Below are 48140 nucleotides of genomic sequence, written 5' to 3' on the forward strand. Positions count from 1 at the left end.
GCTGAAGCCGGTCCTACAGACCCCGCGTAACCACTGTAGGACCGGCTTCAGCCGGGAAGAGGCCCGCATGACCGCCATCAATTTCTTGGCCAATACCATTCTGTGAGGCTGCTCACTCCCACAGGGTTTCAGCCTTGGCTCTCGGAAATGGTCAGACCAAAAAGTGCCACAACAGCGACGTCCCGATCAGCCCGACCACCGAGACAATCGTCTGCAGCACCGACCACACCCAAATCGTCTGCTTCAGTTGCAGGCCGAAGTATTCGCGGACCATCCAGAACCCTGCGTCGTTGACGTGGCAGAAGAACACCGAGCCCGCCCCGATCACCAACGCCACCAGTGAGGCTTCCACCGGCGCCAGCCCGGCCATCATCGGTGCAAGAATGCCCGCCGTGGTGGTGGTCGCGACGGTGGCTGAACCAGTGGCTTGACGCAGCGCGACCGCAATCAGCCACGCCAGCAGCAGGTACGGCATGTGCGCGCCTTCGGCCACTTTGCTGATGGTCTGGCTGACGCCCGCGTCCAGCAACGTTTGCTTCAGGCCGCCGCCCGCACCGATGGTCAACAGCAACACGGCAATCGGCGCCAGGCTCTTACGCAGCGTGCCGCCCACCTGCTCGCGGGAGATACCGTTGGCCCAGCCCAGACACACCGTCGCCGCCAGCACCGCAATCCCCAACGCCACCAGCGGCTCACCGAGGAATTTCAGCGTCAGCGCGATGTTGCTTTCCGGCTCCATGGCGATTTTCGCCAAGGTGCTGCCGAGCATCAGGATCACCGGGAGCAGAATGATCAACAACGAGATACCGAAGCTCGGTTGGCGGGAGGCGCTGGGTTTGGCCGAGAACAGCTCGCCCAGCTCTGCCGGTTCCTCGATGTGCATGCGCTTTGACAGCCAGTTGCCGTACAGAGGACCGGCCAGAATCACCGCCGGCACCGCCACGCAGAAACCCAGCAACATGGTCAGGCCCAGATCGGCGTGCAAGGCGCTGACAGCGATCAGCGGCCCCGGGTGCGGCGGCATCAGCGCATGCAGCGTGGTCATGCCGGCCAGCGCCGGAATGGCGATTTTCAGCAGCGGCTGATTCGACTGGCGGGCCATGACAAAGATGATCGGCACCATCATCACCAGACCCACTTCGAAGAACAGCGGCAGGCCGATGACCATGGCCACCAGGGCCATGACCCACGGCAGGGCTTTGCCCTTGCCCAGCCCCAGCAGCGTCGAGGCAATGCGATCCGCCGCGCCGGACTCGGCCATCAGCGCACCGAGCATGGCACCGAGGGCAATGATGATCCCGGCCTCACCGAGAATCCCGCCCGCGCCCTTGCTGAACGCCTTCGCCACTGCCTCCGCTGGCAACCCCGCACCTATCCCTGCGATGAATGTGCCCACCAGAATAGACAGAAACGGCGGGAGCTTGGTCGCGCTGATCAGCACGATGATGGTGGCAATGGCGATCAGGCAGCAGATGATCAGGCGAGTGTCATGAAACACCCAGGCAGCAGATGACAGATCCAACGCGGAACCCCTTATCGGTCGGTTTTTATTTCAGAACGGATTGAAACAATATGTTTCAGCCGGCCGAACCATACCGGATGCGGCATTGCGTCGCAGTTAAATTTTCACAGGATCTGGCCGTTTCGCCACCAGTCTCCCACCTGGAGCGCGATGTCACCCTGTGGGAGCGCGCTTGCTCCCCAAGGCATCATTTGAGTCACGTGCGCATTCGATCAGCACCTCGCGCAACCCCTGGGCGGCGGCTGACAATTGGTGGTCCGCCTGGGTCATCAGACCGATGCGACGCTCGATGCGCGGGCCTTCGAGGGCAATGCAGCGGGCACCGAGTTCTTCCATCTGCGCGATGCACAGGGACGGCACCGCGCTGACGCCCAGGCCGTTGGCGACCATGCGGCCCACCGTCGACAGCTGATGGCTTTCAAACGCCACCGACAGTTTGCCGTGCTGGCTCTGCAGGTCCTGCTCCAGCAACAAGCGCACGGCGGACGGGCGCTGCAGGGTGATGAAGTCGTGACGCAGCAGCTCGTCCCAACTCACCTCGCTGCGCGCGGCCAATGGCGAATCCTTCGGCACCACGGCGACGAAGCGATCCATGTAGAACGGCGTAAAAATCAGGTGGGTGCCAGATTCAGGTTCGAAACCAATGCCCAGCTCCACGCGCCGATGCCCGACCATTTCCACCACCTGCTCGTTGATCACGTCGTGCACCGCCACGTTCACCCGTGGGTAGCGCTCGCGAAACACCTTCAGCGCGATCGGCAGCAGATTGCCTGCGTAGGACGGCATTGCCGCCACCGAGACTTTGCCCATTTGCAGGGTGAAACGCTGGCGCAGCAGCTCTTCGGTATTGTCCCAGTCGGCGAGCAACTGCCGGGCCAGCGGCAGCAAGGCCTCGCCCTCGGGCGTCAGGCTGACGTTGCGCGTGGTGCGGGTCAGCAATTGCCCGCCGAGGTCTTCCTCCAACGCCTTGATGGTCAGGCTCAACGCCGGTTGCGATAGATGCAGTCGTTCTCCGGCCTGAGCGAAACTCAAGCACTGCGCCACTGCCAGAAACGCCCGAAGCTGCTTCACATTCATATATTTGGAATACTTATCAATCGATCAAAAAAACAAAATTAACAAATCAGTGCATGCGAGAGAAGATGCGGCCAACGCTCTCCGATGCTTAGATTGTCGGACACAACTACAAATAAGGCGGGATCTCACCATGGCTGGACTCGACAAACGCGTGGCAACCTACGCTGAAGCCCTTGCCGGGCTGACCGACAACATGACCGTGCTGTCGGGCGGCTTCGGACTGTGCGGCATCCCTGAAAACCTCATCGCTGAAATCAAACGCATGGGCGTGAAGGGCCTGACAGTGGTTTCCAACAACTGCGGCGTTGACGGCTTTGGCCTGGGCATCCTCCTTGAGGACCGGCAGATCCGCAAAATGGTCGCGTCCTACGTCGGTGAAAACGCCCTGTTCGAGCGCCAGTTGCTCAGCGGCGAGCTGGAAGTCGAACTCACCCCCCAGGGCACCCTGGCCGAAAAAATGCGCGCTGGCGGTGCCGGCATTCCCGCGTTCTATACCGCCACCGGCTACGGCACCCCCGTCGCGGAAGGCAAGGAAACCCGCCAGTTCAACGGCCGCAACGTGATTCTCGAAGAAGCCATCACCGGCGACTTCGCCATCGTCAAAGGCTGGAAGGCCGACCACTTCGGCAACGTGGTCTACCGTCACACCGCGCAGAACTTCAATCCGGTGGTGGCCACGGCCGGCAAGATCACCGTGGTGGAGGTCGAAGAAATCGTCGAGCCTGGCTTGCTGTTGCCCACCGAAATCCACACCCCCGGCATCTATGTCGATCGCGTGATCCTGGGCACGTTCGAGAAGCGCATCGAGCAGCGAACCGTCAGAAAAGCCTGACATCAGCGTCGTCCTCGAACCGATTTCCCCCTTTGTATTTCCGGCGCTGGGGCTTCCCACAGGCCGGACAGAATAAAAGAGACCCAAGACCATGGCACTCTCCCGCGAACAAATGGCACAGCGCGTTGCGCGCGAACTGCAAGACGGCTTCTACGTAAACCTGGGCATCGGCATTCCGACCCTGGTCGCCAACTACGTCCCGGACGGCATCGACGTAATGCTGCAATCGGAAAACGGCCTGCTCGGCATGGGCGCCTTTCCCACCGAAGAAACCATCGACGCCGACATGATCAACGCCGGCAAACAGACCGTGACGGCGCGCAAGGGCGCGTCAATTTTCTCCTCGGCCGAGTCCTTCGCCATGATCCGTGGCGGCCATGTCGACCTGACCGTGCTCGGCGCGTTCGAAGTGGACGTCGAAGGCAACATTGCCTCGTGGATGATCCCCGGCAAGCTGGTCAAGGGCATGGGCGGCGCGATGGATCTGGTGGCCGGCGCCGACAACATCATCGTCACCATGACCCACGCGTCCAAGGACGGCGAATCCAAGTTGCTGTCGCGCTGCAGCCTGCCGCTGACCGGCGCCGGCTGCATCAAGAAAGTGCTGACCGACCTCGCGTACCTGGAGATCGAAAACGGCGCCTTCGTGCTGCGCGAAACCGCACCGGGCGTGACCGTCGATGAAATCATCGCCAAGACCGCCGGCAAATTGATCGTGCCGGATGACGTGGTCGAAATGACGTTCTGATGGACCCGGCAATGGCGCGGTTCTGCAGGATCCGCGTCATGCCCCACGTTTTCGCCGCAGCATAAGCATTCGACACACCCGCACCTTTGGTCAGACCGCCCTGCCCCTTCAGCGATGAAGGGGCTTTGCTGTATCTGAGCCGGTGCTTTTTTCGCGTCACCGCCAACACTTGAAACTGCCGTCCAAAAAACCTGAACAATAACTCCAAGAGGTAATAAACGTGGCCGCCGACATCGAAGAAAGCCGCTCCGCCCGCTTTGCCCTGCGTTGCGCCAAATGGGCGGAACGCTGGTTCCCGGACTCGTGGGTGTTCGCCGCCCTGGCTGTGGTCATCGTCACACTTGCCACGCTGGTCATCGGCGCCAAACCCGCCGACACCGCCAAAGCCTTCGGTGACGGTTTCTGGAGCCTGATCCCCTTCACCATGCAAATGGCCTTCGTGGTCATCGGCGGCTACGTCGTCGCCAGTTCGCCACCGGCGGTCAAACTGATCGACCGCCTGGCGCGCATCCCGAAAAACGGCCGCTCGGCCGTGGCCTGGGTCGCGCTGATCAGCATGGTGGCGTCGTTGCTCAACTGGGGATTGTCGCTGGTCTTCGGCGGCTTGCTGGTGCGTGCCCTCGCCCGGCGTACCGATCTGAAAATGGATTACCGCGCCGCCGGTGCCGCGGCTTATCTGGGCCTGGGCGCGGTGTGGGCCTTGGGCCTGTCGTCGTCCGCCGCGCAGTTGCAAGCCAACCCGGCCAGCCTGCCGCCGTCGATCCTGGCGATCACCGGGGTGATTCCGTTCACCCAGACGATCTTCCTCTGGCAGTCCGGCGTGATGCTGCTGGCACTGGTGGTGGTCTCGATCATCGTCGCCTACGCCACGGCGCCCGGCCCGGCCAATGCCCGCGATGCCAAGGAATGTGGCATCGACCCGAGCTTCAGCCTGCCGCCGTTGCCACCCCGCACCCGACCCGGCGAATGGCTGGAATACAGCCCGCTGCTGATTATCCTGATGGTCGCGCTGGCGTCCGGCTGGTTGTATAACGAGTTCAGCACCAAGCCCGCGATCACCGCGATCTCCGGTCTGAACACCTACAACTTCCTGTTCATCATGGTCGGCGCGCTGCTGCACTGGCGTCCGCGCAGTTTCCTCGATGCCGTGGCTCGCGCCGTGCCGACCACCACCGGCGTGCTGATCCAGTTTCCGTTGTACGGCTCGATTGCCGCGCTGCTGACAACCGTCAAGGGCGGTGATGCGCAAACGGTCGCGCACCACATCTCGACGTTCTTCACCAGCATCGCCTCCCACGACACCTATGCGCTGCTGATGGGCGTGTACTCGGCGATTCTCGGGTTCTTCATTCCGTCCGGCGGCGGCAAGTGGATCATTGAAGCGCCGTACGTGATGCAGGTCGCCAACGATCTCAAATACCACCTCGGCTGGGCGGTGCAGATCTACAACGCCGCCGAAGCCCTGCCGAACCTGATCAACCCGTTTTACATGCTGCCGCTGCTGGGCGTGCTCGGCCTGAAGGCACGGGATTTGATCGGCTTCTCGTTCGTGCAGTTGCTGGTGCACACGCCGCTGGTGTTGTTCCTGTTGTGGGTGCTCGGCACGACGCTGGCGTACATCCCGCCGGTCATGCCTTGATTGAGTGAATAACGCCGGCGGGTGAATGTAGGACCGGCTTTAGCCGGGAAGGCCTCAACGGTCACACCACGAGACTGATGGCGCCAACACCGGCCCCTTCCCGGCTGAAGCCGGTCCTACAGTCGAGGTCACCGCCAATCCCACGGCGTGTACGCGGTTACTTTGCGAAGCTGTATTCGCGCTCGACTCTGGAAACCCGGGTCGTGCATTGCCGATACCAGGTGGACCGGCCGCGCTCGCGGATTTCCCGGTGTTGCGGATGTTCCTTCCATGCCAGGATTGCTGCTTCATCCGCCCAGTAAGACACGGTGATCCCCAGCCCATCGTCGGTGCGTGCCGATTCCACGCCGAGGAACCCCGGCTGCTGACGAACGAGTTCGAGCATCCGCCGGGCGGCGTCGTCATATTCCTGAGCGTCGAGCTCAGTGCGGATTGAAGTGAAGATCACTGCGTAATACGGCACGCCAAAGGTGTTTGCCATCATCATGTCAAATCAACTCCGCCGCGCAGGCCAGCACAAACGCCTTCACCAGCGGCGGGGTGCTGCCCTCCAGCGCGGCGCGTTCCGGTTGAAACAACGTCGCGACGAAAAACGGATGACCGTCGAGCTCCATCGCGCGCACCTCGTCGTCTTCGTCGTAGCCGGATACTTTCAGCGGACCGGCAAACACGTCGGCCTCCAGTTCCTTGCGCAAACCGTAGCGGCAGCGGTACCTCTCCTGTGTTTCCAGTGCGCCGTATGCGGCGGCAATTCGCGAACCCGGGCGCAGGCGAATCGGTGCGAAGGCCTCGACCAGCGAGCAACTCAAGGGCGTGATGATTGCGTTCTCCGATTCCGGCGCGGTCTCGGCATGCTCGGCATCGGCCCAGCCCAGGTGATTGCGCGCGTACTCCAGCAACGCATGCTGAAAGCCGCCGCACGTCCCGAGAAAAGGAACCTGCCGCTCCCGGGCGAAGCGAATCGCCGTCAGCGCGCCGTCCATGTCGCGATAAGGGCTGGCCGGCACGCACCAGATGCCTTCGAACGCCTGCAAGCTCACGCCGTGCCGAACATCCGTCGTCGGCACCCATGTGGCCTGCACGCTAAGCCCCGTTTCGTTCGCCACCCTGTCCAGCGCCACAGGTATGGCCTGATGTGCCGGCACGCTTGGGTCGTAGTCACCTACCAATGCAATCCGGATTTTCTGCCGCTGAGTCATGTGTGCTCCCTGATATCAAAACGCTTTGCGTGAGGTCCGGAGGCGACTATAAGCTTGTGGCCCTGCAATCAGAATGGGCGTCCGGGCAAGTGATCAATGCAGCTGCGCACTATCGAATCAACCATGCCGACCTCACCCTCATCCTCGCGCTGGTGCGGGGGAGGACGCTGGCCAAGGCCGCCGATCTGCTGAAGGTCGATGTCTCGACGGTGTTCCGCGCGGTGCGGCGGATGGAAAAGTCGGTGGGCACAACGCTCTTCGACAAGAGCCGCGCCGGCTACGTACCGACCAGCGCAGCACTGGCGCTCGCCCAACAGGCGGAGAGTGCCGAAAACGCGCTGGCCCTCGCGCAGTTGAGTCTCGAGCAGGGCCGGCAAGTCGTCAGCGGCACCGTGCGCCTGACCTGTACCGAAGCCGTCCTGCAAAGCCTGTTGCTTCCCGCCTTGAGCCGCTTCATGCCGGACTACCCGGGCCTGCGCCTGGAACTGAACACGTCCAGCACCTTTGCCAACCTGAGCCGCCGCGACGCCGACATTGCCCTGCGTCTGACCAACACGCCGCCCGAGCATCTGGTCGGCACTCGCCTGGGCACGGTTGGATATCGGGTCTGTTCGAGCGAGGCCTACGCGCGACGCTGCGGTGATCGGGCCCTCGACGACATGGACTGGATCGCCCCCGACGATTTCCTCCCCGACCACCCCACCGTGATGTGGCGCCGGCAGCATCTGCCCGGCGTTAACCTCGCCTACCGCTGCAGCTCCATGCTTGCCGTGGCCCAACTGGTGCGCGCAGGCATGGGCGTAGCAGCGCTGCCGGATTTCATGGTTCGGGACAGCGAGGTTCAGCCTTTGAGCGAGCCGCTCGCAGGCCATGACACCGGGCTGTGGCTGCTGACTCGGCCAGATTGCCGGGCGCTGCGCTCGGTGTCGGCGTTGTTCAGCGAGCTGACCAAGGCGATTGAGCTGTAAAAAGCGTCTCGCCCCTTTGATACAAAACCTGTGGGAGTGAGCTTGCTCACGAAGGGGCCGGTACATCCGCTAGATCACTCGCGGATGGAAGGCAGCCTTCGCGAGCAAGCTCACTCCCACAGGGGCCGCGTTCGCTGAAGATAGATGTGGAGTGGAGCCGATCAACAACTCGTCAACCCCGCTCAACCACCCCGCCGCTCCCGGCGAAACTGGCCCGGCGGCATGCCGTGGGCTTTACGAAAGCGCCGTGAAAAATACGCTTCGTCGGTGAACCCGCAGATCTCGGCGATGTGGCTCAGGGGTTTGCTGCTGTTCATCAAATGCGTGCGCGCCAGCCGCATGCGCCGCTCCAGGACCAGTTCGGAAAAGCTGCTGCCGGTTTCCTTGCGCAGCAGGTGGGTCAGGTAATTGGGCGACAAAAAGGCCGCCGCCGCGGCATCGGTGAGGGTCATGGCCGGATTGGCAATGTGCGCGCGAATGTAGTCAATCACCCGGCCCATCGCATCGCGCCGTCCCCGCCGCTCCGCCTTGTTCGCCGAGAGCGCCAGCAACTGCGCTTCGTAGTGATTGCACACTGTGCCGATCAGTTGCAGCAGGCAGCCCCGCAGAATGGCGCTGGAGCCCAACTGCCTGCCGCGATCCATGTCGCGCATCTGCACCAGCAGCGCGGTCACCTCGGCGAAGTCGGCGTCATCAAGGGTGAAATCCAGATGTTCCTGAAACCGGAACGGCGCCAGCTCGGGCGCCTCGGCGACGGGCACGTCCTCAAGGTCCATCGGATCGCACTGCAGATGCTGCAGGAGAAAGTCCTGAGAAAAGTTGATGACGACAAAGTTGCCGTCTTCCGGGTGCGGAATCACGTGCAGGCGATGGGGCAGGACGAACGCCAGGGTGTTGCGCGGAAAGGGCCTGACCGCGCCACCGATGTGCTGCACGGTGTCGCCGCCGAGATTGATCTGAATCTGGAAATAGTCATGACGATGGGGCGCCGTCAGCGCGGGTCGGGCGGACTTGTCACGGATGTAGAAATCCATGCGGTCGCTGCGCTGCTGCATGCCATAGGTCTGGATGCGGGAGGGATAGGCCATCGTTGAAACACCTGAAATCGCGGGTTCGGACTGCCCCCATGGTAGGGCAACGGCGGCAGCCGAACCAAAGGATTCTCAGGCGGGCGTAACGTGGGATCAGCCGATTGTCACATTCAGCTCGGCAATGCCTTCGATCCCGGCCGTGACCACATCACCGCGCTGCAAAGCGCCTACCCCGGCCGGCGTGCCGGTGTAGATCAGGTCGCCCGCCTTGACTCCGACCGACTGCGACAGGTAGGCGATCACGTCCCTGACCGCCCAGATCTGATCAGACAGATCGCCACGCTGACGGCGCTCGCCATTGACGTCCAGCCAGATCGCGCCGGCTTCCGGATGGCCGATCTCGCTGACCGGGCGCAGCGGTGTGGCGGGCGCGGAGGCGTCGAACGCTTTGGCCCACTCCCACGGCCGGCCCATTTTCTTGGCCTGCGCCTGCAAGTCGCGGCGTGTGAGGTCCAGGCCGACGCCATAGCCCCAGACATGGGTTAAGGCGTCCTGCGGGTCAATATTCACGCCGTCCTTGCCGATCGCCACGACCAGTTCGATCTCGTGATGCAGGTCCTCGGTGAGCGGCGGGTAAGCAATCCGGCCTTCAGCGGGCACCACGGCGTCGGCGGGCTTCATGAAGAAGAAAGGCGGCTCGCGGTCGGGATCGTGGCCCATTTCCCGGGCGTGATCGGAGTAATTGCGGCCGACGCAGAACACCCGACGAATCGGAAAACGGCTGGACGTCCCGGCGACGGCCAGGGACGGTGTGACAACCGGGGCGATAACGAACTCGGTCATGGCAGTGTCCTTGATTAAAGGTGGCTCGGCATGGGGTTGAGTGTGGCGGTTGATCGCTCAGCCGGGTTGGACAGATCCCATTTGGTTTTGGACAAAACAACGCAACACAACGCAACGAGCCGAGCCGAGCCGAGCCGACAGATCAGCCACGCCCCACAAACGGCATACCACTTGCCATGACGGTCATGTTCAACACGTTGGCCGACAACGGCAGCCCGGCCATGTAACTCACCGCTTCGGCGACGTGCTGCACGTTCATGGTTGGCTCGACCTGCAGCTCACCGTTGGGCTGCAAAACGCCTTTGGTCATGCGATCGGTCATTTCGGTGAGGGCATTGCCGATGTCGATCTGACCGCAGGCAATATTGAACTGGCGACCGTCCAGCGCGGTGCTTTTGGTCAGGCCCAGCACGGCGTGTTTGCTGGACGTATAGGGCGAGCTGAACAGCCGTGGCGTGTGCGCCGAAATCGAGCCGTTGTTGATGATTCGTCCGCCCTGAGGCACCTGACGGCGCATCAGGCCGAAGGCCGCGCGCACGCACAAAAACATCCCGGTGACGTTGGTGTCGATGACGTTCTTCCACTGCTCCACCGACAGCTCATCCATCGGCACCGCCGGTGCGCCGATGCCTGCGTTATTGAACGAAACGTCCAGTCGACCGAATGTGCGTTCAATGGTCGCGAACAACGCTTCGACGCTGGCCGGATCGCGCACATCCGTCGGCACCGCCAGCGCCTGCTGCCCGGCAGCCTCGGCCTGATCGACCAGCGCCTGCAACGGATCGGGCCGACGTCCGGCCAGCACCACGGCAAAGCCGTCAGCCAGCAGTTGCAGCGCCACGGCGCGGCCAATACCGCTGCCGGCGCCTGTGACCAGAGCGACTTTCAATACAGAAGATGAAGACATGGGCGATTCCTTTTTTGTCAGAGAGCGTTCTGCGATCGATATCCCCGCACCCACCGCGTATCAGCTGTGAACAGGCGTCAGCACCGGCTTGCCCGCGTAGAACGCCAGCAGGTTGTCGGCGACCATTTGCACCGTGTCGCGGGATGCTTCCGGCGACAATCCTGCCAGATGCGCCGTAAGGACCACGTTGTTCAAGGCTTTCAGGGCATCGGGGACGTGGGGCTCGTCGTCAAATACGTCCAGCGCCGCACCGGCAAGACGGCCGTGCTGAAGCGCGCCGATCAGCGCATCGGTGTCGACGACGCTGGCCCGGGCGATATTGACGAGGAAGCCCTCGGCGCCCAACGCATCGATGGCCGCCTTGTCGATCAGGTGCCGCGTCGACCCGCCGCCCGGCGTCGCGACCACCAGAAAGTCCGACGCTTCGGCCAGCGCCAGCGGGGTTGCGCAATAGTTGAAATCCACGCCCGCCCGGGGTGAGCGGCTGTGATAGTGGATGACCATGTCAAACCCCAGCGCGCGTTTGGCGATGGCCATCCCGACCGAACCAAGGCCGAGAATGCCCAGGCGTTTGCCGGCGAACGAGGGCCGTGTGACCTTGCGCCATTCGCTGCGGCGCACCGACGCGTCGGCCTGGGGAATGTCGCGAACCGCTGCCAGCAGCAAGGCCATCGCGTGGTCCGCCACCGTCGGGGCATTCACCCCTGCTCCATTGGTCACCACGATGCCCCGCGCCTCGGCGGCTTCGAGGTCGACACGCTCGTAGCCCGCGCCAATCACACAGATGATCCCAAGGTTCGGCAGCGCCGCCATTTCCTCGGCAGTGAACCCCAGCGGCCCACGGGTCAGCACCGCATCAATCTCCTCACCGCCATTCGCCACCGCCTCGGCGCGCATCGCCGGCGTCGGCGCCAGAATCAGGCGAAAGCCGCTGCTTTCCAGAATCGGTAAATACATGTTCACGCTTTCAACCAGCACCAACACCGTTTTCATCATCCCTCCGCCAAGCGAAATTCGTGGTGCTGACAGTAGCGCGAGTGAGAGCGGTTGGGCAGGGGCGAACATGGAAATCCATAGTTATGACGCTGCGCATTAGCCCGGCAGACCCATTAACGTCACACGGAACGCCGACACTTTAAGGCACCCAATACCGGATCAACGGACCAGCTGTGGCCTCAACTATTTCCATCAAACCGACAGCCATTCCCCCCAAAACGACAACCCCGGTTGCCCGCCATGCCCGTTGCTGTTTAAGGTTTGAGCCCTGCGGCACCTGATTTTTCACAACAAAACGATGTGCCACGCGGTGCGGCAACGGCTGCGCCATGAACGGACTTGCACAATAAGGAACGTCAGAACCATGTTGAAAGGATTATCCAAAACGTTGAGCGGCGCCGCGATTGCCGGTGTGTTGTTGTCATCCGCCGTGGCCCTGGCGGCCACTGACACCGGCAAAGAACCGGGTCGGGCGCTGGCGGCGAAGATCGGCGTGCCATGGCCGGCGGTCATTGCCCATCGCGGTGCATCGTTCAATGCGCCCGAGGAGACCGTCCCGTCCTACACGCTGGCCCGCGAACTGGGTGCTGACTACCTGGAGATGGACATCCAGCGCACCAGGGATGGCGTGCTCATCGCGCTGCATGACAACACGCTGGAGCGCACCACCAATATCGCCGAGGTCTACCCGCAACGGGCCAAGGACCCGCTGAACACCTTCACGCTGGAAGAAATCAGGCGTCTGGACGCCGGCTCGTGGTTCAACAAGGCCTACCCCGATCGCGCCCGCGCCACCTACGCCGGGCTGAAGATTCTGACGCTGGACGAGGTCATCGACATCGCCGAAGGCGGCAAGAACAAACCCGGCCTGTACATCGAAACCAAGGTGCCGGCGCAGTTTCCGGGCATTGAAGAGGATTTGAAGAAGAAGCTCGATCAGCGTGGTTGGCTAAGCCAGCGTCCTGCCGCCGAGAAAGGCTATGTCAACGTCGCCCACATGCCGGGCCGCGTGGTGCTGCAGACCTTTGAAAAACCAAGCCTGGAATTGCTGCAGAAGAGCATGCCCGATACGCCGAAAGTCCTGCTGCTGTGGCTGGGTGATGGCTCCATCGAAACGGCGTCGGGCAAGACCTTCAAGGACTCAGGGGCCAAGGACAAGGCCAGCTTCTACGCCAGCCAGCAGGTGAAATCGAAAGAGGAATTTGCCGCCTGGATGGACTGGGCCAAAGCCCACGGCGCGGTGGGGACCGGGCCATCGGCAGCGCTGAAGAACGGCGGGGACCAGAGCTACAGTGATCTGGTGCAGCCGTGGATGAACAAGATGGCCCATGATCGCGGGATGATCGTTCACCCGTACACCGTGGATGACGCCGTGGATTTCAAGGCGATCAGCGAACAAGGCGTGGACGGGTTCTTCACCAACCGGGCTTCGGAACTGCTGAAGTTCTACGGCCGACCATCGAAGGAAAGCATGGACTCAATCCTGAAACGCAACGGTTTTTGAGCCAGAGACCGCAGCGTGATGTATAAAGCGCGCGGCTGTGGGAGTGACCGTCTTCAATTCCCGGCCGCGCGGCGTCTGCGCGATGGTGCTCTCATAAGACTTGACGCTGTTGCCGATATTCACGCCGATCAAAACTGTGGGAGTGAGCTTGCTCGCGAAGAGTCCGGTATAGGCGCTAACTATTCAGCGGCCGAAATACCGCCTTCGCGAGCAAGCTCGCTCCCACAAGGCTCGACGTTCTTACGCCAGCTCTGCAACCACCGCCGCCAACGCTTTCGCCGGATCGGCCGCCTGGCTGATCGGGCGGCCGATGACCAGGTAATCAGAACCCGCATCCAGCGCCTGACGCGGCGTCAGAATGCGACGCTGATCGTCCACTGCGCTGCCGGCCGGACGAATGCCCGGGGTCACCAGTTGCAGTGACGGGTGCGCCGCTTTCAGCGCCTGGGCTTCCAGCGCGGAACACACCAGACCGTCCATCCCGGCTTTCTCAGCCAGCGCCGCCAACCGCAGGACTTGCTCCTGGGGCTCGATGTCCAGACCGATCCCGGCCAGATCCTCGCGCTCCATGCTGGTCAGCACGGTCACGCCGATCAACAGCGGCTTGGGGCCGGTGCGCTGATCCAGCACGTCACGGCAAGCCGCCATCATGCGCAGGCCGCCGGAGCAGTGCACATTGACCATCCACACGCCCATTTCAGCGGCGGCCTTGACCGCCATCGCCGTGGTGTTGGGAATGTCATGGAATTTGAGGTCCAGGAACACTTCGAAGCCCTTGGCGTTGAGGGTTTCGACGATGTCCGATGCGCAGCTGGTGAACAGCTCCTTGCCCACTTTGACCCGGCACAGCGTAGGGTCCAGCTGATCAGCCAGATTCAACGCGGCTTCGCGGGTCGGGAAATCCAGGGCGACGATGATGGGGGTCTGGCAGGCGGACATGAGCGGGTTCTCTGGCAAGTCGAAATCGGCGCGCATTGTAGCCGAACATCCCGCAGGGCGGGACCCGGCAATCGGTAAATGCCTGCCCGACCCGCGCCAGGCGTCGTGCATCTCCTACAATTGAACCACTGGACAGCGCCGCTGCTCCAAGCCTTATCACAAGAAGGAGAGCGTTATGCCCTGGTATGCCTGGTTAATTCTAGTCGTTGCAATCGGCTCGATCGTCGGCGGTCTGCTGATGCTCAAGGATTCAGCGAAGAAACTGCCCCTGACCGATGAACAACTCAAGCGCGTCCACGAGCGCAATGCCGAGATGGACGCAAAAGAAGCGCGAGACCGCTGAACCACCCTGCCCACCAATGCTGCTGAAGCACGTTGCGGGAGCGCGTTTTCAGCGCTCCCACATCGCACCAACCTTATCACCCGCTGCGCGTTCCGGCAGGTAATAGGTGCCTTCGTCAGTCGCTCTTCGCACCTTCGCCCTGGGCCACCGCGTGGTGAGTGGCCTGCGGCGTCACAGCGATGCGAAACGGCTGAAAGATCTTGAACATCTCCCCGTTCTCTCGGAGTTTCTTCAGCAGTTCGCTGAAGCGTTCGCCGCTGATGGGTGCGTCCGGGCGCAACAACGCGTAGTGCCGATACACCTGATCCACGCGGTCCGACACCAGAAACTGATCGGCGTCCTGCGGGTTGTTCGACATGAACGTGCTCAGGTAGGAGCGCGTTACCAGTGCAATGTCCGCGCGGTCACGCAGCACCATCAACAGGTTGCTGTCGTGGGAATAGGTCAGCGTGGCGTTGTAATTGTCGGCAAGAAATTTAGGGTCGGCGTCGAAACCCGCGAACGCATAGTGATAGCCGCTGAACAGTGCAAGGCGCTTGCCGTGCAACTCCTCGAAATACGTCTGGGTCCTGCCCTGCAAGCGGTGCGCCACGAAAACCTCGGCGTCTTCCAGCCCCATGTCGACATCTTCGTGGGGAATGCCTTTCCAGCCCCAGTCGGGGTTTTCGAAAATGGCCATGTCAAAGCGCGCCTGCTGGAAATCGCGAAACCGGCGCGGGATGGACGTGGGCACCGCTTCAAAGCGGTAGTCGTTCTGCATCGCGTTCAGTGCGCTGATCATCTGCGGCAAGAGCCCGGTGTCTTCACCGCGCTCGGGGCGGATCGTGTACGGCGGGAAATGCGCCGCGCCAATTCGCACGATCTGGGTCGCACCGGCCTGCCAGGCCCACAGCGTTGTGGTCGTGAACAGCAGGGTTTTAAAAGCCATCCGCATCGGCGTGGACATCAAGACAAGGACCTCAGGCGAAACGGAGTACGTAAGCTATGCGTTCGCGATCAATTAGACAACGGTCAAACGGAAGCTAAATCGCCTCTGTCGTTCCAACTCTCGCCCTCCTTGCGCCTTGCTGCCCCCTTTCCCTTTTGGCCCACATCCCGGCTGAGTGCGCGCGATGTCTTTGCAGGGCCGGCTTTAGCCGGGAAGAACCCCGACTGAGTGCCACCCGCTTTGTGGGGTGTCGCCCGACGCTTTCCCGGCTAAAGCCGGTCCCACCATAAAGCGCTGAAGCTGTCCTTGTCCTTTGCGTTATCGACCGCGCTGCGCTTTATATGAGGAGCGGGTCCGCATGCAATTTATGCCGAGGCGCGTCAGCCAGGCAAGGGCTGTCCCGGCCATTTGCCAGTCAGGCGCTACAAAAGAAGAGGGCACTGCAAACCTTCCCGCCTGCCGCGAGTCCCAATCATGGATCATCCGCGCCGGGCAATTGGACGTGACGGCCGTGATGTGGCTACGCTCCATGGCGCTGCCGCAGGTTATGAAACAGGAGTTCGAGATGCCCTACTGGCTGGTGATAGACCTGGAGGCCACCACTGAAGAGGGCGGATGGCCGGTGGCGGAAATGGAAATCATTGAAATCGGTGCGTCGCTGGTCAATCAGGACGGGCGCGAAATCGACCATTTCGAACGCTTCGTGCGGCCCGTGCGCCGACCGTTGCTCACGCCCTTCTGCCGGGAGCTGACGCACATCCAGCAGAGCTTTATCGACAGTGCCTTGACGCTGCCGGCGGTATGGCCACAGTTTGAACGCTGGATCGCTCAACACCGCGAGCGACTGGTCGCCTGGTCCAGTTGGGGCGATTACGATCGGCAGCAGCTGCAACAGGACTGGCGCCAGCACCAACTGACCAGCGAACTCGCCACCCTGCCCCACATCAACCTGAAACAACGCTTCGCCAAAGCCCGTCACCTGCAAAAACCCTGCGGCCTGAACACTGCGCTGCAACTGGCGGGAATGCATTTCAACGGCCAGCAACACCGGGCACTGTCGGACGCGCGCAATACCGCACGTTTGTTACCGCTGGTGATTCCCGGCTGAAGCGTGACGCATCTCTCAAAGCGGATGACGGCCTTTTGTACGTTCGGCATACTGTCCGGCCTTTTCCAGCCCTTCCCAAGGAGATCAGCCATGTTCAAGGTCAACGAGTATTTCGACGGTACCGTCAAATCCATCGCCTTCAAGCAAGCAGCAGGCGACGCGACCATCGGCGTCATGGCTTCCGGAAAATACAACTTCGGCACCAGCGACCGCGAAATCATGCATGTGATCTCGGGCTCCCTGAAAGTGCTGCTACCGGGCGCCAATGACTGGGAAACCTTCAACGCCGGTGAGAGTTTCAAAATCCCGGCCAACGTCAAATTCGATGTCGAAGCGACCGAAGAAACCGCCTACCTCTGCGAATACCGCAAAGACTGATGCGCAGATTCAGGTCGGCACTCAGCCGACCTGCTCCACCCCGGCATTGAACTGCAAGGCCGCCAGCCGCGCGTACAGCGGGTTGCTGGCAATCAGCTCGCGGTGGGTTCCTACCGCGACCAGTTTCCCCTGATCCATGACCGCAATCCGGTCTGCGTTCTGCACCGTCGCCAGTCGGTGGGCGATCACCAGGGTCGTGCGACCCTTCATCAACGTCGGCAATGCCTGCTGAATCAGATACTCACTCTGGGCATCCAGCGCGCTGGTGGCTTCGTCGAGCAACAGAATCGGCGCATCGGCCAGCAAAGCTCGCGCGATGGCCAGCCGCTGACGCTGTCCGCCCGACAAGCCCATGCCGCCGTCGCCCAAGTGGGTTTGATAGCCTTGGGGCAGCAGCTGAATGAATTCATGGGCATGGGCAATCCGCGCCGCCGCCTCCACTTGCTCGACGCTGGCCGCCGGGTTGCCGTAGCGAATGTTGTCCTCCACCGAGCCGAAAAACAGCGCAGGGGTTTGCGACACCCAGGCGAAGCAGCGGCGCAAGTCCAGCGGGTCCAGGCGTTCGGCGGGGATGCCTTCGATCAGCACGCGTCCCTGCTTCGGGTCGTAAAAACGCAGCAGCAGGTCGAACAGCGTCGACTTGCCCGCACCGGAAGGCCCGACCAGCGCCAGGGTTTCACCCGCTTCGACGGTCAGGCTCAAGCCGTCCAAAGCATTGCGCTCCGGGCGTGAGGGGTAGGCGAAACTCAGGTTTTCCAGCGCCAGGCGACCGCTGATGCGTGCGGGCAGCGTGAGCCGATCACTGGCAGGCGCAGTGATTTCGCTGCGCGCCTGCAGTAATTCGGTGATGCGCTCTGCCGCGCCCGCTGCCCGTTGCATCTCACCGATGACCTCGCTGAGGGTGCCGAATGCGCTGCCGACGATCAGGCTGTAGAACACGAACGCCGCCAGCTCGCCGCCGGAGATGCGCCCAGCAATCACGTCCATGCCGCCGACCCAGAGCATCACGCCGACCGCGCCCAGCACCAGCACGATCACCAGGGTGATCAGCCACGAGCGCTGCAGAATCCGCTTGCGTGCCGTCTCGAAGGCGCCTTCGGCGGTCTGCGCGAAACGCTGCCGATCCTGCTCCTGATGGTTGTAGGCCTGAACGGTTTTGATCTGCCCCAGGGCCTCGGACACGTAGCTGCCGACATCCGCCACGCGGTCCTGACTCTCCCGCGACAGACTGCGCACGCGCCGCCCGAAAATGAGGATCGGCGCGATCACCAGGGGCAACGCCACGACCACAATGCTGGTGAGCTTGGGGTTGGTGAAGAACAGCAGGATGATCCCGCCGATGACCATCAGCGCATTGCGCAGGAACATTGACAGCGACGAGCCGATCACCGATTGCAGCAGCGTGGTATCGGCGGTCAGGCGCGACTGGATTTCCGAGCTGCGGTTGTTCTCGTAAAAGCCGGGGTGCAGGCTGACCAAATGGTCGAACACCTGCTTGCGCAGATCGGCGACCACCCGTTCGCCGATCCAGGAAACCAGATAAAAACGCGAGAAGGTGCCGATGGCGAGGGCGACCACCAGCCCCATGAACAGGCCAATGGTTTCGTTGAGCAGCGTCGGCGAACGGGTCATGAAACCCTGATCGACCATCAGCCGGATGCCCTGCCCCATCGACAGGGTGATGGCGGCGGTGACCACCAGCGCGAGCAACGCACCGATGGCTTGCTTGCGGTACGGCGCGATCATGCGCAGGGCCAGACGAATGGCATGCCGCTGACGGCCGGAAAAGACTGAAGCCATGGAGGACACCCGGAAGACGAATCAGCCGCAGAGCCTACACCTCCCTCCCCGCGCACGCTCGTCAGCTTTCGCTGAACTCCGTCGGCCGTCGTCAGTCAAGGAATGCTGTCACGGCGCGGTCATGCCGGCGTGATTACTATCGACGCGCACTTACCTGATGAGGAGACAGGCCATGAGCTTGCAAAGCAGCAGCAATCAAGAACCCGTGTTCCGCCCTCAACCCGAGCTGCAGCTGGGCGGCGCGATTCTCGACAGAAACGGGCAGGAAATCCTGATCACTGAAGAAATGGTTCAGGCGGCCTGTCAGGAATGCGAGAAGTACTGGGTACAGCCCGAAAAACAAGACTGATGTGCAGATTTGATTCCAACCCGGCCATGGCGCCGGGTTTTTTATGGGCGCCGATCAGTCACCCACAATCGTCGCACCCAAGGCCTCGACGATCCGACGCAAGGCCGCCGACTCGCCGTTGATGCGCACCTGCAGGCTGTCGATTTCCCGGCGGGGCGGGTAATGCTTGCGCAAGGCGTCGAAGGCCAGGCGTTGGCTACTGGCATCGCCCACCAGACTGCGGCGAAAATCCGCGTCGTCGCGGCGTGGATCGTAAACGCCGCGACACAGCGCGTTCAGTGCCCAGACCGGATCGGTGGCAGCGTCCAGCGTGACTTGCGCCAGCCAGGGCTTGGGCAGCAGGTCTTCAAGACGGATGCTCGCCGGCTGGTCAAGGTGCGCACACAGGGCGTGATAGATCTGCGCCGTGCCGCGCTGCCGGCCGTCGAGGCTGTAGCCAGCGATGTGCGGGGTGCCGATGACGCACAGCTCGGCAAGTTCGACGTCGACCGCCGGTTCTTTCTCCCAGACGTCCAGCACCGCTTGCAGGTCTTCACGTTCCAGCAGTACCTGGCGGAGGGAGACGTTATCGACCACCGGGCCGCGCGCTGCGTTGATCAGCCAGGCGCCCGGCTTGAGCTGCTGCAGCCGGGCGCGGTCGAACAGGTGCCAGGTGGGCGTGTTGCCGGTTTTATCCAGCGGTGTGTGCAGGCTGATCACATCGCAGCGGGCGATGATTTCGTCGAGGCTGACGTAATCGCCGCCTTCGCTGGCCTGACGCGGCGGGTCGCAGACCAGAGCATTCCAGCCCAGGCCGCGCAAAACCTTGATCAAGCGGCCGCCGACCTGCCCCGCCCCCACAACGCCATAAGTGCGGCTGGCAAGCTCGACGCCCTCGATTTCCGCCAGAGTGAGCAGGCTGCCCAGCACGTAGTCCACCACGCCACGGGCGTTGCAGCCCGGGGCGCTGGACCATTGAATGCCGGCTTCCTTGAAGTAATCGAGGTCGAGGTGATCGGTACCGATGGTGCAGGTGCCGACAAAGCGCACCGGCGTGCCTTCGAGCAAGGCGCGGTCAACGCGGGTCACCGAGCGCACCAGCAGAATATCGGCGTCGGCGACGGCAGCGCGGTCGAGCGTGCGGCCCGGATAACGCTGGATGTCACCGATGCCTGCGAAGAAGGCGTCGAGCAGGGGAATGTTTTCGTCGGCAACTATGCGCATGTCAGGGCTCCTGGAGTGGCCGCAGTGTAGGCGCCAGCGCCCTGCCGAGCCAGCGCGATGCGAAAAGCGTCAGCCGGTACGCAGCCAATCAGTCGAGCTTCTTGCGGATCCAGTAGAGGAACTCGCCGTCGCCCGCCTGTTTGTCCACCAGCTCGTGGCCGAGGAAGACACAGAATTTGGGGATATCACGCTGGGTGGACGGATCGGTGGCGATCACCTTGAGCAGGCCGCCGGGGGGCAGGTCGCGTACTTTCTGGTGCAGCACCATGACCGGCTCGGGGCAGTTGAGGCCGGTGGCGTCGAGCACGGCATCGACGGCGGGGCTTTCAATGGAATCAGACATGGGGGCAATGGAATCAGACATGGGGGCGCTCCGGAAACAGGCCGGCATTGTCGCTTAATTGATGAGGCACGCCAAATCAGGCGGTCGGTTGTGCGGTGCAATCCTGTCTGTCAATAGCCATGGACTACGCTGCTGCCTACAAACTTTGTAGGATTCTGCGACATCTTGGCGTTTGGTCATCCCGGACCCTGCACGTATGATCCTTGACATTTCTCCGCAGATTAGAAACCTATGTCCCTGATAGTTCTACTGCTTCTGCCTTTCATCGGCAGCTGTCTGGCGGCACTTTTGCCGCACAACGCACGCAACAGTGAATCCATCCTCGCCGGCCTGATCGCCTTGATCGGCGCGGTGCAGGTGGCATTGTGGTATCCGCAAATCGCCCACGGCGGGGTCATCAGAGAAGAGTTTTTCTGGCTGCCCAGCCTGGGGCTGAATTTCGTCCTGCGTCTGGACGGCTTTGCCTGGCTGTTCTCGATGCTGGTGCTGGGGATCGGCGCCCTGGTGTCGCTGTATGCGCGTTATTACATGTCGCCGGACGACCCGGTGCCGCGTTTTTTCTCATTCTTTCTGGCGTTCATGGGCGCCATGCTCGGACTGGTCATGTCCGGCAACCTCATTCAGATCGTGTTCTTCTGGGAGCTGACCAGCGTCTTCTCGTTCCTGCTGATCGGCTACTGGCACCACCGCGCCGACGCCCGGCGCGGCGCTTACATGGCGCTGATGGTCACTGGCGCCGGCGGCCTCGCGCTGCTGGTGGGGATGATGCTGCTCGGGCATGTCGTCGGCAGTTATGACCTGGACCGCGTGCTGGCCTCGGGCGATGCGATTCGCGCCCACGCGCTGTACCCGGTGCTGCTGACGCTGATTCTGATCGGCGCGCTGAGCAAGAGCGCGCAATTCCCTTTCCATTTCTGGCTGCCCCACGCCATGGCGGCACCGACGCCGGTGTCGGCGTATCTGCACTCGGCGACCATGGTCAAGGCCGGCGTGTTCCTGCTCGCCCGCCTGTGGCCATCGCTGTCGGGGAGCGAACAATGGTTCTGGATCGTCAGCGGCGCAGGGGCCGCCACGCTGGTGATCGGCGCCTATTCGGCCATGTTTCAAAACGACCTCAAGGGCCTGCTGGCCTACTCCACCATCAGCCACCTGGGGCTGATCACCCTGCTGCTGGGCCTGAACAGCCCGCTGGCCGCCGTCGCGGCGGTGTTTCACATCCTCAACCACGCCACGTTCAAGGCGTCGCTGTTCATGGCGGCGGGGATCATCGACCACGAAAGCGGCACCCGCGACATCCGCAAGCTCAGCGGGCTGATCAAGCTGATGCCCTACACCGCGACGCTGGCGATGGTCGCCAGCGCGTCAATGGCCGGGGTGCCGCTGCTGAACGGCTTCCTGTCCAAGGAAATGTTCTTCGCGGAAACGGTGTTCATCACCTCGACCGACTGGGTCGAGATCGCCCTGCCGGTGATCGCCACGATCGCCGGGATCTTCAGCGTGGCCTATTCCCTGCGCTTCACCGTCGATGTGTTCTTCGGCCCGAAAGCCACGCGCCTGCCCCACACGCCCCACGAGCCGCCGCGCTGGATGCGCCTGCCGGTGGAGTTGCTGGTGCTGGCCTGCCTGATCGTCGGCATTTTTCCCACGCACTCCGTCGGCCCGTTGCTGGCCGCCGCAGCGCAGCCCGTGGTCGGGGGGGAATTGCCCGAATACAGCCTGGCGATCTGGCACGGTCTGAACGCGCCGATGATCATGAGCCTGATCGCCATGGCCGGCGGTATCGTTCTGTACCTGCTGCTGCGCGGGCCAATCAAGCGCCAGCAGGTGAACGGGCCACCGCTGATCTGGCGCCTGAACGGCAAGCGCATGTTCGAGCGCGTGCTGGTGCTGAAGATGCGCGGCGCCCGCCGACTGGTGGGGCTGTTGACCACGCGTCGCTTGCAGGCGCAGCTGTTTCTGATGGTGCTGGCCGCGCTGGTCGCCGGCTTTGTGCCGATGTACGAGAGCGGGCTGAGCTGGGGCGATCGACCGAAGATTCCGGGCTCCGGGGTGTTCGTGATGCTCTGGCTGATTGCGATTGCTTGCGCCATCGGTGCTGCGTGGCAAGCCAAGTATCACCGTCTGGCTGCCGTGACCATGGTCAGCGTCTGCGGGTTGATGACCTGCGTGACCTTCGTCTGGTTTTCCGCGCCGGACCTGGCACTGACCCAACTGGCGGTGGAAGTCGTCACCACGGTGTTGATCCTGCTGGGCCTGCGCTGGCTGCCGCGACGCAACGAAAACGTGCCGCCACCTTCCCAGGCGCGACGCCGGGCCAAGGTGCGGCGGATCCGCGATTTCGTCCTCGCCGTGGCAGTGGGTGGCGGCATGGCGGTGTTGTCCTACGCCATGCTGACGCGGCCGACGCCGAACGCCATTTCCGAGTTTTACCTGAGCCGCGCCCTGGCCCAGGGTGGCGGCACCAATGCCGTCAACGTCATGCTCGTGGACTTCCGTGGCTTCGACACCTTTGGCGAAATCACCGTGCTGGCCGTGGTGGCGCTGACGGTCTTCGCCTTGCTGCGTCGCTTCCGCCCGCCGAAAGAATCTATCGCCCTGCCGGCACAACAGCGCTTGCTGGCCCGTGACGTGGTCACCGATCTGGTCAATCCGCGTCACGCTGCCGACACGGCACTGGGCTTCATGATGGTGCCGGCGGTGCTGGTGCGCCTGCTCTTGCCGGTGGCCTTCGTGGTGTCGATGTACCTGTTCATGCGCGGGCATAACCAGCCGGGTGGCGGTTTCGTCGCCGGGCTGGTGATGTCGGTGGCGTTCATCCTGCAATACATGGTCGCCGGCACCCAGTGGGTCGAGGCCAACATGAGCCTGCGGCCGTTGCGCTGGATGGGCACCGGGCTGTTCTTCGCGCTGGCCACAGGGCTGGGTTCGATGGCCCTGGGTTATCCGTTCATGACCACCCACACCGCACACGTGGTCCTGCCGATACTGGGCGATCTGCACATCGCCAGCGCGCTGTTTTTCGACATCGGCGTGTACGCGGTGGTGGTCGGCTCGACCCTGCTGATCCTCACGGCGCTGGCTCACCAGTCTGTGCGCAGCCATCGCCCGACCTCGCTGCCGCAGCCTATTGAACCGGTCCCGGCCGACAGCCCGATTTCACAAGGAGCCATCTGATGGAAGAAGTCATCGCCATTGCCATCGGCGTGCTCGCCGCCTCCGGCGTGTGGCTGATCCTGCGTCCACGGACCTTTCAGGTCGTCATGGGCCTGTGCCTGCTGTCCTACGGCGTCAATCTGTTCATCTTCAGCATGGGCAGTCTGTTCATCGGCAAGGAGCCGATCATCAAGGACGGTGTGCCCCAGGATTTGCTCAATTACACCGATCCCCTGCCCCAGGCGCTGGTGCTGACGGCCATCGTCATCAGTTTCGCCATGACCGCGCTGTTTCTGGTGGTGCTGCTGGCGTCGCGCGGTCTGACCGGCAACGACCACGTCGACGGCCGGGAGCTGGGTGAATGAGTGTGATGAACCAACTGATCGTCGCACCGATCCTGCTGCCGGTGCTGACCGCTGCGCTGATGCTGTGGCTCGGCGAGAAACATCGCCCGCTGAAAGCGCGGATCAACCTGTTCTCCACCGGGCTCGGCCTGGCCATCGCCATCACGCTGATGATGTGGGTGCAGAAAACCGGCACCACCGGTTCCATCGGTGTGTACCTGCCGGGCAACTGGGAGGCGCCATTCGGCATCGTGCTGGTGGTCGATCACCTGTCGGCGCTGATGCTGGTGCTGACCGGCATCGTCGCCTTCTGCGCCCTGCTCTTCGCCCTGGCCCGCTGGGATCGCGCGGGGGCGAGTTTTCACGCGCTGTTTCAGATTCAACTGATGGGGTTGTATGGCGCCTTTCTCACCGCCGACCTGTTCAACCTGTTCGTGTTCTTCGAAGTGCTGCTGGCGGCGTCCTACGGCCTGATGCTGCACGGCTCGGGGCGGGCTCGGGTGTCGGCGGGCCTGCATTACATCACCATCAATTTGCTGGCCTCGTCGCTGTTCCTGATCGGCGCGGCGTTGATCTATGGCGTGACCGGCACGCTGAACCTGGCGGATCTGGCGATAAAGATCCCTCAGGTGCCGGAAGGCGACTTGGGCTTGCTGCACGCGGGCGCGGCCATTCTGGCGGTCGCGTTTCTGGCCAAGGCCGGCATGTGGCCGCTGAATTTCTGGCTGGTGCCGGCCTATTCCGCCGCCAGCGCACCGGTGGCGGCGCTGTTCGCGATCATGACAAAAGTCGGCTTCTACACCCTGCTGCGGTTGTGGACGCTGCTGTTTTCCGGTCAGGCCGGCGCGTCGGCGTTCTTCGGCGGGGACTGGCTGATCTGGGGCGGCATGGCCACCGTCAGCGTGGCGGCGATTTCCGTGGTCGCCGCCCAGCGCCTAGAGCGCATGGCCAGTCTGAGCATTCTGGTGTCGGCGGGGATTCTGCTGTCGGCGGTCGGTTTCGCGCAGCCTAGCCTCACGGCGGGGGCATTGTTCTATCTGGTCAGCTCGACCCTGGCGCTGAGTGCGCTGTTTCTGCTGGCGGAGTTGATCGAGCGCTCGCGCTCGGCCAACGACATCGCCCTCGACGAAGACGCCGACCAGTTGCCCAAGGCGCTGGAGTCGTTGCACCCAGTGCCCGGGACCAATCTGGATGACGAGCAGAAAGCCGTGGTCGGCCACGTCATCCCCTGGACCATGGCGTTTCTGGGCTTGAGTTTCATTGCCTGCGCGCTGCTCATCATCGGCATGCCGCCGCTGTCGGGCTTTCTTGGCAAGCTGACGCTGATCAGCGCCCTGCTCAATCCGCTGGGCCTTGATGTGGCGAAGGCCGAAGCCATTCGCGGCGACAGCTGGACGCTGGTGGCGCTGTTGATTATTTCCGGGCTGACGTCGCTGTTTGCCTTCGTGCGTGTCGGCATCAAGCGCTTCTGGACGCCCCAGGAACATGCGGCACCGCTGCTGCGGCTCAACGAATGCCTGCCGATCGCCTTGCTGGTGGGCTGCGCCATCGTGCTGACGTTCAAGGCCCAGGCGCTGTTGCATTACACCCAGGACACCGCCCAGGCGCTGCATGATCCGCAGCAATACGTGCTGTCAGTCAAGGCAGCCAGGCCGGTACCGGGGCCGGCCTCGGCGACGCCGGAGGTGCAGCCATGAAGCGTCTGTTTCCAGCGCCGCTGTTGTCGCTGTCGTTGTGGGGTTTGTGGCTGTTGCTCAACCTGTCCCTGAGTCCGGGCAATCTGCTGCTGGGGGCCCTGCTTGGCTTTTTCGCGCCGTACATCTTCGCGCCGTTGCGTCCATCGCCGGCGCGGATCCGCAAACCCGGCGTCGCCCTGGGCTTGTTCCTGCTGGTGGGTCGCGATGTGGTGGTGTCCAATCTGGCGGTCGCGTGGGGAGTGCTGCGCGCGGGTCGCCGCCCGCCACGCTCGGCCTTCGTCAAAGTCCCGCTGGACCTGCACGACGCCCATGGACTCGCCGCGCTGGCGATGATCTGCACAGTGGTGCCGGGCACGGTCTGGTCCGAACTGGCGCTGGATCGCAGCGTGCTGCTGATGCATGTGTTCGATCTGGACGACGAAGCGGCCTTCATCGAGCACTTCAAAAGCACGTACGAACGGCCACTGATGGAGATTTTCCAATGAGCGCCCTGCTCACAAACGCGATTCTTTTTACGCTGTCGGTGTTCGCCACCGCCATGGTCCTGACCCTGATTCGCCTGTTCAAAGGCCCGTCGGCGCAGGACCGGGTACTGGCGCTGGACTACCTCTACATCCTGGCGATGCTGATGATGCTGGTGCTGGGCATTCGCTACGCCAGTGATACCTACTTCGAAGCGGCGCTGCTGATCGCGCTGTTCGGCTTCGTCGGCTCATTCGCGCTGGCCAAATTTCTGTTGCGCGGTGAGGTGATCGAATGAATTCGTTGCAGGTTCTGCCGTTCTGGGTCGAAGTCCTGACCGCCGCGCTGCTGGTGCTGAGCAGCCTGTTCGGCCTGATCGGCGCGCTGGGTCTGCTGCGCATGAAGGACTTTTTCCAGCGCATGCACCCGCCCGCACTGGCCTCGACCCTCGGCGCATGGTGTGTGGCGCTGGCCTCGATCATCTACTTCTCGGCGCTGAAGGACGGCCCCGTGTTGCACGCGTGGCTGATCCCGATCCTGCTGGCCATTACCGTTCCTGTGACCACTTTGCTGCTGGCGCGCACCGGGCTGTTCCGCAAGCGCATGGCCGGCGACGACGTGCCACCCGAGGTCAGCGACGGCAGACAGCAGGGGCATTGAGCCTGGGCTGAAGGGGGTTTCCGGGCGCAGACGGGCCCTCTACCCATCGCTTGGGCGTGGGGGATGTGGGCGCGATCCGTGTGCAGGCGTGTTGAAGCGCTGTTCTACTCGCTGGCTTTGAACGTCAGCTCGCCCTTGCGCCATTTGGCGGCTTTGGCGGTGGCGGCTTTGAGGACTTTGCTCAGGCCGGTTTGAATCTGTTCGTGGGCGGCGAACACCATGAAAATGCTGTGGGACTCTTTGAAGACGATGCCGTGGCCTTCAGGCACTTCCACAAACGCGTATTCGCCCAGACCGTAGATGGTCATCTTGATGTCGCGGAAGCGGATTTCGAACTTGCCGCCTTCACGGCTGGGCAATACGGCAGCTCGGAAGTGGTCACCCACTTTGAGTTCCAGCCCGGGCTTATCATCGACCACCAGTGCGGTTTCGGTGTCGATCTCCGACATGTAAATGCCTTCAGGGGATTGTTCGATGACATAAACGAATCGCGCCTGGAACAGCTTTACCAACTTCGCGCGCACGTCTCCGAGCACGAATAATGCGTGGGTATCCAGATTACCTACTGCCAATGTACAAACTCCCAACCAGATAGGAACCCGCCCGGACAGCGGACCGGGCGGGAAAGAAACGAGAAATGGTGCGTCCTGAAGCCGGACGCTGGCGTTAGCATGGATTCTACCGGCAGTGAGTCTATACGGGATATATCCCTTTCGTCCGGTGTGAAGTGGTTTTTGTCAGACGATGTTCAGTGGGACTGGCTTTAGCCGGGAGGAGGCCTGTTTGATCACCCTCAATTCTTCGGTGTGACACCTGACGCTTTCCCGGCTGAAGCCGGTCCCACTAAAAGCACGCGGTGTGTCAGTGGCCCTTCGGGCAATCAGTTAGAACTCTTGCCTGCCCCGCGCACTCCCATGCAACAGAAGGTTACTCACTGACCACGCCAATCCGGGTCCTTGACCCGTTCGGGAGAAAAAATGGAAATCATGACGCCGTCGCTTGAGCTGTTGTTCGAACAATTGGGGCTGGAGTCCGATCAGGCCAGCATCGACGCGTTCGTCGCCGGGCATCATCTGCCGGAAGGTGTGAAAGTGTCCGAAGCCGAGTTCTGGTCGCCGCAACAAGGGGCGCTGCTGAAGGAAAAAATCCAGCTGGATGATGACTGGGCACCCATCGTCGATGAGCTGAACGTCTTGCTGCACACCCCGACCTGACCCGTCGCACGTGCAAAAAAATGGCGGCCTACCAAGGCCGCCATTTTTTTTGCCGGATTCGCCATCATCGCCACCCGTTGCTTCAATGCATTTCGCTCACTGTGGATAAGCAAGTTGACCAAGATTGGTGAACGTCTGCCGGCCATTGAGCGCAGGGGCATGCACGAACAACCCATCGACCAGCGAGTCGCGTCGGGCATTGTTCCAGTGGGCCGAGCGATGGATGTAGCGCCGATACAACAGCGTCTGCTCGGCGTCACTCAACGCACCGCCCTCCCCTTTGGCGTGGCTGATCAGCTTGGCGGCTATGGGCCGCAACTCCGGTGGCAGGCTTGTTTCCGCTGATTCTTTGATGGGCAGGAACGGCACACCCTCGTCGCATGCGAGCGCGTGCATCAGCCGCAGGTAAACAAGGGCGAGGTGGTTGTAGACGCGTCGCTCCAGCTTCACCGTCGCCACCACTGTCTTGACCCCGCGTGAGCTGCTGGCGAACCGTTCGAAACATTCCACGCCCAGCGAGGCGCTGTCATCGGTGGGGTCGAGCAGACGCCCCGCATCAAGAGTGGACAGCTCGGCGTGGGCCTGCAGCCAGGCATCCGTCGTGTCATAAGGCGTGCTGACGCTGACCAGGCTGCGGCGAGGCCGGAACAGCGAGACTTCCTCCATTTCCTGGGGCTGATAGCCGCCACCGATGTCCGAATGGCTGCCGGGCAGTACGATTTCCCGGGGCCAGTCGGGCTTGACACTGTTGAGCACGAAGTTGCGCCGATGCTCATCGCCGGCCACCAAGTGCAGCACCTGCTGCGCGCACCCGGGGGGCAAAAACAGATTGACCCGTTTGTTGACCGCATCCCGAACGCTGCCCAGATCGGAAATCCCTCCCACGGCGGCGACCGTGTCGAACAGGCCGATGACCTTCAACCGCACGCTGCCACTGGCCCATGAAAAGCTGTCCGAAAGCGGCAGCTTGCGGGGGTCAAGCACGGGGTCCAGCGCGCCACGGGATTTTTTCAGCACTTCGTTGGCCAGATGCCGGGCCGACGCCGCTCCCCGACTGAAGCCAAACACGTCCAGCTCCAGCGCCCCGATGACACAACCCGGGTTGTCGCTTTCAAACGTGTGAAGTTCATCGGCAAGCTTTTTGATGCCACGCAACACTTTCGCCACCACGCCAGTGGTGCCGCGACCGAAGCCCTGGCCTGACAAGCGGGAATCGCGCCCGCCAGAGGTCGTGCCAACGCCACTGACATACACCGCGCCATACACAAACAGGCCGTCTGCATTAACGATTGCCTTGCGCTGTTGTTTATATAACCCGGCCAGTCGCGCGATATTGGTCGGGCTGTTGCTGTAACTGCTGCCGGCGTCAGTGTGCCGACCGCCGCATTCTTTTATATGCACGCCGCCGTAGACTTCCGCCATGGCCTGGCAGTCGGCGCCGATCTGGCTATTCACCCGGTTATTGCCGGTCCCGTCGAAAAACACACCTAAGCGAACGGTGACCTGCTGCGCGCCGACGCGGGAATCGGCCGACGCGTGACTGATAGTTTTTTTTGTCATTTGATTCATCCGTGAGTACTGACATGAGTCCCGAACAGGCGATTACATATTCGGACATATACTCACAGGATGATCGCAGTTAACGTTCCGTCAACCGATGGAACTGCACTTCAGACGCGTCCTACTTCAATATCGGACGGTTAAATAATTAAAGGGCCTAAGTCGTACAATTGACGCTCCCCGAAGATTTGCAAGCTTCAAGCGGCAAGCCACAAGACGCGCGATCACTGATAACTGCTCTTCACTTGCAGCTTGCAGCTTGATCCTCAGCTTTTCTCCGGCCTATAACCCAGCCGCAGCCCGCCCCAATGTCGGCCCTTGACGACGATGGGCACGGAAAGATCGTGCATCAGTTCGCCGGTGTCGCGGGTGTAGGTCTGCAACAGCACCGGCTGCTGGTGACTGCCACAGCGAATGCCGGTGCGGTCGTCGAACTTGCGCTTGGTGCGGTTGTTCACCGCGTCGACCGCCGTATCCCCCGTCAGCGGCCGGCTGAACACCTGATTGTGGGTCGGCACGTAACCCTGCTGCGTGCAGGCGATGGCGAAAACCAGACCCTCATGACGCGTCAGCAGCGGTTCTTGGATGGCCGGCAGCGTTTGATCGGTGTAGCGGTCGAAGCGCGTCTGGTACTTGGCCGGCGAGGTGTTGGGGATGGGCTGGTAAGTGCGGTCGAACAGATCGGTCAGGCTGACCCGGCCCTGATCGATGTCCTGCTCGAACGTCGCGGCGATCTGGCTGGCGCCTTCCCGGGCGAGGTCATAAATGCGCTGGTGGTAGTCATCCAGGCCGACCTGAGCCAGGCGCTCGCTGATGGTTTCCGCCTGCTCTTCCATCTGCAACGCCGACTGCGCCAGGCGCCGGGTCTGGTCATCGCTGATCGCAAGGTCGCTGCGCATTTGCTCGACAGCAACGAACAGGCTGCTCAATTGCTCCTGATTGGTCTGGGCGCCCCGAGCGATTTCACCCACCTGTTGCTCTACCCCAACCGCCAGTTGAGCGATGTTCGCCAGTTGCTGTCCGGTGGATTCGACCTGGGCGACGCCGCCACTCAGGTCGCCCGATAACTGCCGAATCTGCTCGACCACCTGACGGGTGCGCTGCTGAATATCCACGACCATCTCCCCCACTTCACTGGTCGCCGTCGCCGTGCGCCCGGCCAGCCCGCGCACTTCGTCGGCCACAACGGCAAAGCCACGGCCGTGTTCGCCGGCGCGCGCGGCTTCGATGGCGGCGTTCAGGGCGAGCAGATTGGTCTGGCTGGCGATGGACTGAATCACCGCGGTGACTCGCTGAATGTCTTCGCTGCGCTGGCTGAGGGCTTCGATGAGTTCACGGCTGCTGTCGGCCCGTTCGCTGAGTTGGTGCATCAGACCAATCGAGGCGTTGAGGACGTCAAGCCCCGCGCCGCTGCTCTCCCGCGCCTGGCTGGCGGCGGTCAGCGCTTGCTGGCTAAGCGTGGAAGTGGCGCGCTCGGTGGCGATCATCACGTCGGCGCTGCTGACGATCTGCTCGGCCGCGTTGACCTGGGACTGCAGCTTGCCCGCCAGTTGCCTGACGGAAAACGCCACGGCCGCCGCAGACAGCGCATTGTGACTGGTGCTCCGGGACAGATCGCGGGTCAGACGGGTCATGCCGTCTTCGCCCGCTTCTTCCGCTGCCACCGGCGTTCGGCCGGCGAACAGCGACGGTAAGAAAATTGGCAACCACAGGATCAACAGCCCAACGAGCAGGCACACGTAAACCGACACACCACCCCAGACCATCGCCGCGAACAGCAGACACAGCCCAAGGCTTTGCAGGCCGGGCGTCAGCCAGCGCGAACCGGCGACGGTCCGCTTGTCGGGAGCCCCGTGAGCGGGTTGAGAGGGTGTTGCGGCGTGACGACCTTTCGCATCCATGTCCGGGACCTGCCCTGCTTTCATTATTGTGAAAGCATTAAACGCCCAAATAGCGGCCATGCGCCATGAGTCATTGGTGGTAGTCGGTCGGAATGTGCGGCGAAGGAAGGGGTTACGCAGTCAGCGCGTAAAGGGTACGCAATGGAACGGCTCGACCACCCGATGCGGGCGGTCGAACCCGAGGGATCACGCCTGACGCTGGTGGCGGTCGATCTGCTCGTGACGTTCCTGAGCTTCGATGCAGTACTTGGTAGTCGGGCTGATCAGCAGGCGCTTGAGGCCAATAGGCTCGCCGCTGTCTTCGCACCAGCCAAAACTGTCGTCAGCGATACGGCTCAAGGCCATTTCCAGCTGTGGCAGCATGCGCTGATCGCGGTCAATCACGTTCACCAGCCAGTGGCGCTCTTCTTCCACGGAAGCGGCGTCGGCCGGGTCAGCCGGGGTGTCCAGGCTTTCGATCGCGATACGGCTCTGCTCGATGCGCTCGTGGATTTCGACTTTCATGGCTTGCAACAGGTCGACGAAGAACGCGTGCTGCTCGGCGTTCATGTAGTCATCGGCCGGCATCGCCAGCAACTTTTCCTTGGTCATTGATTTCTCTATAAAAAAACGTGCATTAAGGCGATCTCAAAGGTGCGCCTCAACCTGGCATTAAACGCGCCGTAGTCTCGAAGCGCCGCTTGGCACTCAATTTACGAGGGGCGGCAGTCTAAGGCCGGGTTCGGTACTCGGCAACATAATTGATCAGGATTCGTCCAACAAGGGTTTGAATACCCGGTGGCATTGGGTCGCGCCGGGGTTTGATCGCACCCTTCGCCCAGCCCGGGCGTCCTCGAAACGAGGCAGATGGTGTCTGACCGACCGTGGCCTGATCGGTTCAAATCGATGAAAAACGAAAAGGGCCTGCGAACAGGCCCTCTTTGATGACACCTGAACGACTCAGCGCTTGAGCTTGCGCTTGTTGCGGTACTGATCGATGACCACGGCGATGACGATGATCAGGCCCTTGATGATGTCCTGCACGTAGGCATCGACGCCGACGAAGGTAAAGCCGCTGGCCATGACTCCGAGAATCAGCGCGCCGATGACCGTGCCGGTGATCCGCCCCACGCCACCGGCGAGGCTGGTGCCGCCGATCACCGCCGCCGCAATGGCGTCCAGCTCGTAGGAAACGCCCATCCCGGCCTGCCCCGTGGCCGCCCGCGCCGAGGCCACGACGCCTGCCAGCCCGGCCAGCAGACCGGCGATGCTGTAGACGATCACCAGATGACGCTTGACGTTGATCCCCGAGGTGCGCGCCGCTTGCATGTTGCCGCCGATGGCGTAGGTGTATTTGCCGTATTTGGTGTAACGCAGGGCGATGTGAAAGATCACCGCGACCACCAGAAAGATGATCACCGGCATGGCGCCCTGGCCGATCGCGGTGTAGGAATCATTGAGCATGCTCACCGGCTGACCACCAGTGTAATAGCGCGCCAGGCCCCGCGCCGACACCATCATGCCCAGCGTGGCGATGAACGGCGGGATGCCGGTGATGGCGATGATGCTGCCGTTGATCGCCCCGGCGAGCAGCCCCACCCCAAGCCCGGCGATGACCGGCGCCCACACCGGCAGGTCGGTAAGCGACGGAAACACCGCCCGGGTGTAGTCCGACGATTGCGCCAGGCTGGCGGCAATCATCGCCGACAGCGCCAGCACCGAGCCTGACGACAAGTCGATGCCGGTGGTGATGATGACCTGAGTCACGCCGATGGCCAGCAGGCCAATGATCGACACCTGCAGAATCATCAGCACCAGCCGCTGGGAATTCATCAGAAAGCTCTGATCGCGGACGATCCAGCCAAACAGCTCGAAAATCAGGCCAATGCCGATCAGCACCAGAAAAATGCTCAGTTCGGTGGGCAGCCGGCGTTTGTGCTTGCGAGGCGCCAGCGCGGGTTTGTTTTCCAGCATCGCGTTCATCTTCATGTGTGCCTCTTGTTCTTGTTCGACCCGACCGGGGCATTGCCACTGGCGCGTGAAGCAGTGCTCGAATCGGCGCTTCCGTCGCCAGCGATCGTGTGAATGGGGAGTCAGTGAACAGGGTTTCCGGACGCCAGGTGCATGACCCGTTCCTGGGTGGCCTCGGCGCGGTCGAGGGTGCCCATCATTTCGCCTTCGTGCATGACCATGACCCGGTCGCTCATGCCCAGCACTTCCGGCAGTTCGGAAGAAATCATGATCACCGCCATGCCTTCGCTGGCGAGCAGGGAAATCAGCCGGTAGATCTCGGCCTTGGCGCCGACGTCGATGCCACGGGTCGGCTCATCGAGAATCAGCACCCGCGGGTTGGTCATCAGCCAGCGCGCCAGCAGGGCTTTCTGCTGATTGCCGCCGGACAGCGTGTCGATGCACTGCTCAAGGGACGGCGTCTTCACCCGCAGCTTTTTGCACATGTCTTCGCACAGCACGCGCAGGGCTTTCTGATGGACGAAACCGTTGCCGACGTAATGGGGCAGCACGGCCATTTCCATGTTTTCCAGCACCGACAGGCACGGAAACAGGCCGCTGAGCTTGCGGTCTTCGGTGAGCAGCGCAAAGCCTTTCTCGATGGCGAAGTGCGGGTCGCTGACACGGATCGGCGTGCCGTCGAGGAAAATGTCCCCGCGCGTGCTCGGGGTGATACCGAAGATCGTTTCAGCGACGTTGGTGCGCCCCGATCCCATCAGCCCGGCGATGCCGAGTACTTCGCCCGCGTGCAGGTCGAACGACACGCCCTCGAACACGCCGTCCAGCGCCAGGTCGCGCACCGACAGCAGCAGCTTGCCGACGGGCTGGTCGCGTTCGGGAAACAGCTGGGTCAGTTCACGGCCGACCATCATGGAAATCAGGCTGTCGCCGTTCATGCTGTCGGCCCGCTGCAGGCCGATGTAGGCGCCGTCGCGGAACACCGCCACTTCATCGGCGATGGCGAACACTTCGTTCATCTTGTGGGTGATGTAGATGATGCCCTTACCCTGGGCGCGCAGGTCGGCAATGATCGAAAACAGGTGGGCCACCTCCGTCTCGGTGATGGCGGAGGTCGGCTCGTCCATGATCAAGACGTCGGAGTCGTAGGAAACGGCCTTGGCGATCTCGACCATCTGCCGTTCGGCGATGCTCAGGTTGCCGACCATTTCCTCCGGATCGAGGTTGATGCGCAGGCGTTCGAGCAATTCCGCCGTGCAGCGGTGCATCGCGCGATGGTCGACCATGTGCAGGCCGTTAAGCTGCTCACGGCCGATCCAAATGTTCTCGGCGATGCTCATGTGCGGCATCAGGTTGAGTTCCTGATGGATCATGGCGATGCCCGATTGCAGCGCCGCCAGCGGCGACTGGAACACCACCGGTTTGCCGCGCAGGCGGATTTCGCCGGTGTCGGGCTGGTAGATGCCGGCGATGATTTTCATCAGCGTGGACTTGCCCGCGCCGTTCTCGCCCATCAGCGCCAGCACACTGCCGGGCCGCACACGCAGTTGCACGTTGTTCAGCGCCACCACCCCGGGAAAGCCCTTGCTGATGTTGGTGATTTCCAGCAGATAAGGGTGCTCGGCGTCGCTCCCCATCCCGGAAGCGGGTGGATTGTTTGAAGCCGAAGCGGTTGCGGAAGCGAACATGGTCACAGGCTCCTCGAGTGACAGGGCGGCAGAGGCACGGCGGCGCTCTGCCGGGTGTCAGTCGGTGTGAGGTGAGCGTTTATTTGAAGGTGCTGACGTTGTCCGGGGTGATCAGCTTGAAGGGAATCACGATGGCCTGTTCGGGCAGCGTTTCCTTCTTCGCCAATTTCACGGCCGCATCGATGGCGCCCTCGCCCTGCCCTTTGGCGTCCTGGAACACCGAGACCGAGAGGTCGCCTTTCTTGACCGCGCTCAGGCCGTCCGGCGTGCCGTCGACACCGGCCACAAACACCTCACCTTTTTTGCCGGCCTGCTTCAGGGCCATGGCCGCACCGATGGCCATTTCGTCGTTGTTGGAGATGACCGCCTTGAAGTCGCGGCCCTGGGTCAGCCAGTCATTGGTGACGTCCATGCCTTTCTGCCGCTGCCAGGCGCCGGTCTGCTCCTGGGTGACCTTGATGTTGGGGTAGTTTTTCAGGACTTCTTTCACGCCTGCCGTGCGGTCGCGGGTCGAGTTGTTCGCCAGTTCACCGAGCAAGATGACGACGTTGCCCTTGCCGTCCATTTTCTTGGCCAGGTATTCCATCTGCATGCGCCCGGCTTCCTTGTCGTCGGAGGTCACGGAGGCAACGCCTGCGGGCAGCTTCGGATCGTCCGGACGGCGGTTGACGTAGACCAGCGGAATGCCAGCATCCGTGGCCGCCTTGGTGATCTTCACGGTGGCTTCGGTGTCGACGGGGTTGACGATCAGTGCGTCGACCTTCTTGCCAATCAGCTCCTGCACCTGATCGAGCTGTTTGTTCACGTCATTGCGACCATCCACGAACTGCAGGTCGACACCGCCCATGGCTTTGACTTTCTTGTCCATGTCCTCGCGCATGTAGGTCAGGTACGTATCGTCGAACTGAGACATGGACACGCCAATCTTCAGGTCGGCCGCCAGGGTGACGCCGCTGCTCAGCATCAGGGCCAGGGCGAGTGAGGTGAAACGGAGTGGGGTATTCATGAACGGTCTTTCTCCAGATTCTTGTTGTTGTAATAGCGGGATAACGACTGCTGGAGGTGCTGGCGTTTAGCGCGGAGCAGAAGACGCCGCGTCTGAAAGGTGCGCGACCGAACCGCCCGATGCCCCGCACACCACAACGCCGCGACTTTCGACGCAGAGCACGTGGGCGATGGTTTCGAGGGCGGATTCGAACGCAGGGGCAGCGTTGATGAATGTGCGGGAAACAGCTCGGGGAATGGCGGGAAGCGCGAGTAAGAAGGGGCGGCAAGCCTTGGCGGCTGATCTGAAAATGTTCATCGGCGGTACCTGTCTGCGATTGGCTTTCTTGTTTTTGTGTCGCTCGTTCGGCCTGCTGTCGGGAGACCCGACACCAGGCGCTGACGGCGATCGTCGGCAACCTGGAAATGACTCTATTGGAAAATAATTTCTACTTCAACAGCTTTTAGAATTAATTTCTATTTTCGTTTTGATGCGCCCCGTCCGGGCTGTTGGTGGGTGTAGCGTAGTGCCTCACAGGGCATCTGCGTGTGCTTTTCACAGCACCACCACCCTGCCCTCCATCGCGCTGATTCTCGCGGCATCCAACACGTTGGCCGAGGCCACCGCATCGTTTGCATCCACCGGATTGCGCCCCTGATTCATCACCGCCTCCTGCCATTGCCGGTAAAACTCGGTCCAGCAGCCACGCTCCGACGGGACCCGCTCGCGGTGCTCGCCCTGCTCAAACCAGCCCCAGCGTCGGTGTTCTTCCACGCCCCAGCGTTCGCCTTCGGACTTGGGTGACAACCCGGCGAGTGCAGCAGCCTCCTGACCGTCGAGGCCCTCGACGGTATAGCAGCCCTGTGAACCGTTGACCCGAAATCGGGGGCCCTGGGCGTTTTGCAGGCAGTTGCCCCAGAGGTGCGAAACCACGCCGCTGTTATGGGTCAGTGAAATAAAGAAGCCGTGATCCACTTTCTGTTCAGGGGTCGCGAACTCAAGCTCGGCGTACACCCGCTTCACCGGCCCGAATAGCAGCAGCGCCTGATCCACCAGATGGCTGCCAAGATCCCGCAGAATGCCGCCGCCGCTTTCCTTGCCAACCGACGTGGGCGAATAGCGCTCGACACGGGACTCGAAGCGGCTGATGTCGCCGAGAACGCCCTGATCAATCAGTTTGCGCACGGTGAGGAAATCGGAGTCCCAGCGGCGGTTCTGGTACACACCCAACAGCACGCCTCGGCGTTCGGCGGCGTCCACCAGTTCCTGCGCCGCCCGGGCATCCGGTGCAAATGGCTTGTCGCTGACGACCGGTACGCCGAGTTCGATGGCTTCAAGGATCAATGCCCGCCGGGAGGCCAGCGGCGTCGAAATCACCACCGCATCGACCCCGGCCGCAACCAGATCGGCCAGGCTGTCAAAGGCCGGGACTTTGGGGTAATCGTTGCGCAGGTCCTGCCGGCGTTCCGGCGAGCGGGTGACCACGCCGGCAAAGGTCACGCCGGGCAGGCTGGCGATCAGCGGTGCGTGAAAATAGCGCCCGCCCTTTCCGTAGCCGATGAGTCCGATTTTCATGGGTGAATGTCCTGTCCCTGCAGAAGCGTGTTCAATACTGACGGGCCTTGGCCAACGCCGCTTTTTGCCGTTCATACGCCTCGGCCGTTGTACCCGTGGTCGACACCTGCGCCACACCCACGCGCCACCACGACAGGTAGCCGTGGATCATGGTTTTCGGCAGCACCTTGATGTCGATCAGCGTCGAAACGGTCTGCCTGCGCGCATCGGCCAGTGCCGCTTCCAGCTCCTGGGCGTTGCTGACTTTGTAGGTCTTGCAGCCATACGCAGCGGCACTCATCGCAAAATCCACCGGTACGAAATCACCATCCAGCTGACCGGTCTCGGGATTGCGGTAGCGGAACTCGGTGCCGAAACTGCCCATGCCGTTGCCCATCTGCAAATTGTTGATGCAACCGAAGGCCATGTTGTCGAGCAGTATCACGTTGATCTTGCGCCGCTCCTGAATCGAGGTGGCCAGTTCCGAGTGCAGCATCATGTAGGAACCGTCGCCCACCAGGGCGTACACCTCACGCTGGGGCGCTGCCATTTTCACGCCCAACGCGGCGTTGACCTCATAGCCCATGCACGAATAGCCATACTCGACGTGATAACTGTCGACGCTGGTGCTGCGCCACGCCCGCTGCAAATCGCCGGGCAGACTGCCGGCCGCCGCGACGATCACCGCGTCCGCGGGCAATTGCTGGTTGAGCACGCCCAGCACTCGGCTCTGGGTCAGGCACGAACCGGTCATCTCGATGAAGTCGCGCAGCACCTGCGGGTCAAGGTGGCCGCTGACTTCCGGCTCGAAGTCTTCGGTCTGGTATTCCACGGCGTACAGCCGATCCACTTCCGCCTCCAGAGCAGCCCTTGCCTCGCGCGGCTGATCGCCCCACTGCGCGCGGTAGTCGCCCAGCTGATCCGCCAGGGAACGAAGCGCCAGCCGCGCATCGGCCAGCACCTGCACGCCATCGAGCTTCTGCACATCGAAGGCGCCGACGTTGAGGTTGAGGAACTGCACCTCAGGGTTCTGAAACAGGGATTTCGAGCCGGTGGTGAAGTCGCTGTAACGGGTCCCGACGCCGATGATCAGGTCCGCTTCCCGCGCCAGGGTATTGGCCGCCAGCGTGCCGGTCTCGCCGATGCCGCCCATGTTCAACGGATGGGCGGAAACGATGGCGCTCTTGCCGGCCTGGGTTTCGCTGAACGGAATGCCGAAGCGCTCGGCGAACGCCTGCAGCTCGGCGGCCGCGCCGGAATAACGCACGCCGCCGCCACAGATCAGCAGCGGTTTGCGTTTGCCTTTGAGCAGCGCCACGGCGTCATTGAGCATCGCTTCGGTGGGCGGACGGCGGTCGATGCGGTGCACGCGTTTTTGCAGGAAGGAATCGGGGTAGTCGTAGGCCTCGGCTTGTACGTCCTGGGGCAGCGCCAGGGTGACCGCGCCGGTTTCGGCAGGATCGGTGAGCACGCGCATGGCGTTGAGGGCCGCGCTCATCAGTTGCTCGGGGCGGTTGATGCGGTCCCAGTATTTGCTCACGGCCTTAAAGGCGTCGTTGGTGCTGATGCTGAGGTCGTGGAACTGTTCGATCTGTTGCAGCACCGGATCAGGCTGGCGACTGGCGTAGACATCGCCGGGCAGCAACAGCAGCGGTATGCGATTGGCCGACGCAGTGGCTGCGGCGGTGATCATGTTGGCGGCGCCGGGGCCGACCGATGAGGTACAGGCGTAGATCTTGCGGCGCAGGTGTTGCTTGGCAAACCCCATGGCGGCGTGGCACATGCCCTGTTCGTTGCGGCCTTGATGAAAGATGAGGCCGCCGCGGTCCTGCTCCAGGGCCTGGCCCAGGCCGAGCACGTTGCCGTGGCCAAAAATGGTGAACACCCCGGCGACGAACTTGCTCTGCACGCCGTCGACTTCGACGTACTGGTTATCGAGAAACTTCACCAGGGCCTGGGCCATGGTCAATCGAGTCGTGGTCATGCTTGCACCTTGTTGTTATTGGCGGTGATGAAAGCCCTGGGAATGGTTAGCGGACTTGGCTGACTGGGCTGAATATTCAGACTCAGCGATGATCCCTGTGGGAGTGAGCTTGCTCACGAAGGGGCCGGTCCGTCTGGCACATTCCCAGTGGCCATACAGCCGCCTTCGCGAGCAAGCTCGCTCCCACATTGACCGCGTTCAGCAAACGATTAACGTTGTTCCCCTACTTCGCCGTCGGCATGCTGAATTCCGCGCCCTTGGCGATGCTGTCCGGCCAGCGCTGCATGACGCTTTTGTAGCGGCTGTAAAAGCGCAGGCCTTCTTCGCCGTAGGCATGATGATCGCCGAACAGCGAGCGCTTCCAGCCGCCGAAGGAATGCCAGGCCATCGGCACCGGGATCGGAACGTTGATGCCCACCATGCCGACCTTGATGTTGCGGGCAAAGGCCCGGGCGATGCCGCCGTCGCTGGTGAAGCACGACACGCCGTTGCCGAATTCGTGGGCGTTGATCAGCTCCACCGCCGAGGCAAAGTCAGGCACGTGGACGATGCCCAGCACCGGCCCGAAGATTTCTTCCTTATAGATAGTCATTTCCGGCGTCACGTCATCGAACAGCGTGGCGCCGACGAAGAAGCCCTGTTCCGCGCCCGGCACGCTGAAGTTGCGCCCGTCGACGATCAGCTTCGCGCCTTCCTGCACGCCCTGGGCGATGTAGCCCTCGACCTTGGCCTTGTGCACCGCCGTGACCAGCGGGCCCATGTCCGAATCGGCGTTCATGCCGTTGCCGACCTTGAGCGCATCAATGCGCGGCAGCAGTTTGTCGATGAGTTTCTGCCCCACGTCTCCTACCACCACAGCAATGGAGATCGCCATGCAGCGCTCGCCCGCCGAACCGTAGGCCGCGCCGATCAACGCGTCGGCGGCCTGATCCAGATCGGCATCGGGCATGACGATCATGTGGTTTTTCGCACCGCCGAGGGCCTGCACCCGCTTGCCGTGGGCCGTGCCCTGCTGATGAATGTATTCGGCGATGGGCGTGGAGCCGACAAACGAAATCGCCTCGATGCCCTTGTGCTGCAACAGCGCGTCCACGGCCACCTTGTCGCCCTGCACCACGTTGAACACGCCATCGGGCAGGCCCGCCTGTTTCAGCAACTGCGCCATCAACAGGCTCGCCGACGGATCGCGCTCGGACGGTTTGAGGATGAAGCAGTTGCCGGTAACCAGCGCCATGGGAATCATCCACAGCGGCACCATCACCGGGAAGTTGAACGGCGTGACGCCGGCGCAAACCCCCAGCGGCTGACGCAGGTTCCAGTTGTCGATGCCGCCACCGATGTTGTCGCTGTAGTCGCTTTTCAGCAGGCTTGGCGCGCCACAGGCGAACTCGACGATCTCGATGCCCCGCACCACTTCGCCCTTGGCATCGGAAAACACCTTGCCGTGCTCGCGGCAGATGATGGCCGCCAGCTCGTCGTGGTGCTGGTCAAGCAGTTCCTTGAACTTGAACATCACCCGCGCACGCCGCAGGGACGACTGATCCGCCCAAGCGGGAAATGCCGCCTGGGCAGCGGCAACGGCTTCATCGACGGTCTTCAGTTCCGCCAGCGCCACCCGGCCCTGCACGGCGCCGGTAGCCGGATTGAACACATCACTGAAACGCTCGGCGCTGTCGTGAATCTGGCCGTTGATGTAGTGGCCGATGATCGGGGCGTTGCTCATGACGGGCTCCTTCAAAAAAATTGGGTTACAGATCCAGCAGCCAACTGTGCTGCGGATCGTTGTGGAATTGCCATGCGCGCTTTGGCCCGGCCATCACGTTCAAATAATAGGATTCGTAGCCGTACGGCACGCTGACCGGGTGGTAACCCTTGGGCACCGTGACCAGATCGTTGTTCTCCACGGCCATGGCCTGATCGATGCTGCGATCGTCGGTGTACACGCGCTGGAACACATAGCCCTGGGGCGGGTTGACCTGATGGTAATAGGTTTCTTCGAGGAAGCTCTGGTGCGGCAAATCATCCGTGTCGTGCTTGTGCGGCGGGTAGCTCGACGAGTGGCCCGAGGGCGTGCGCACCTCTACCACCAGCAGCGAATGCGCCGGTTCGGAATCGGGAAGGATGTCGCAGACGTATCGGGTGTTGGCCGCCCGGCCGCGCACGCTGCGTTTCATCGTGTCGGGGGTGATCACGCGCGCCGGCAGGTCTTTGGAGGCATCGCCCGGCGCAGCGCACACGGCAATCTGCACCGCGCTCAACGCCGTGACTTCGGCTTGACTGCCCGGCGGCAGGTACACCGCGAAGGGCGATTTGTCCTCGAACACGGACTGCCGATCACCGAGGTTTTCCCAGTTGAAACCGCCCTGCCCCGGCGACTCGCCGCTGACGCTGATGCGACCGCTGAGCAGCACCAGGCAGATTTCCTTGTCGCCCGCATTCACCGGCAGACGTTCGCCGACGCTCAATCGGTGGGCGGAGAAGCCGACGTACGTCAGCACGCCGTCGGCCAGCGCGACGACATCGCGCCCTTCAGCCTTGCTCTTGACCAAGAGATTCATGTTCACAGGCTCCTCTGTTCAGGCGGTTGTTGAGGTGCGTTCTGTTGTTGAGCCGCGCTGTTCAACTGCGCGGCGGCCAGCAAATGGCGCAGGGTCTCATAGCCCTTCTTCGCGTAGGCATAGCTCGGCGCAACGGCCGGGTCCTGTTCCGCCTCGACCACCAGCCAGCCTTGGTAATCCGCTTGCATCAGCACGTCCAGCAGCGCGGCGAAATCGATGTCGCCATCGCCGGGCACGGTGAAGGTGCCGTTGACGATGCAGTCCGGAAAACTCCACAAATTGTTGCGCGCCAGCTGCACCACCGGCTTGCGCACGTCCTTGAAATGCACATGGCAGACGCGATCGATGTGTGTGCTCAGCACTTGAAGCGGTTCCCCGCCCCCCATGTAGCAGTGACCGGAATCGAACAGCAGTCCGACTTCGCCGCCAGTCAGTGCCATCAGCGTGTCGATGTCCTCCGGCGATTCCACGTACGCGCCCATGTGGTGGTGATAGGCCAGACGCACGCCTTGGGACAAGGTGAACCGGGCCAGCTCAGTGAGCTTGTCGGCGTAGGCCTGCCAGGCACTGGCGCTGTGGAAGCGCGGTCGTTCGACCAGTCGGATGCGCTGGCCCTGAATCGAATCGGCCACTTCGCCGTAGACCAGCACCGTGGCGCCGTTGTGCTTGAGCAGTTCGACATGGCTGGCGATGGCGTCGATTTCCTCGGCCGCCGAACGGCTGGCGAGCCGACCGGAATACCAGCCCGACACCAGCGCCAGGTCATAGGGGCGCAACACATCGGCCACGCCTTGGGCGTCCTTGGGGAATTTGCCGTTGAGCTCGAAGCCTTCGTAGCCGATTTCCTTGCCCTCGCTGAGCGCGGTTCTCAGGGGCGTTTCGCCACCGAGGGCCGGGAGGTCGTCGTTGCTCCAGGAAATCGGGTTGATGCCAATTCGGATTGCAGAAGCGGGCATGGCTGCACCTTTACTGTTGTTATCACGTTCAACTGAACACACAGTCCGCGGGTTCGGACTTCAAGCCCGGGCGTCGCGCCAGGACTCGATCAGGAAACCGAAGTTGCTCTGTACCCGAGTGATCAGGTCCGCGTCATCGATTTCGCCCTCCAGCCAGGCTCGGCTGGGTTCATGAAAAATCGTGCGGCCTACGGCAAACCCACGGCAGGTGGTGCTTTTCGCCGCCTGACGAAAGCCGACCGCCAGGGTTTCGGCGGGCGCGTTCAGCCCCAGCAACACCACACCCCGGCAGTACGGATCACGCTCATGAATCAGCGCATCGAGCTGTTCCCAGACCTCGGCGGACTGCGATTCGATTTTCCACCAGGCCGGGTAAATGCCGAGGTTGTAGAGGCGCTTGAGGGAACGGTAGATGACATCCGGATAGGGCGAAGGATGATCCTTCGGCGGAATCACTTCCAGCAGCAGTTCATGACCGCTGGCCAGCGCTGCCTGATACAGCCCCAACAACTGCGCTTCCTGTTCCAGGCGCAGCATCGGTTCGTCGTCCGGGTGGTATTGCACCAGGCACTTGATGATCTGTTCCTGAGGCCAGGCCAGTAGAGTGCTGCCCACCGAGCGCCCGTGCTCGAACGCCAGTGGGCGCGAGCCTTGCACTTCCACCGGACGTGCCACCCACCAGCCGCGCCCGCTGGCCGCATTCAGTGAATCCTGACCAAAGCGCTGGTCCGCCAGCACGCCGACATCGGCGGCGATGCCGCGCTTCTCCAAATCGGCCTCAACCCGCGCGACCGCTTGCACGAACAACTGCTTGAGCTGGCCGATACACGCCGGATCGCGCCCGGCCTTTTGCGCCAGCTCGACCAGTTGCCCGCGATGATCGAAGGCGAAGATGAACAGCGGCTGCCATTCGCGACGGGGCACGCTGACCCGGTGCAGACGTTGCAACACCGCGTCCTGATCGGGTCGAGTGATCGGAACCGGGCTGTTAAACAGGTATTCCAGCTCGACGAGCGTCGGCATGGCCGGCGCGCAGGCGTGCCGCGACACCACCAGACCGCCGCAGGCATTGGCCAACTGGCAGCAGCGCTCATCGCTTTCGTCGTTGAGCCAGCCCTTGAGAAAGCCGGACATGAACGCGTCGCCCGCGCCGAGGACATTCAGTACTTCCACGCGTACGCCAGGGTAAATCGCGCCGTCTTCCAGCTTCGCCGGAATCGCCCCGTGAATCACTGTGCAGCCCTGGGGCCCGAGCTTCACCACCAGCGTCGCGGCACTGAGCTCACGAACCCGGCGCAGGGCGCTGAGCAAATCGGTCGAGCCGCCAGCGATGAGGAATTCTTCTTCGGTGCCGACGATCAGATCGAAGCGCGGCAGGATGCGTTGCACGTGCTGGCTGACAGTGTCGTTGGCGACGAAGCGGGTTTCGCCGTCAGCCTTGCCGGCCAAGCCCCATAGCACCGGGCGGTAATCGATGTCGAGGACGCGTTTAACGTTGTGTTTTTCGGCGTAGTCCAGCGCCTGACTGCTGGCGCGGAACACTTGATCGGTGGAGAAATGCGTGCCGGTGATCAACAGCGCCTTGCTGGAGGCGATCTGCGCTTCATAGATGTCTTCAGGCTGCAGCGCCATGTCGGCGCAGTTCTCGCGGTAGAACACCAATGGGAAGGTTTCGCGGTCCTTGATGCCGAGCAGGACCATGGCGGTCAGGCGTTCGGCGTCGACCTTGATGCCGCTGACGTCGCAGCCCTCCCGCGCCAGGGATTCCACCAGGAACCGGCCCATATGGTCGTCGCCAACGCGGGTCAGCATGGCTGACTTCACGCCCAGCCGTGCGGTGCCGAACGCGATGTTGGCGGAGGAGCCGCCGAGGTATTTGGCGAAACTGCTGACGTCCTCAAGGCGCGCGCCGATCTGCTGCGCATAGAGATCGACGCCCAGGCGCCCGAGACAAATCACGTCCAGCTGACGCCCGGTGGCAAAACGAGTCTGGCCCATGCCGGCCCCTCTTCTTTTATTGTTATGGGTTTGATTGCTGATGCCCTTGCCCACAAGCGAGGTGCTTGCAAGCGAGTTCGTGGATGCAGACTAGAACGGCGCCCGGGCTTGATCAATGAATTTTTCTAAATTATTTTCATGTGGAATATTTATTCCACTTTGCATTGCAGGTCGCACCCTGCAAAACTGGCCGCCTGTCCTCCCGGACACTCCGCCACGCCACCACCTGCCAAAGGATTCGCACGTATGTCCAGCCTCGATCAGCCAGGCTCGCCCGAAACCGGAGCCGACGGCGCAACGCCCGTCACCGCTGCGCCGGAGACCGCCGATGCCCTGCTCAAGCTGATCACGGCCGAATACGAGAGCCTGCCGCGCCAGCTCAAGCGCATTGCCAGTTACACGAGCCAGCAGAGCGACCGGATCATGGTCGACCGCATCAGCGACATCGCCCGGGAATGCGAGGTGCATCCGTCGGCCATCGTGCGGTTTTCCCAGCGCTTCGGCTTCAGCGGATTCAGCGAAATGCAGGCGCTGTTCCGCGAGGCCTACACCCACAAAGCCACGCCGGTGCAGAACTACCAGCAACGCATTCGCAGCATGATCGCCAACAAATCCCAGAAGGCCAGCGCGGGCGACCTGGCCCGGGAATGCGTCAACGCTACGCTGTCGGGACTGGAGCGGCTGGCGCTGGAACTGGACGACGAGGCCTTCGAGAAAGCCGTGGACCTGGTGGTCAACGCCGACAACATCTACGTGGTCGGGGTGCGACGCTCCTTCGCCGTCGCCGACTATCTGGTCTACAACCTGCAGCACACCAACAAGCGCATCCACCTTATTTCCGGCCTCGGCGGCAGCTACCGCGAGCAGATGCGCAGCGTGCGCGCCAACGATCTGGTGATCGCCATCAGCTTCACGCCCTACGGCAAGGAAACCCAGCACTGCCTGCGCATCGCCCAGCATCATCAGGCCAAGACGTTGATCATTACTGACAGCAACCTTTCTCCCCTGGCCAAGCGCGCCAATGCCGTGTTGCTGGTCAACGAAGGCAGCTCGTTCGCCTTTCGCTCGCTCAGTGCCACGCTGTGTTTATGCCAGGCGCTGTTCATTGCCGTGGCCTATCGCCTGGAGCTGAAGGTGGACGAAATCGCCGAACAGGCCGGTTTCGATGACTGATAACCGAAAACCTTGTACAAACCCGACGAGCTGTACAAGTTCGGCATAGCTTTTTAACATCACCTGCGTAATGATCGGCTGCACTGCAAATGGAACACGCATCTGAGCTGCATCTCGCTCGCAAGGTCATGGATCAGGACCACACCTCAATCACTTGCCTGAGCCGCCATCATGTTTTTTGACTCGTCCAAGAATAAAATCATCCAGGACCTGCAACTGACCGTCGCCCATCAGGACAGTCTGTTGGAGGCGATCAATCGCTCGATGGCCAGCATCGAATTCGATCTGAACGGTGTGGTGCTCAAGGCAAACGACAACTTCTTCAAGACCATGCGCTACCGGCCCGAGCAGGTCATCGGTAAAGAGCACCGCATGTTCTGCACCCCCGAACACGCGCGCAGCCCCGAGTACGCCCAGTTATGGTCGCGCTTGCGTAATGGAGAGTTCGTGTCGTCGACGTTCCAGCGCGTGGCGGGCGATGGCAGCACCGTATGGCTGGAGGCCAATTACAACCCGGTCAGGGACTCGGACGGCAAGGTCACCCGGGTGGTCAAATACGCGATGGACGTCACCGCCAAACTTCAAGCCGAGAGCGAAGCCCACAATAAGCTGCAGGCCATCGACCGCGCCATGGCAGTCATCGAGTTCGATCTGGACGGCACGATCATCGCTGCCAACGACAACCTGTTGCGCTTGCTGGGCTACAGCCGGCAAGAGCTGCTGGGTAAAAGCCACAAATTGCTCTGCCCCCCTGAGTTCACCAAAAGCACCGAGTATCAGGACTTTTGGCGTCGGTTGAACAAGGGCGAGTTTTTCAGCGATCAGTTCAAGCGCGTCGGCAAGCACGGCCAGACGCTCTGGCTGGAAGCGTCCTATAACCCGGTGTACGACGCCGCTGGCAAGCTGTGGAAGGTGGTCAAGTTTGCGTCGGACGTGACCGCGCGTATCGAAAAGCACGAGCAGGATTCCCAAAGCGCTGCCCAGGCGTATCACATTTCGGTGCAGACGCAGAAGTACGCCGAGCAGGGCACCCTGGTGATTCAGCAGGCGGCCAGTGAGATGCGTCAGATTTCGCAGAACATTGATGATTCGTCGCGGATCATTGGTCAGTTGGGTGAGCGCTCGGAGCAGATTACAGCGATCGTGAATACGATTCGCAGTATTGCGGATCAGACGAATTTGCTGGCGTTGAATGCGGCGATCGAGGCGGCCCGGGCCGGTGATCAGGGCCGTGGCTTTGCGGTGGTGGCCGATGAGGTTCGGCAGTTGGCGGGGCGCACGAGCCGGTCGACGCAGGAGATTTCGGAGATGATTCAGGTGATTCAGGCCGAGACGCGTCAGGCGATTGTAAGTATGGACAATACGCGGAGTACGGCGGTGAAGGGTGTGGATCTGGCGGATCAGGCGGGGGATGCGATTGTGCAGATCAGTTCGGGGACGAATGATGCGGTGGATGCTGTGAGGATATTCGCCGGGCGGGATTGACCCTTAAGGTCAAGAGCGTCTGTCTGGGGACAGACTGTTTCGCCTTCGGCGAGTTACTTGATAAATCCCCAAGTAACCAAGGGCTTGTGCTCCTGGTTGGGTTCCTCCTTCGTCGGAATACCCTCACTCCGACGACGCTCCGTGGGCCCGCGCCGAACGGACAT

Annotated in this window: 42 protein-coding genes and 3 pseudogenes; 19 read left to right on the forward strand and 26 right to left on the reverse strand. The window is 62.2% G+C overall.

Annotation, left to right across the window (positions count from 1 at the left end):
- Window positions 1-151: 151 nt before the first annotated feature.
- On the reverse strand, window positions 152-1522 hold the full coding sequence (locus tag AC07VF_RS25390) for a GntT/GntP/DsdX family permease (protein ID WP_192174020.1): 1371 nt from the start codon (window positions 1520-1522) through the stop codon (window positions 152-154).
- Between the two features lie 153 nt (window positions 1523-1675).
- On the reverse strand, window positions 1676-2599 hold the full coding sequence (locus AC07VF_RS25395) for a LysR family transcriptional regulator (RefSeq protein ID WP_192174021.1): 924 nt from the start codon (window positions 2597-2599) through the stop codon (window positions 1676-1678).
- A 130-nt stretch (window positions 2600-2729) separates the two neighbouring features.
- On the opposite strand from AC07VF_RS25395, the gene AC07VF_RS25400 reads away from it, so the two are divergent.
- The 3 genes from AC07VF_RS25400 (at window position 2730) to AC07VF_RS25410 (ending at window position 5818) form a co-directional block, all read left to right on the forward strand.
- The gene (locus AC07VF_RS25400; protein ID WP_495009512.1) at window positions 2730-3431 is read left to right on the forward strand and encodes a CoA transferase subunit A; all 702 of its coding nucleotides are present in this window, start codon (window positions 2730-2732) and stop codon (window positions 3429-3431) included.
- A 91-nt stretch (window positions 3432-3522) separates the two neighbouring features.
- Window positions 3523-4179, forward strand: coding sequence for a CoA transferase subunit B (locus AC07VF_RS25405; RefSeq protein ID WP_192174022.1), 657 nt, complete (start codon window positions 3523-3525; stop codon window positions 4177-4179).
- Window positions 4180-4399: 220 nt separating this feature from the next.
- Window positions 4400-5818 carry a short-chain fatty acid transporter gene (locus AC07VF_RS25410; RefSeq protein ID WP_346625330.1) on the forward strand — a complete coding sequence of 473 codons (1419 nt, stop codon included), beginning with the start codon at window positions 4400-4402 and terminating at the stop codon, window positions 5816-5818.
- 157 nt (window positions 5819-5975) lie between these two features.
- On the opposite strand, the gene AC07VF_RS25415 is transcribed toward AC07VF_RS25410, so the two are convergent.
- Together AC07VF_RS25415 and AC07VF_RS25420 are read right to left on the reverse strand one after the other, a co-directional pair.
- Entirely contained in the window at window positions 5976-6302 is a 327-nt protein-coding gene (locus AC07VF_RS25415) for an antibiotic biosynthesis monooxygenase family protein (RefSeq protein WP_495009564.1), read from the reverse strand.
- Window positions 6303-6306: 4 nt separating this feature from the next.
- Entirely contained in the window at window positions 6307-7017 is a 711-nt protein-coding gene (locus tag AC07VF_RS25420) for a CTP synthase C-terminal region-related (seleno)protein (RefSeq protein WP_495009513.1), read from the reverse strand.
- Between the two features lie 89 nt (window positions 7018-7106).
- Here AC07VF_RS25420 and AC07VF_RS25425 point away from each other — a divergent pair, with 89 nt between their 5' ends.
- The gene (locus AC07VF_RS25425) at window positions 7107-7985 is read left to right on the forward strand and encodes a LysR family transcriptional regulator (protein ID WP_346631147.1); all 879 of its coding nucleotides are present in this window, start codon (window positions 7107-7109) and stop codon (window positions 7983-7985) included.
- 182 nt (window positions 7986-8167) lie between these two features.
- Here AC07VF_RS25425 and AC07VF_RS25430 read toward each other — a convergent pair whose 3' ends face one another.
- From AC07VF_RS25430 to AC07VF_RS25445, 4 genes are all read right to left on the reverse strand, one after another.
- The gene (locus AC07VF_RS25430; protein ID WP_495009514.1) at window positions 8168-9073 is read right to left on the reverse strand and encodes a helix-turn-helix transcriptional regulator; all 906 of its coding nucleotides are present in this window, start codon (window positions 9071-9073) and stop codon (window positions 8168-8170) included.
- A 96-nt stretch (window positions 9074-9169) separates the two neighbouring features.
- A complete protein-coding gene (locus tag AC07VF_RS25435) occupies window positions 9170-9859 on the reverse strand; it encodes a fumarylacetoacetate hydrolase family protein (RefSeq protein WP_495009515.1) in 690 nt (229 codons plus the stop codon).
- Between the two features lie 142 nt (window positions 9860-10001).
- Window positions 10002-10766 (reverse strand): SDR family oxidoreductase, encoded by a 765-nt coding sequence (locus tag AC07VF_RS25440; protein WP_495009516.1) that lies wholly within the window; start codon window positions 10764-10766, stop codon window positions 10002-10004.
- A 60-nt stretch (window positions 10767-10826) separates the two neighbouring features.
- The gene (locus AC07VF_RS25445) at window positions 10827-11759 is read right to left on the reverse strand and encodes a 2-hydroxyacid dehydrogenase (protein WP_495009517.1); all 933 of its coding nucleotides are present in this window, start codon (window positions 11757-11759) and stop codon (window positions 10827-10829) included.
- A 367-nt stretch (window positions 11760-12126) separates the two neighbouring features.
- Here AC07VF_RS25445 and AC07VF_RS25450 point away from each other — a divergent pair, with 367 nt between their 5' ends.
- Complete coding sequence (locus AC07VF_RS25450) at window positions 12127-13266, forward strand: glycerophosphodiester phosphodiesterase (protein WP_495009518.1); 1140 nt, start codon at window positions 12127-12129, stop codon at window positions 13264-13266.
- A 240-nt stretch (window positions 13267-13506) separates the two neighbouring features.
- On the opposite strand, the gene pyrF is transcribed toward AC07VF_RS25450, so the two are convergent.
- Window positions 13507-14205, reverse strand: coding sequence for an orotidine-5'-phosphate decarboxylase (gene pyrF, locus AC07VF_RS25455; protein ID WP_346631148.1), 699 nt, complete (start codon window positions 14203-14205; stop codon window positions 13507-13509).
- Window positions 14206-14380: 175 nt separating this feature from the next.
- On the opposite strand from pyrF, the gene AC07VF_RS25460 reads away from it, so the two are divergent.
- Complete coding sequence (locus tag AC07VF_RS25460) at window positions 14381-14548, forward strand: DUF2897 family protein (protein ID WP_065986232.1); 168 nt, start codon at window positions 14381-14383, stop codon at window positions 14546-14548.
- A 115-nt stretch (window positions 14549-14663) separates the two neighbouring features.
- On the opposite strand, the gene AC07VF_RS25465 is transcribed toward AC07VF_RS25460, so the two are convergent.
- Window positions 14664-15494: a substrate-binding periplasmic protein gene (locus AC07VF_RS25465; RefSeq protein WP_192174031.1), complete on the reverse strand. Its 831-nt coding sequence runs from the start codon at window positions 15492-15494 to the stop codon at window positions 14664-14666.
- A gap of 547 nt (window positions 15495-16041) precedes the next feature.
- On the opposite strand from AC07VF_RS25465, the gene AC07VF_RS25470 reads away from it, so the two are divergent.
- Together AC07VF_RS25470 and ppnP are read left to right on the forward strand one after the other, a co-directional pair.
- Entirely contained in the window at window positions 16042-16584 is a 543-nt protein-coding gene (locus AC07VF_RS25470; protein ID WP_282372406.1) for a 3'-5' exonuclease, read from the forward strand.
- A gap of 90 nt (window positions 16585-16674) precedes the next feature.
- On the forward strand, window positions 16675-16962 hold the full coding sequence (gene ppnP / locus AC07VF_RS25475) for a pyrimidine/purine nucleoside phosphorylase (RefSeq protein WP_192174033.1): 288 nt from the start codon (window positions 16675-16677) through the stop codon (window positions 16960-16962).
- Window positions 16963-16983: 21 nt separating this feature from the next.
- On the opposite strand, the gene AC07VF_RS25480 is transcribed toward ppnP, so the two are convergent.
- A complete protein-coding gene (locus AC07VF_RS25480) occupies window positions 16984-18762 on the reverse strand; it encodes an ABC transporter transmembrane domain-containing protein (RefSeq protein WP_495009519.1) in 1779 nt (592 codons plus the stop codon).
- Window positions 18763-18934: 172 nt separating this feature from the next.
- On the opposite strand from AC07VF_RS25480, the gene AC07VF_RS25485 reads away from it, so the two are divergent.
- On the forward strand, window positions 18935-19111 hold the full coding sequence (locus AC07VF_RS25485; RefSeq protein WP_166650608.1) for a PA1571 family protein: 177 nt from the start codon (window positions 18935-18937) through the stop codon (window positions 19109-19111).
- Between the two features lie 54 nt (window positions 19112-19165).
- Here AC07VF_RS25485 and pdxB read toward each other — a convergent pair whose 3' ends face one another.
- Both pdxB and tusA read right to left on the reverse strand, forming a co-directional pair.
- Window positions 19166-20314 carry a 4-phosphoerythronate dehydrogenase PdxB gene (gene pdxB, locus AC07VF_RS25490; protein WP_495009520.1) on the reverse strand — a complete coding sequence of 383 codons (1149 nt, stop codon included), beginning with the start codon at window positions 20312-20314 and terminating at the stop codon, window positions 19166-19168.
- Window positions 20315-20402: 88 nt separating this feature from the next.
- The gene (gene tusA, locus AC07VF_RS25495; protein WP_495009565.1) at window positions 20403-20657 is read right to left on the reverse strand and encodes a sulfurtransferase TusA; all 255 of its coding nucleotides are present in this window, start codon (window positions 20655-20657) and stop codon (window positions 20403-20405) included.
- A gap of 231 nt (window positions 20658-20888) precedes the next feature.
- Between tusA and AC07VF_RS25500 the strand changes: the two genes are divergently transcribed.
- The 6 genes from AC07VF_RS25500 to AC07VF_RS25525 are packed head-to-tail and all read left to right on the forward strand — an operon-like array spanning window position 20889 to window position 26973.
- Window positions 20889-23831, forward strand: a complete 2943-nt coding sequence (locus AC07VF_RS25500; protein ID WP_495009521.1) for a monovalent cation/H+ antiporter subunit A — start codon at window positions 20889-20891, stop codon at window positions 23829-23831.
- Window positions 23831-24175, forward strand: coding sequence for a Na+/H+ antiporter subunit C (locus AC07VF_RS25505; protein ID WP_065986226.1), 345 nt, complete (start codon window positions 23831-23833; stop codon window positions 24173-24175). Before AC07VF_RS25500 ends, AC07VF_RS25505 begins: the two co-directional genes overlap by 1 nt.
- On the forward strand, window positions 24172-25851 hold the full coding sequence (locus tag AC07VF_RS25510; RefSeq protein ID WP_495009522.1) for a monovalent cation/H+ antiporter subunit D: 1680 nt from the start codon (window positions 24172-24174) through the stop codon (window positions 25849-25851). The genes AC07VF_RS25505 and AC07VF_RS25510 overlap by 4 nt, the downstream gene beginning before the upstream one ends.
- Window positions 25848-26336, forward strand: a complete 489-nt coding sequence (locus tag AC07VF_RS25515; protein ID WP_282372397.1) for a Na+/H+ antiporter subunit E — start codon at window positions 25848-25850, stop codon at window positions 26334-26336. The genes AC07VF_RS25510 and AC07VF_RS25515 overlap by 4 nt, the downstream gene beginning before the upstream one ends.
- Window positions 26333-26611, forward strand: a complete 279-nt coding sequence (locus AC07VF_RS25520) for a K+/H+ antiporter subunit F (RefSeq protein ID WP_346625344.1) — start codon at window positions 26333-26335, stop codon at window positions 26609-26611. The genes AC07VF_RS25515 and AC07VF_RS25520 overlap by 4 nt, the downstream gene beginning before the upstream one ends.
- Window positions 26608-26973, forward strand: a complete 366-nt coding sequence (locus tag AC07VF_RS25525) for a Na+/H+ antiporter subunit G (RefSeq protein WP_369306331.1) — start codon at window positions 26608-26610, stop codon at window positions 26971-26973. Before AC07VF_RS25520 ends, AC07VF_RS25525 begins: the two co-directional genes overlap by 4 nt.
- 104 nt (window positions 26974-27077) lie before the next feature.
- Here the strand turns inward: AC07VF_RS25525 and AC07VF_RS25530 are convergent, their stop codons facing one another.
- Window positions 27078-27545 (reverse strand): hypothetical protein, encoded by a 468-nt coding sequence (locus AC07VF_RS25530; protein WP_192174043.1) that lies wholly within the window; start codon window positions 27543-27545, stop codon window positions 27078-27080.
- Window positions 27546-27950: 405 nt separating this feature from the next.
- Here AC07VF_RS25530 and AC07VF_RS25535 point away from each other — a divergent pair, with 405 nt between their 5' ends.
- Window positions 27951-28187 (forward strand): DUF2789 family protein, encoded by a 237-nt coding sequence (locus AC07VF_RS25535; protein WP_192174044.1) that lies wholly within the window; start codon window positions 27951-27953, stop codon window positions 28185-28187.
- A gap of 96 nt (window positions 28188-28283) precedes the next feature.
- Here the strand turns inward: AC07VF_RS25535 and AC07VF_RS25540 are convergent, their stop codons facing one another.
- The 12 genes and pseudogenes from AC07VF_RS25540 to AC07VF_RS25595 form a co-directional block, all read right to left on the reverse strand.
- Window positions 28284-29747 carry a T6SS phospholipase effector Tle1-like catalytic domain-containing protein gene (locus AC07VF_RS25540; protein WP_495009523.1) on the reverse strand — a complete coding sequence of 488 codons (1464 nt, stop codon included), beginning with the start codon at window positions 29745-29747 and terminating at the stop codon, window positions 28284-28286.
- Window positions 29748-30013: 266 nt separating this feature from the next.
- A pseudogene (locus AC07VF_RS25545) lies at window positions 30014-31036 on the reverse strand (methyl-accepting chemotaxis protein); the annotation flags it as partial.
- A 798-nt stretch (window positions 31037-31834) separates the two neighbouring features.
- The gene (locus tag AC07VF_RS25550; RefSeq protein WP_122537744.1) at window positions 31835-32239 is read right to left on the reverse strand and encodes a TraR/DksA family transcriptional regulator; all 405 of its coding nucleotides are present in this window, start codon (window positions 32237-32239) and stop codon (window positions 31835-31837) included.
- A 348-nt stretch (window positions 32240-32587) separates the two neighbouring features.
- A complete protein-coding gene (locus tag AC07VF_RS25555) occupies window positions 32588-33610 on the reverse strand; it encodes an ABC transporter permease (protein ID WP_192174120.1) in 1023 nt (340 codons plus the stop codon).
- 110 nt (window positions 33611-33720) lie between these two features.
- Window positions 33721-35283 (reverse strand): sugar ABC transporter ATP-binding protein, encoded by a 1563-nt coding sequence (locus AC07VF_RS25560; protein WP_495009524.1) that lies wholly within the window; start codon window positions 35281-35283, stop codon window positions 33721-33723.
- Between the two features lie 79 nt (window positions 35284-35362).
- Window positions 35363-36289, reverse strand: a complete 927-nt coding sequence (locus AC07VF_RS25565; protein ID WP_495009525.1) for a sugar ABC transporter substrate-binding protein — start codon at window positions 36287-36289, stop codon at window positions 35363-35365.
- Window positions 36290-36823: 534 nt separating this feature from the next.
- The gene (locus AC07VF_RS25570; RefSeq protein WP_495009526.1) at window positions 36824-37843 is read right to left on the reverse strand and encodes a Gfo/Idh/MocA family protein; all 1020 of its coding nucleotides are present in this window, start codon (window positions 37841-37843) and stop codon (window positions 36824-36826) included.
- A 31-nt stretch (window positions 37844-37874) separates the two neighbouring features.
- A complete protein-coding gene (gene iolD, locus AC07VF_RS25575; RefSeq protein WP_495009527.1) occupies window positions 37875-39806 on the reverse strand; it encodes a 3D-(3,5/4)-trihydroxycyclohexane-1,2-dione acylhydrolase (decyclizing) in 1932 nt (643 codons plus the stop codon).
- A 223-nt stretch (window positions 39807-40029) separates the two neighbouring features.
- Entirely contained in the window at window positions 40030-41529 is a 1500-nt protein-coding gene (locus AC07VF_RS25580) for a CoA-acylating methylmalonate-semialdehyde dehydrogenase (protein WP_346625352.1), read from the reverse strand.
- Between the two features lie 25 nt (window positions 41530-41554).
- Window positions 41555-42364, reverse strand: coding sequence for a 5-deoxy-glucuronate isomerase (gene iolB / locus AC07VF_RS25585; RefSeq protein WP_346631049.1), 810 nt, complete (start codon window positions 42362-42364; stop codon window positions 41555-41557).
- Between the two features lie 2 nt (window positions 42365-42366).
- Window positions 42367-43320, reverse strand: coding sequence for a myo-inosose-2 dehydratase (gene iolE / locus AC07VF_RS25590; protein ID WP_346631050.1), 954 nt, complete (start codon window positions 43318-43320; stop codon window positions 42367-42369).
- Window positions 43321-43380: 60 nt separating this feature from the next.
- Window positions 43381-45318, reverse strand: coding sequence for a bifunctional 5-dehydro-2-deoxygluconokinase/5-dehydro-2-deoxyphosphogluconate aldolase (locus tag AC07VF_RS25595; protein ID WP_346631051.1), 1938 nt, complete (start codon window positions 45316-45318; stop codon window positions 43381-43383).
- A gap of 246 nt (window positions 45319-45564) precedes the next feature.
- On the opposite strand from AC07VF_RS25595, the gene AC07VF_RS25600 reads away from it, so the two are divergent.
- From AC07VF_RS25600 to AC07VF_RS25610, 3 genes and pseudogenes are all read left to right on the forward strand, one after another.
- The gene (locus AC07VF_RS25600; protein ID WP_463583202.1) at window positions 45565-46491 is read left to right on the forward strand and encodes a MurR/RpiR family transcriptional regulator; all 927 of its coding nucleotides are present in this window, start codon (window positions 45565-45567) and stop codon (window positions 46489-46491) included.
- Between the two features lie 264 nt (window positions 46492-46755).
- Window positions 46756-47439: pseudogene (locus tag AC07VF_RS25605) on the forward strand (PAS domain-containing protein); the annotation flags it as partial.
- A 105-nt stretch (window positions 47440-47544) separates the two neighbouring features.
- Window positions 47545-47976, forward strand: a pseudogene (locus AC07VF_RS25610) (methyl-accepting chemotaxis protein); the annotation flags it as partial.
- Between the last annotated feature and the right edge of the window lie 164 nt (window positions 47977-48140).

The sequence above is a fragment of the Pseudomonas sp. GW821-FHT02H06 genome, from assembly GCF_059421525.1.

Coding starts and splice junctions, on each gene's coding strand:
- AC07VF_RS25395 (WP_192174021.1), bottom strand. CDS start 2,599: ATGAATGTGAAGCAGCTTCGGGCGTTTCTGGCAGTGGCGCAGTGCTTG.
- AC07VF_RS25400 (WP_495009512.1), top strand. CDS start 2,730: ATGGCTGGACTCGACAAACGCGTGGCAACCTACGCTGAAGCCCTTGCC.
- AC07VF_RS25405 (WP_192174022.1), top strand. CDS start 3,523: ATGGCACTCTCCCGCGAACAAATGGCACAGCGCGTTGCGCGCGAACTG.
- AC07VF_RS25415 (WP_495009564.1), bottom strand. CDS start 6,302: ATGATGGCAAACACCTTTGGCGTGCCGTATTACGCAGTGATCTTCACT.
- AC07VF_RS25420 (WP_495009513.1), bottom strand. CDS start 7,017: ATGACTCAGCGGCAGAAAATCCGGATTGCATTGGTAGGTGACTACGAC.
- AC07VF_RS25430 (WP_495009514.1), bottom strand. CDS start 9,073: ATGGCCTATCCCTCCCGCATCCAGACCTATGGCATGCAGCAGCGCAGC.
- AC07VF_RS25435 (WP_495009515.1), bottom strand. CDS start 9,859: ATGACCGAGTTCGTTATCGCCCCGGTTGTCACACCGTCCCTGGCCGTC.
- AC07VF_RS25440 (WP_495009516.1), bottom strand. CDS start 10,766: ATGTCTTCATCTTCTGTATTGAAAGTCGCTCTGGTCACAGGCGCCGGC.
- AC07VF_RS25445 (WP_495009517.1), bottom strand. CDS start 11,759: ATGAAAACGGTGTTGGTGCTGGTTGAAAGCGTGAACATGTATTTACCG.
- AC07VF_RS25450 (WP_495009518.1), top strand. CDS start 12,127: ATGTTGAAAGGATTATCCAAAACGTTGAGCGGCGCCGCGATTGCCGGT.
- pyrF (WP_346631148.1), bottom strand. CDS start 14,205: ATGTCCGCCTGCCAGACCCCCATCATCGTCGCCCTGGATTTCCCGACC.
- AC07VF_RS25460 (WP_065986232.1), top strand. CDS start 14,381: ATGCCCTGGTATGCCTGGTTAATTCTAGTCGTTGCAATCGGCTCGATC.
- AC07VF_RS25465 (WP_192174031.1), bottom strand. CDS start 15,494: ATGTCCACGCCGATGCGGATGGCTTTTAAAACCCTGCTGTTCACGACC.
- AC07VF_RS25470 (WP_282372406.1), top strand. CDS start 16,042: ATGCCCTACTGGCTGGTGATAGACCTGGAGGCCACCACTGAAGAGGGC.
- ppnP (WP_192174033.1), top strand. CDS start 16,675: ATGTTCAAGGTCAACGAGTATTTCGACGGTACCGTCAAATCCATCGCC.
- AC07VF_RS25480 (WP_495009519.1), bottom strand. CDS start 18,762: ATGGCTTCAGTCTTTTCCGGCCGTCAGCGGCATGCCATTCGTCTGGCC.
- AC07VF_RS25485 (WP_166650608.1), top strand. CDS start 18,935: ATGAGCTTGCAAAGCAGCAGCAATCAAGAACCCGTGTTCCGCCCTCAA.
- pdxB (WP_495009520.1), bottom strand. CDS start 20,314: ATGCGCATAGTTGCCGACGAAAACATTCCCCTGCTCGACGCCTTCTTC.
- tusA (WP_495009565.1), bottom strand. CDS start 20,657: ATGTCTGATTCCATTGAAAGCCCCGCCGTCGATGCCGTGCTCGACGCC.
- AC07VF_RS25500 (WP_495009521.1), top strand. CDS start 20,889: ATGTCCCTGATAGTTCTACTGCTTCTGCCTTTCATCGGCAGCTGTCTG.
- AC07VF_RS25505 (WP_065986226.1), top strand. CDS start 23,831: ATGGAAGAAGTCATCGCCATTGCCATCGGCGTGCTCGCCGCCTCCGGC.
- AC07VF_RS25510 (WP_495009522.1), top strand. CDS start 24,172: ATGAGTGTGATGAACCAACTGATCGTCGCACCGATCCTGCTGCCGGTG.
- AC07VF_RS25515 (WP_282372397.1), top strand. CDS start 25,848: ATGAAGCGTCTGTTTCCAGCGCCGCTGTTGTCGCTGTCGTTGTGGGGT.
- AC07VF_RS25520 (WP_346625344.1), top strand. CDS start 26,333: ATGAGCGCCCTGCTCACAAACGCGATTCTTTTTACGCTGTCGGTGTTC.
- AC07VF_RS25525 (WP_369306331.1), top strand. CDS start 26,608: ATGAATTCGTTGCAGGTTCTGCCGTTCTGGGTCGAAGTCCTGACCGCC.
- AC07VF_RS25535 (WP_192174044.1), top strand. CDS start 27,951: ATGGAAATCATGACGCCGTCGCTTGAGCTGTTGTTCGAACAATTGGGG.
- AC07VF_RS25540 (WP_495009523.1), bottom strand. CDS start 29,747: ATGACAAAAAAAACTATCAGTCACGCGTCGGCCGATTCCCGCGTCGGC.
- AC07VF_RS25550 (WP_122537744.1), bottom strand. CDS start 32,239: ATGACCAAGGAAAAGTTGCTGGCGATGCCGGCCGATGACTACATGAAC.
- AC07VF_RS25555 (WP_192174120.1), bottom strand. CDS start 33,610: ATGAACGCGATGCTGGAAAACAAACCCGCGCTGGCGCCTCGCAAGCAC.
- AC07VF_RS25560 (WP_495009524.1), bottom strand. CDS start 35,283: ATGTTCGCTTCCGCAACCGCTTCGGCTTCAAACAATCCACCCGCTTCC.
- AC07VF_RS25565 (WP_495009525.1), bottom strand. CDS start 36,289: ATGAATACCCCACTCCGTTTCACCTCACTCGCCCTGGCCCTGATGCTG.
- AC07VF_RS25570 (WP_495009526.1), bottom strand. CDS start 37,843: ATGAAAATCGGACTCATCGGCTACGGAAAGGGCGGGCGCTATTTTCAC.
- iolD (WP_495009527.1), bottom strand. CDS start 39,806: ATGACCACGACTCGATTGACCATGGCCCAGGCCCTGGTGAAGTTTCTC.
- AC07VF_RS25580 (WP_346625352.1), bottom strand. CDS start 41,529: ATGAGCAACGCCCCGATCATCGGCCACTACATCAACGGCCAGATTCAC.
- iolB (WP_346631049.1), bottom strand. CDS start 42,364: ATGAATCTCTTGGTCAAGAGCAAGGCTGAAGGGCGCGATGTCGTCGCG.
- iolE (WP_346631050.1), bottom strand. CDS start 43,320: ATGCCCGCTTCTGCAATCCGAATTGGCATCAACCCGATTTCCTGGAGC.
- AC07VF_RS25595 (WP_346631051.1), bottom strand. CDS start 45,318: ATGGGCCAGACTCGTTTTGCCACCGGGCGTCAGCTGGACGTGATTTGT.
- AC07VF_RS25600 (WP_463583202.1), top strand. CDS start 45,565: ATGTCCAGCCTCGATCAGCCAGGCTCGCCCGAAACCGGAGCCGACGGC.